The sequence below is a fragment of the Collinsella sp. wc0529 genome (assembly GCF_046116875.1).
Lineage (GTDB): Bacteria > Actinomycetota > Coriobacteriia > Coriobacteriales > Coriobacteriaceae > Collinsella.
Genome location: NZ_JBJXBO010000002.1, coordinates 1 through 57,671 on the forward strand (window position 1 = coordinate 1; position 57,671 = coordinate 57,671).

Below are 57,671 nucleotides of genomic sequence, written 5' to 3' on the forward strand. Positions count from 1 at the left end.
GTCAGCAATAACGCCTCACACGGAGGGGCGCTAACGAATCGGCCCTGACAAGGGCCCGAAAGAAAGGTAGGAGGCCATGACGAAAGGTCTGCACGTGCCTTCCGAGATCGGCAAGCTCAGGAAGGTCTGCCTGCACCGTCCCGGCGACGAGCTCCTCAACCTGCCGCCCGACGAGCTCGAGCGACTCCTGTTCGACGACGTCCCGTTCCTGGAGGTCGCGCAGCAGGAGCACGACACCTTCGCCCAGATCCTGAGGGACCAGGGCGTGGAGGTCCTCTATCTCGAGAACCTCGTCGCCGAGGTGTTCGACCAGGTCCCCGGCGCCCGCGCCGAGTTCACCGACCAGTACATCGCCGAGGCCGGCATCCGCGGCCAGCACATGCCGCAGATCGTCCGCGAGAAGCTGGACTCCATCGAGGACAACCTCGAGTTCGTCAAGAAGACCATGGCCGGCATGACCAAGTCCGAGATCGACATGCCCCTCACGGCGTCCACGACCCTCGACTCCCTGGTCAACTCCGAGTCCGAGTCCGACCTGATCATCGACCCGATGCCCAACCTCTACTTCACCCGCGACCCGTTCGCGGTCATCGGCGAGGGCGTCAACCTCAACCGCATGTACTCGGTCACCCGCAACCGCGAGACCCTGTACGGCAAGTACGTCTTCAAGTACCACCCCGACTACAAGGACGTCTCGCTGTACTTCCGCCGCGACTGCCAGTTCCACACCGAGGGCGGCGACGTGCTGAACATCAACGAGAAGACCCTCGCCGTCGGCATCTCCCAGCGCACCCAGGCCGCCGCGATCGACGTCATGGCCCAGAACATCTTCTGGAACTCCGACTCCAAGGTCGAGCGCATCCTGGCCTTCGACATCCCGGTCTCGCGCGCCTTCATGCACCTCGACACGGTCTTCACCCAGATCGACGTCGATAAGTTCACGATCCACCCCGCCATCATGGGCACCCTGCGCGTCTACGAGCTGACCGCCGGCAAGAACCCGGGCGACGTGAACATCCGCCTGATCGAGGACACCCTCGAGCACGTCCTGGAGGACGCCACCGGCGTCGACCAGGTCAAGCTGATCCCCTGCGGCGGCGGCGACCCGATCGCGGCCTCCCGCGAGCAGTGGAACGACGGCTCCAACACCCTGTGCGTCGAGCCCGGCAAGATCTGCGTCTACGCCCGCAACACCGTCACCAACGACGTGCTGTACAAGGAGGGCCTGGACCTTCTCGTCGTGCCCTCCGCCGAGCTCTCCCGCGGCCGCGGCGGCCCGCGCTGCATGAGCATGCCCTTCTGGCGCGAGGACCTCTAGGGTCTTCTAGGACCCGTACAGGTCTTAATACATACATCTAGCTGCCATTAGATGTCTCCCATTGGGGCGGTGCGGGTTTTCGCACCGCCCCAATCTTGTATGAGGAACGTCAACACGATTGGATGACTGCTTTTGTAAGGAGCTTGGCCATGGACATCAAGACGATTGGCGTTGAGGAATGGCTCAACGTTTGGGAGAAGAGTGCCACGTGGGACATCGCCCAGTCGACGATCTCGTCGCTCACCATGGGCGAGCTGCGCGCGCTCGATGAGCAGGACGGCGCCACGTTCTACGAGCGCCTGGACCGCGAGAAGATGAACTACGGCTGGATCGAGGGCTCGCCGGAGTTTAAGGCCGAGGTTGCCAAGCTGTATCGTCGGGAGGTCAATCCCGATCACATTCTGCAGACCAATGGCTGCACGGGCGCTAACCTCAACGCCATCATGGCTGTGGTCGAGCCCGGCGACCATGTTATCGCCGAGTGGCCCACCTATGCGCCGCTCTACGAGATTCCGCGCACGCTGGGCGCCGAGGTCGAGTATTGGGAGCTTCGCGAGGAACTCGGCTGGAAGCCCGATATCGAGGAACTCAAGCGCTTGGTGCGCCCCAACACCAAGCTTATCTGCATAAACAACGCATCGAACCCCATCGGTACGGTGCTCGATGCCGATATGCTCGGTCAGATTGCCGAGATCGCCCGCTCGGTGGGCGCCTACGTGCTGTGCGACGAGGTATATCTGCCGCTCGAAAACACTGAGTCCTTTATGTCGATGGTCGACGTGTACGAGAGGGCCATTGTCACCAACTCGTTGTCGAAGACCTATTCGACGCCTGCGGCCCGCGTGGGCTGGGTCGTCGCGGACGAAGAGTTGTCCAACCGCATCCGCACCTACCGCGACTACACCATGATCTGCGGTGGCGTGTTTAACAATGCTTTGGCGACCTACGTGCTCGAGCACAAGGGCAAGATTCTCGAGCGCAACCGCGATATCGTGTTTGGCAACCGCGATATCGCACAGGCTTGGATCGATACGCAGCAGCGTGTCTCCTGGACGGCCCCGCAGGGCGTGTCCACCTCGTTTATCCAGTTGGATATTCCCGAGGATGACGAGGAGTTCTGCAGGCGCCTGCTGTCCGAGAGGGGAGTGCTGCTGGTCCCCGGTAGCCGTTTTGAGCTTCCCTGCGGCGCACGCCTGGGCTACTGCGCGAGCGAGGACGTTCTGCGCGAGGGCCTGAGACTTTTGGGCGAGGCACTGGCGGAGTTCGATCGCTAGGATTCCGATGGTCTTCGGGGGCCTTATCCAAATTAGCCGAAGATAATCGAAAACGGACTCGTTTCCCTAGGGGAAGCGAGTCCGTTTTTCTATACCGAGAAGTCAAGTTGTTACAAATGGGGCCGTAAAGCGAGCCGGTATCCGCTGGGCCTTATACTGAGTTTCCGGTGAACGGTATCAAGCGTCTGGTAAACGGTAATTTATTTACCAGAAATGAATAGGACAAACTTTTTTCTGAATAAAAGTGAAAATGGTTGAGACGCGGTGTGAACCGCTAATTCTATTCATAGCTTTATTGGAAATATGCAATTTGAGGATGGTTTAACAAAGTTTAGTTCCATTTGATTTTAGGATTAAAACGCGTTTAAGCACGTAAATACGCTTTATTAAGATGAAGTGTGCCATGCGTGAAGTATATGTGTATGCCGTTCACTCCCTATAAAAAACCGTTCGGGGGCAAGGTGGAAGTATGAGCTGATTTTGGATATAAATATGTCGTCAGCAATAACGCCTCACACGGAGGGGCGCTAACGAATCGGCCCTGACAAGGGCCCGAAAGAAAGGTAGGAGGCCATGACGAAAGGTCTGCACGTGCCTTCCGAGATCGGCAAGCTCAGGAAGGTCTGCCTGCACCGTCCCGGCGACGAGCTCCTCAACCTGCCGCCCGACGAGCTCGAGCGACTCCTGTTCGACGACGTCCCGTTCCTGGAGGTCGCGCAGCAGGAGCACGACACCTTCGCCCAGATCCTGAGGGACCAGGGCGTGGAGGTCCTCTATCTCGAGAACCTCGTCGCCGAGGTGTTCGACCAGGTCCCCGGCGCCCGCGCCGAGTTCACCGACCAGTACATCGCCGAGGCCGGCATCCGCGGCCAGCACATGCCGCAGATCGTCCGCGAGAAGCTGGACTCCATCGAGGACAACCTCGAGTTCGTCAAGAAGACCATGGCCGGCATGACCAAGTCCGAGATCGACATGCCCCTCACGGCGTCCACGACCCTCGACTCCCTGGTCAACTCCGAGTCCGAGTCCGACCTGATCATCGACCCGATGCCCAACCTCTACTTCACCCGCGACCCGTTCGCGGTCATCGGCGAGGGCGTCAACCTCAACCGCATGTACTCGGTCACCCGCAACCGCGAGACCCTGTACGGCAAGTACGTCTTCAAGTACCACCCCGACTACAAGGACGTCTCGCTGTACTTCCGCCGCGACTGCCAGTTCCACACCGAGGGCGGCGACGTGCTGAACATCAACGAGAAGACCCTCGCCGTCGGCATCTCCCAGCGCACCCAGGCCGCCGCGATCGACGTCATGGCCCAGAACATCTTCTGGAACTCCGACTCCAAGGTCGAGCGCATCCTGGCCTTCGACATCCCGGTCTCGCGCGCCTTCATGCACCTCGACACGGTCTTCACCCAGATCGACGTCGATAAGTTCACGATCCACCCCGCCATCATGGGCACCCTGCGCGTCTACGAGCTGACCGCCGGCAAGAACCCGGGCGACGTGAACATCCGCCTGATCGAGGACACCCTCGAGCACGTCCTGGAGGACGCCACCGGCGTCGACCAGGTCAAGCTGATCCCCTGCGGCGGCGGCGACCCGATCGCGGCCTCCCGCGAGCAGTGGAACGACGGCTCCAACACCCTGTGCGTCGAGCCCGGCAAGATCTGCGTCTACGCCCGCAACACCGTCACCAACGACGTGCTGTACAAGGAGGGCCTGGACCTTCTCGTCGTGCCCTCCGCCGAGCTCTCCCGCGGCCGCGGCGGCCCGCGCTGCATGAGCATGCCCTTCTGGCGCGAGGACCTCTAAGTCTTTCCGTTTCCGGTGCGGTCCCCCTACAACCGCACCGGCTTCGCCCGTTAAACGGGCAACACTAATACTTACGTAATTCATTTCTTCGAAAGGAATCGAACCATGGGTGTTAACCTCTCCGGCCGTAGCTTCCTCAAGCTTCTCGACCTCACCACCGAGGAGATCGAGTACCTGCTCAAGCTCTCCAAGAACTTCAAGGATATGAAGCGCGCTGGCGTTCCGCACCGCTATCTCGAGGGCAAGAATATCGTTCTGCTCTTCCAGAAGACCTCCACTCGTACCCGCTGCGCCTTCGAGGTCGGCGGCATGGATCTGGGCATGGGCGTCACCTACCTCGATCCGGGTTCGTCGCAGATGGGCAAGAAGGAGTCCATCGAGGACACCGCCCGCGTTCTCGGCCGCATGTATGACGGCATCGAGTTCCGTGGCTTTGCCCAGGACGACGTCGAGGAGCTCGCTGCTAAGTCCGGCGTGCCCGTGTGGAACGGCCTGACCACCGAGTGGCACCCCACCCAGATGCTCGCCGACATCCTGACCGTCCAGGAGAACTTCAACTACGACATCAAGGGCAAGACCCTCGTCTTCATGGGCGACTGCAAGAACAATGTCGCTCGCTCCCTCATGGTCGTCTGCTCCAAGCTCGGCATGAACTTCGTGGCCTGCGGCCCCGAGGAGTGCATGCCCGCTGACGACGTCATCGAGGCCTGCAAGCCCATCGCCGAGGCTAACGGCTGCACCATCAAGCTGACCACCGACGTCAAGGACGGCGTCACCGGTGCCGACGTTATCTACACCGACGTGTGGGTCTCCATGGGCGAGCCCGACGAGGTCTGGGCCGAGCGCATCGCTCAGCTCACCCCGTATCGTGTCACCTCCGAGGTCATGGCTATGGCCAACCCGGGTGCTATCTTCCTGCACTGCCTGCCCAGCTTCCACGATACCAACACCACCATTGGCGCCGAGAAGTGCGAGCAGTTCGGCATCACCGAGCAGGAGGTCACCGACGAGGTCTTCGAGAGCCCCGCTTCCAAGGTCTTCGACGAGGCCGAGAACCGCATGCACACCATCAAGGCTGTCATGTACGCCACGCTCAAGTAAGAGCATCTAGCATCTCGCTCGGGGTGTATTGCTGCACACCCCGAGCGGTTTTATCTGGTAATAATCTCGCAACAAGCGGCAGGCACGGCACGGAAGAGCCGCTTCTGGCGAGATCAGTAAATGATTTATGAAGGGGGGATGAGAACTATGACTGAGACCGCTAAGAAAAAGCGCGGTATGCCTTCATCGTTCACCATTCTTCTTGCTCTGCTGGCAATTGTCGCAGTGATTACCGTTATCGTCTCCGGCACGTCCGGCGGCGCGGTTACTGCCGCCCGTCTGAGCGATTTCTGCACCGCCCCGATTAAGGGCTTCGCTGACGCTCTGCCCGTCTGCCTCTTCGTTATGATCCTGGGCGGCTTCCTCGGCATGATGACCGAGACCGGCGCCCTGGACAACGGCATCGCCGTTCTGGTGCAGAAGCTTAAGGGCAACGAGATTATGCTCATTCCCGTGCTGATGCTCATCTTCTCCCTCGGTGGTACCACCTATGGTATGTGCGAGGAGACCGTTCCCTTCTACGCCCTGCTCGCCGCTACCATGATGGCTGCTGGCTTCGACCCCATGGTCGGTGCCGCTACCGTCCTGCTCGGCGCTGGCTGCGGCTGCCTGGGCTCCACGGTTAACCCGTTCGCCGTCGGCGCTGCCGTCGACGCTCTGACCGGCGTTGGCATTGAGGTCAACCAGTCCATCATCATCGGCCTCGGTGCCGTCCTGTGGATTGTCACTACCGCTATGTCCATCTTCTTCGTGATGAGCTACGCCAAGAAGGTCAAGGCTGACAAGGGTTCCACCATCCTGTCGATGCAGGAGCTCAAGGACGCCGAAGAGGCTCACGGCAAGGCTGCTTCCGAGGTCCACAAGGAGGTCAAGCTCACCGGTCGTCAGAAGGGTGTTCTGATCGCCTTCGCCTTCACCTTCGTCGTCATGATCGTCGGCTTCATTCCGCTGGCCGACCTCAACGAGGGCGTCGCCAACTTCTTCGACGCTGGCGCTGTCTACGACGCCGACGGTAACGCCGTCGTCCAGGGCTGGTCTGCCCTGATCACCGGCCTGCCCATTGGCCAGTGGTACTTCGACGAGGCTTCCACCTGGTTCTTCCTCATGGCCGTCCTGATCGGTATCATCGGTGGCCTGTCCGAGAAGCAGATCGTTAACACCTTCATCACCGGCGCTGCCGACATGATGTCCGTTGTTCTCGTCATCGCCCTCGCCCGTGGTATCTCCGTCCTCATGGCTAACACCGGCCTCGATGTCTTCGTCCTCGACGCTGCTGCCAATGCCCTGGCTGGCCTGTCCGGCGTGATCTTCGCTCCCATGAGCTTCCTGGTCTACTTCGGCCTGTCCTTCCTGATCCCCTCGACCTCCGGTATGGCCACCGTCTCCATGCCCATCATGGGACCGCTGGCTGTTAAGCTCGGCTTCTCGCCTGAGGTCATGGTCATGATCTTCTCCGCCGCCATCGGTGTCGTGAACCTGTTCACCCCGACCTCCGGCGCCATCATGGGCGGTCTCGCCCTGGCCAAGATCGAGTGGACGACCTGGCTCAAGTTTGCCCTTAAGCTCATCGTCGCTCTCTCCGTCGTCTGCGCCGTCATCCTGACCGTCGCCTGCGTGCTGATCTAAGTACCCAACGGGTACCCCACGGAAACCTTGACGATCCTGTAAAGGATCACCTGGTCATCGTCTGTCCGGTGGGGTCAACCCACCGGTAGACTCCTACCTTTAGCCCCCTCCCGTTCCGTGCGCGGGAGGGGGCGCTCTTGTGTTCCGGCGTTTTACCAAACGCCGGAACCACTCGACGCTGCAAGCCCGCCAGAGCGAGCAAGGTGACGTTCAATCGTCGGGCATGGCCAAAAGGCCTATGCCCTCCTCTTTCACGTCACCTTGCTCGCTCTGGCGGGCTTTCGCTGACTTTTGCCCCACCTGCGGCGCTGCCATTGTTGCTGCAGGGGGACAGCTTGCTCGCTCTGGTGCCTGTTCGCTGTCCGTTCTCTGCCCGCAACGTTTCTGCTGTTGGTGCAAAGAGGTCAGATTACTTTGCGCCAAAAGGGGAAGTTGCGGTGGAATAGTTCCTGTTTGGCCGTCTTGAGGGGTTAAACGGGAACTATTTCACCGCAACTTATCGATGGCGTGTTTGGTTGGTGCCAGTTGATTGCTTGGGCGTTGGGGAGGGTCTGCTCCGTTATAATCGCCTAGAACATTAATTGGAAACGGGACGGGAGCCATACATGCGCCAGGGTTTCGACAACGCGAAGTATATCGAGCTGCAGGCTGCTCACATTAAGGAGCGCATCTCGCAGTTTGGTGGCAAGCTCTATTTGGAGTTTGGCGGTAAGCTGTTCGATGACTATCATGCGAGCCGAGTGCTGCCGGGTTTTGAACCGGACAGCAAGTTCCGCATGCTCAAGAGCATCGCCGACGATGTCGAGGTTATCATCGCGATCAACGCGAACCACATCGAGAAAAACAAGGCTCGTGGTGACCTCGGTATTACCTATGACGAGGATGTGCTGCGCCTGGTCGACCTGTTCCGCGGCAACGGCTTTGCCGTCGCGGCTGTGGTCATCACCCAGTATGCCGGCCAGCCCGCTGCCGATGTGTTCCGCAACCGCCTGAACGCGCTCGGTATTCCCGCCAAGCTGCACTATCCCATCGAGGGGTATCCGCACGATGTCGATCTGATCGTGTCCGACGATGGCTACGGCAAGAACGAGTTTGTCGAGACCACCCGACCGCTCGTCGTGGTCACTGCCCCCGGTCCGGGCTCGGGCAAGCTTGCCACCTGCCTGTCTCAGCTCTATCACGAGCACAAGCATGGCACGGCCGCCGGCTATGCCAAGTTCGAGACCTTCCCTGTCTGGAATCTTCCTCTGACGCATCCGGTCAATATTGCCTACGAGGCCGCCACGGCTGACCTCGACGACGCCAATATCATCGATTCGTTCCACCTTGAGGCCTACAACAAGACCACGGTCAACTACAACCGCGACGTCGAGGCCTTCCCGGTAGTCCGTGCCCTGATGGAAAAGATCCTGGGCAAGAGCCCCTACCAGAGCCCTACGGACATGGGCGTCAATATGGTCGGCTTTGCCATCACCGATGACGATGCCTGCCGCGACGCTTCCAAGATGGAGATCGTCCGCCGCTACTTTACCGCGGTCGAAAATGTGCGCCGTACCGGCGTGGGCGATGAGCAAGTCGACCGTCTCAAGATTATTATGAAGAAAGCCGGCATCGATAAGAACTACTCACCGGCGCGCTCGGCGGCCCTCACCAGGGAGCAGCTGACGGGTGGTCCCGTGGGTGCCATGGTCATGCCCGATGGCTCCGTGGTGACCGGCAAGACTTCCACGCGCCTGGGCGCCGCGAGCTCGCTCATCATGAATGCACTTAAGCATGTCTCGGGCGTCGACCTTGAGCTCGAGGTCATTAGCGATGAAGCGATCGAGCCCATCAGCAAGCTCAAGACGCATTTCCTGGGCAGCAAAAACCCGCGCCTCCACACCGACGAGACGCTTATGGCGCTGTCGATCACCTCGGCCACGAGTGAGACGGCCGCTCGCGTCCTTTCGGGCCTGGAGCAGCTGCGCGGTTGCGATGCCTTCTTTAGCGTGATTATCTCGCCGACGGACGAGACGGTACTGCGCAAACTGGGTATCAACGTGTGCTGCGAGCCCAAGTTTGAGCGCCGCGGTTTCTTCCATCGCTAAGTTTGAAGCACCGCGGTAATTGCATTGCATTTTGGCCGTATCGGGTTAGCGCCCGGTACGGCTTTTTGATCAATAAAGCGCCTATTTCGGCGAAAAATAGCTGTTTACCTGCCTAGAAACAATTTGAGCGGTATACAATAACCGTAACTGTTTCATCCTTAGCGGGATGCCGCATGATGGATATTACCTGCCATCGTGAGGTGTGTCGGTCGCGCACGGCGCGTTAGATGCTCGTGCTCGGTTTGAGGAGGCTGCTATGGCGGGCAAGGGTCGTGCGAGTGTCAACGATATGAAGCGTGTCGAGGTGCTGGTGTTGATGGAGATCGACCAGCAAACCGAAGACAATGGCGGGCCGTATGGTTTCTCGCGCAAAACGCTTGCCGAGCGCGTGGGGGTTTCGCCGTATCGTGCCCGCGCCGCAATCGATCGCTTGGATTCCGAAGGCATGATTGATGTCGTCTCGCGTTATAGCGACGACGGCGGTCAGCTTGCAAATGGCATTTGCCTCACCGAACGTGGCGAGTGGTATCTTGAGGGCGTCCGTACCGGCATGCTCGTTCAAGAAATGCTTGAGGACGAGGTTGCTGATCGATAGCAGCATGTAACCCTTGCCATAGCGACGCCGCCTGGGAAACCGGGCGGCGTTTTGTTTCAAGATTGAGAAATGCAATCTCACGCGAGAAAAATTGCGAACGGTCCGCGGCGCGAGTATTACAATGAAGACCCGTAAGATGTGGATAAACAACTTCTACGGGAAGCGCAGGTAACTCAATATGACCAAGCATGTGTTCGTAACCGGTGGCGTGGTTTCGTCTCTGGGCAAGGGTATCACCGCGGCCTCGCTGGGCCGTCTGCTCAAGTCGCGTGGCTACAAAGTAACGATGCAGAAGGCCGATCCGTATCTGAACGTCGACCCCGGTACCATGAGCCCCTTCCAGCATGGTGAGGTCTTCGTTACCGAGGATGGTTACGAGTCCGACCTGGACCTGGGTCATTACGAGCGCTTTATTGATGAGAACCTGACCCGCGATTCCAACTTTACGACCGGCGCCATCTATAAGAGCTTGATCGCCCGCGAGCGTCGCGGCGACTTTTTGGGCGGTACCGTGCAGGTGATTCCTCACGTCACCAATGCCATTAAGGACAAGTTCCGCCGCATCGAGGAGCAGACCGGCTCCGATGTAGTCATCACCGAGCTGGGCGGCACGATCGGCGACATCGAGTCCCAACCGTTTGTCGAGGCCATCCGTCAGTACCGCAAGGAGGCCGGCCCCGAGAACGTCTGCTATATCCACGTGTCGCTCGTTCCCTATATCGCCGCCGCCCACGAGGTCAAGACCAAGCCCACGCAGCATTCCGTCAAGGAGCTCCGCAGCTTTGGCATCCAGCCCGATATCATCGTGCTGCGCTCCGACCACCATATCGATGACGCTATCCGCGGAAAGATCGCAAGCTTCTGCGACGTCGACACCGATTGTGTCTTTACCAACGAGGACTGCGCGAGCATTTACGATGTTCCGCAGCTGCTTGCCGAGCAGGATTTTGACCTGCGCATTTGCGAGCGCCTGGGTCTGGACCCGCGTGAGCGCGACATGAGCGAGTGGAACGAGTTCCTGCGCAAACAGAACCACGCCAACCATCACGCCGACAAGGTGAAGATCGCCGTCGTGGGCAAGTACACGCAGCTGCCCGATGCGTACCTGTCGGTTATCGAGGCCCTGCACCATGCGGGCGTCTTCTACGATCGCCATGTGGACGTCCAGCTGGTCGACGGCGAGAGCCTCGACGAGCAGAATGTCTCCGAGGTTCTGGGCGACGCCTCGGGCATCCTGGTCCCCGGCGGCTTTGGCAAGCGCGCCCTGGAGGGCAAGATCCTCGCGGCCGAGTTTGCCCGTGAGCACAAGATTCCGTATCTGGGCATTTGCCTGGGTATGCAGGTGGCCGTGTGCGAATTTGCGCGCAACGTCGTCGGCCTTGCCGGCGCCAGCTCCTCCGAGTTCGATCCGGATGGCCCGTATAGCGTCATCGATCTGATGAGCTCGCAGGAGGACGTGACCGAGAAGGGCGGCACCATGCGCCTGGGCGCCTATCCGTGCAAGCTCGCCGCCGATACCCTCGCTCGCGAGGCATATGGCGAGGAACTCGTCTACGAGCGTCACCGTCATCGCTTTGAGTTCAACAACGCCTTCCGCGACCAGCTCGAGGACGCCGGTTTGGTTATCTCGGGCCTGTCGCCCGACGAGCGCCTGGTCGAGATGGTCGAGCTGCCGCGCGACGTGCATCCGTGGTATGTGGCAACCCAGGCTCATCCCGAGTTCAAGAGCCGCCCGACCAACCCGCAGCCGCTGTTCCGCGAGTTCGTGCGCGCTTCGATCGGCCAGCACGAGGGTGTCGACCGTCTGCAGGTGACGCCCATGAACCTCGCTACGGACTAAGGGTGCCGGCGAATAAGGAACATACCGAAGCTACTCCCTCGTCGCTCGCCGTGGCGGCGGGGGAGTATCTCGATTACCTCGCGGTCGAGCGGGGTTTGGCGCGCAACACGATTGCGGCCTATCGTCGTGACCTGACGACGTACTGCGCCTATCTGGAGCGGGCGGGTATTGTGTCTTTTGAAGAGGTGACTCGTCAGGTCGTGGAGGGCTTTGTTGCCGACCGTCGCGATGGGGGCTATTCCGATGCCTCAGTGGAGCGTGCGCTTGCGGCCGTGAAGGGCCTGCATGCCTTTTTGGTGCGCGATGGGGCTGTGGCCCAAAATCCAACGGCGGCGTTGCGCCTGCCTAAAAAGGCTGAGCGTTTGCCGGAGTATCTATCGGTGGAGGATGTCTCGGCGCTGCTCGATCAAGACTTTCCCGAGGGCGAGATGGGCTTGCGCGACCATGCCATCTTGGAAGTGCTCTACGGATGCGGTTTACGTGTGAGCGAGTTGGTGGGGCTCGATGTGGGCGATATCCATATCGACGATGGCTTTGTGCTCGTTCGCGGTAAGGGCTCAAAGGAACGCCTGTCACCGCTGGTGGGAAGCGCGGCGCGAGCTCTGACGCTCTATGTAACTGAGGGGCGTTCCCGCTTGGCGGCCCATGCCCGCGGAACCGAGACCTCGGCGGTCTTTTTAAATAAGAACGGCCGCCGTCTGTCACGCCAGGGCATCCATGCCATCTGTGAGCGCTATGGGCGCCAGGTGGGGCTGGTGGGACTCCATCCCCATACGCTGCGTCACTCCTTTGCCACCCATATGCTTGCGGGCGGCGCAGACCTCCGTGTGCTACAGGAGATCTTGGGACATGCCGATATATCGACCACGCAGGTCTACACGCATGTCGATCGTACGCAACTGACCGAGGTCTATCTGGCGGCGCACCCGCTGGCGCATCGTTAACTCATCGCTGACCTGCAAATTTATAGGTATTTGGGGACGGGCCCCAGATTGCCACGGCGTGCTTTTGCGCGCGCATGGGCAATCTGGGGCCCGTCCCATTTTTCGCCACTTGGCGTCGCGGTGGTGGGCCGCACGTGCCTTGGGTGGGGGAGTTTGGGGACGATGTGAACGGCATGTAAAGGGACGTAAAAATCGCCTCAAGGTCAACTTGAAGGTTGAGGTTCGCGGGTGTGGTTCTACAGGTGGCATCACGCCTTTGCTGAAAACACAACATATTGTGTTTTCGAACATATGCTTGGGGGTGTTTTGCAATATATGGTGAGTGGAGTGGTGGGGCGGGGTGGGGGAAGGGGTGGGGAAAGGTGTTGAAAAATGGGGCAGTTCCCCATATTATTGATGACGTCGACAGGCGGGGTGGTTCCCCGCGTACGTGCCATCTGAGTAACCGAGGGGAGGGCGCACATGGGAATGACTGGTGCATACGAGCGCAATCTCGATGCAAAAGGTCGTCTGTCCCTGCCTGCACCCCTTCGCGAGGAGCTTGGAGAGCACGTTCGCGTGTTCAAAGCCCTGGATGTCGATGCTCTGTACGTGTTCTCTGCCGAGGCCTTCGATAAGTGGGTCGAAGGACTCTTCGCGGGTCGTGAGGGCCACGAGGGTTTTAACCCGCGTGACATTAATGACCAGAAGCTCATGAGGGCGATCAACAAGCGCACCACGTCGATGGACGTGGACAGCGCCGGTCGTATCGGTCTTTCCGAGTCTCTCCGCAAGCAGGCGAACCTCGACCGCGAGGTCACGGTTGTGGGCAACTACGACCACCTTGAGGTTTGGGATCGCGCCGCGGCCGATGAGGACGATGACGATGAGGCCCTGCTGGACCTCTTCTTCTCGTAAGGGCAAGGCACGGGTAACGGATGGAGCGTGGGATCTTGACACAAGAATATCGGCATGAACCTGTCATGCTCGGCGAAGTGCTTGAGTCGCTGCGGCTAAAGAGCGGCTCCGTTGTCTGCGATTGCACCCTTGGCGGTGCCGGCCATTCGGTAAAGATGGCCGCGCAGGTGGGGGAGACGGGCCTTTTGCTCGGCGTCGATCAGGACGACATGGCCCTAGAGGCCGCTGGCGCCCGTCTGGACCGCGAGGTTCCCGGCGTTCCGCACCGGCTGCTGAAGGGCAACTTCGGCGACTTGGACGAGCTGCTTTGCTCGGCCGAGGTGCCCGGGGTCGATGGCTTCCTGTTCGATTTGGGCGTTTCGTCACCGCAACTCGATATCCCTGGCAGGGGCTTTTCGTATAACGAGGACGCCCCATTGGACATGCGGATGGATCCGGGCAATAACACCTTAAACGCAGCTGAGGTCATCAACACCTATAACGAACACGACCTCGCCCGGATTCTACGCGTCTACGGCGAAGAGAAGTTCGCCTCGCAGATCGCGCGCGAGATCGTGCGCCGCCGCGAGCAAGAACCGATCGAAACCACCGGCCAATTTGTCGAGATCATCAAGGCGGGTATCCCGGCTGCCGCTCGTCGGCATGGTGGACACCCGGCCAAGAAAAGTTTCCAGGCCATTCGCATCGAGGTCAATCACGAGCTCGATGTACTCGAACGAGGGCTTGATGCCGCCACCAGGTGGCTCAACCCGGGCGGACGTATCTGCGTCATCTCGTATCACTCGCTCGAGGACCGTATCGTTAAGAACCACTTTAAGGAGATGAGCCAGGAGTGCACGTGTCCGCCGGAGATTCCGGTGTGCGTGTGCGGCAACGTGCCGATACTCAAGGTCATCACGCGCAAACCCTTGGTTGCCCAGCCTGATGAGGTTGAGCGCAACCCTCGGGCGAGATCAGCCAAAATTCGCGTGGCACAGCGTCTGTAGGCGCGACCGCGCGATATTGGACCTCCCGCTCGCACCATAAACGAAGCTTAAACACACTACCAACGTACTCGGGATGGGAGGCGGCATATCATGGGCTACAACACTTCAAGCGCAGCACTCGCCTATGATATGAACGCCATGCCCGCCTATCGTGAGACGCCGCAGGCCCCCGTTGCTCCCCGTGAGCAGCGCACGCCGCGCTTTGATGTCTACACGGGCGCGGGCCGTCAGGCAAACCAGGCGGTAAGCCCGGTTTTCATGAGCGTTCTTAAAACGTTTTGCATCATTGCGGCTATCTTCATGACGATCGGCGTCGCCCGCGTGGCGCTCGCCGGCGTTACGGCCCAGGTGCTCAACAGCAACGCCGAGCTTACCAACACGCTCGAAAAAGCGACCGATGAGAGCTCCGACCTGGAGGTCATGCATTCGGTCTATGGCGCCGACACGCGCATTCGCGACCTTGCGGGCGCTTATGGCATGGTGGAGCCCAGCGAGAGCGTTACACTTGACTTTTCGCAGGATGCAGCCGCGGGCGCCAACGCGACCGCGACCGCTCAGTAGCAAGACGGTAGCTGAGTATGACAAATGACTATCGCCGCGGTTCCGATGGGGGCCGCGGTTCTGGACGTCCCTCGTCGCGGGGACGTTCTGGTTATCAAGGAACGGGTCGGCAATCTTACAACGCCGGGCAGTCCCGTGGCAACGACCCGGCGTCGCGACTTCGCGGCTCGGGCGGCCCTCAAGTGCATAACACCAGGTCGCGCAAGAGTTCGTCGACCGAATGGCTCACAGGCGCGCCTCTGCCTCGCCGCAAAGCCGTCATGGGCTTCATTGGGCTTGGCTTGGGCTTGGGCGTCTTTCGCCTTGCCGACTATCAAATTGTCGAAGCCGATAAACTGCGCGAGCGTGCCGATGCGCGCCGCCTGCTTGCGCAGACCCTCTATGCCAAACGTGGCACCGTCTACGACCGCAATGGTAACGTGCTGGCGTCGTCGGTCGAATGTCGCAACATCGCCGTGAACCCGCAGCTTGTCGAGGATGTTGACAAGACGGTGTCGGCGCTGGTCAAGGCAACTGGAATCGATAAAAAGACCTGCCGCAAGCTCGTTGAGTCCGATGGAACCTGGGTGTATATCAAGCGCCAGGTGGACGAAGACGATGTTGCGGCGCTGGAGAAGAAGAACCTGCCCGGCGTGCTTTTTGAGCAGGCCATGAAGCGCGTATATCCATACGGCAATCTGGCATCGCAGGTGCTGGGTGTAGTGAATGTAGACAACGACGGCTTGACGGGTCTCGAAAAGCAATACAACAAGCTTCTGACCGGCACGAACGGTTCTCTCGTACGCGAGCGCGCGAGGGACGGCAGCTATATCGCGGGCGGTGCCTATAAAAAGGTGGCTGCGGTCGACGGCGTTGATATCGTGACGACGCTCGACGTCAATATCCAGCGTGCGGCCGAGGATGCCCTGGCAGAGGCAGTTGAGAAGACTAAGGCCAAGAACGGCTCGGCGCTGGTCACCGATCCTACGACAGGCGAGATTTTGGCAGCCTGCTCGTACCCGACCTACGACCAGACCGATCTGGAGAATGCCAAGACCGAGGATATGAATCTGCGCCTGGTCACCGACGCCTACGAGCCCGGCTCGGTCTTTAAGACGCTCGTGGCGGGCGCCGGCTTCGACTTGGGCGTCGTGCGATCGAGTACGTCGTTTGAGGTGCCGGCGAGCATCAAGGTGGGCGACGATACCGTCACCGATGCCGACAAGCGCGACTATGCCATGACCATGGATGTGCGCGAGATGATGCGCCGTTCGTCCAACGTGGGCTTTGTCCTAGTGGGGCGCAAGATCGGTGCCGACGACTTTGCCGCCTATGTGGACAAGTGGGGCATCGGTCACAGCTCGGGTGTCGATTTTCCGGGAGAGAGCCTGGGTATCGTCAAGGAGCGTGACCAGTATGACGGCGCCACGCTGGGCTCGATGAGCTTTGGACAGGCACTGTCCGTCTCGCCAATTGAGATCGCACGTGCCGTGGGCGGCATCGCCAACGGCGGCGTGATGATGACCCCGCACTTCTATAAGTCCAGCAAAGGCGACGAGAAGGACTGGGGCGAAGGCGAGCGCGCGATTTCTGAGGATGCCGCATCCCAGGTGACATCGTGCATGCAGACGGTCGTGTCCGAGGGAACGGGCGTTGGCGGCGCGGTTGACGGCTATGACGTGGCGGGTAAGACCGGTACGGCCGAACGTGCCGACGAGAACGGCGGCTACCTCAAGGAGAACTACATGTCGTCCTTTATGGGCTTTGCACCGGCACAATCGCCCAAGGTGCTGTGCTATATCACGCTCGACGGAACGCCGAGCGGCTCGGATGCCGCTGCGGTGCCGTTCCAGTCCATTATGGCCAACGCGCTCGACGTGCTGGGTATCCCGCACACGAAGTAGGGGGTTACAATCTTTGGGGCGTGGTTTGTTGTCCCATATGAGGGGTGTTCACATGCCCTGCACCACGCATGCGCGGCGCTGGGATACAATACGCCGATAGCATTATTAGGTTTACAGGGGAGCTGCAATGATAGAGATCGCCGTCAACAACCTCGTGGCCGCAACAGGGGCCCGAACCGTGACGGGAGAAGCCGATCGGGTATGCCGCGGGTGCGTTATCGACTCGCGTCAGGTCGAGGAAGGGACGATTTTCGTCGCCTTTCCCGGTGAAAACGTCGACGGCAATGATTTTGCTTCCCGTGCCGTCCAGTCGGGTGCCGGCGCCGTCGTGATGACGCGTGAGCCCGAGGCCGAGCTGGTCTCGCTGGCGCAGGACAAGGGGTGCGCCATCCTGCTGACCGATGATCCCGAGGAGTTTCTGCTGCGTTTGGCGCACACGTATCGCCTGGAGCTTGGCTGCCTGGTCGTTGGCATTACCGGTTCCATCGGCAAGACGACGACCAAGGACGTGCTCGCCGCCGTGCTCGGCAAGCGCTATCGTGTCTGGGCCACCAAGGGCAATTTCAATAACCTGATCGGCATGCCGCTCACGGTGCTTTCCGCTCCGGCCGATACCGAGGTCCTGGTGCTCGAGATGGGCATGAACCATTTCCACGAGATTGAGCGCCTGTCCCAGTCCGCCAATCCCAACCTTGCCATCGTGAGCAAGATTGGTACCTCTCACATCGGCATTTTGGGCAGCCGCGAGAACATCGCCCGCGCTAAGGCCGAGATTGTCCAGGGTATGCGCGCCGCCGGCGACTATTTGCCGCTGCTGGTTTTGGGCGGCGAGGACGACTTTACGCCGTTCATTCGCGATACGTTCGCCCAGCCTGCTGGTATCGACGTGATGCTGGCCGGCGTCTCGGACGATGATGAGGTCCGTGCCCGCGACATTCGTGTTGATGACGAGGGCCGTCCGGTCTTTACGCTCGATTTTGGCCAGGGCGAGACGATCGATACCATGCTTGCCATCCCCGGCGTGCAGTCCGTCCCAAATGCCGTTAAGGCCGCCGCGGTTGCCTATCGCCTGAGCCTGACGCCCGAGCAGATCGATGCTGCCTTTAGGGGCCTCACGATCACCGGTCACCGCCAGGAGATCAAGCGCGCCAAGAGCGGTGCCCGCGTCATCGACGATTCCTATAACGCCAGTGCCGAATCCATGGCAGCCGGTCTCGACCTGCTGTGCTCGCTTTCGTGCACGGGGTCTCGTATGGCGATTCTGGGCGAGATGGGCGAGATGGGCGATGAGGCTCCTCGCATGCATGAGCTCGTGGGCGCCTATGCCGCCGCCAAGAAGCTCGACATGCTGGCGTGCGTGGGTGGTGAGCTGGCCCAGCTTATGGCCGATGCCGCGCGCATGATGGGTATGGATGAGGACCGCATCCAGGTGTTTTCCGATTATCAACAGGTGCTTGACCGTATGGGCGGCGCACTTGAAAAACATGATGTTGTACTGGTCAAGGGTTCCCGTTTTGTTGAGCTCGACCGCTTTGTGGAAGGTGTGTGCTAGCCCATGTTCGGCAATCCCTCGTATCCCACGTATCAGGCTTTTTTGGGGCTTGGCATCGCCGCTGCCATTGCGCTGCTGCTCATGCCGTGGTGGATCAAGCTACTCAAGGTCGAGGGTATCGGCCAGCAGGTTCGTGCCGACGGCCCCAAGCGTCATTTGGTTAAGCAGGGAACGCCCACCATGGGTGGCGTTGTCATCCTCGTCGCGATCTCGCTGACCTGTCTGCTGATGGGCAAGCTCACCACCGAGCTCGTGCTCGTGCTGCTCGCCACGCTGGCGACCGGCGTGCTGGGCCTGATCGACGACCTGACCTCCGTTACGCATGGGCGCTCGCTCGGTCTGACGCCCCATGCCAAGATGATCGGCCTAACCATTATCTGTGTCACCTTTACGGTGCTCGCCGTCAACTGGTGCGGCGTCGCCCCCGAGATTCGTTTTCCCGGCGGCCTGACGATTGACCTCGGTGTTCTTTCGACCACCATCTGCGGCCTTTCGTTCCCGTGGCTCTACATTGTCTTTTGCTGGCTGATGATTGCCGGTCTTTCCAATGCCGTGAACCTGACCGATGGCCTTGACGGTCTTGCTGGCGGCACCTCCATGATTGCCATGCTTGCCATGGCCGCCATGGCGTTTTTGCACGGAGACGTGAACCTGTCCATCTTCTGTACCGCGTGTGCCGGTGCCTGCTTGGGCTTTCTGTGGTTCAACTGCTATCCGGCGAGCATCTTTATGGGCGATACCGGCTCGCTTGCCCTGGGCGCCGCGTTTGCCTGCACGTCCATCATGACCAACACCGAGGTCGTCTCCCTCATCATCGGCGGCCTGTTTATCGTTGAGACCCTGTCGGTCATGATTCAGGTTGTCTACTTCCACTTTACGCACAAGCGCGTCTTCCTTATGGCGCCCATCCATCATCATTTCGAAAAGAAGGGCTGGGCCGAGACCAAGGTCGTCATCCGTTTTTGGATTATCGCTGCGGCCTTTGGTGCCGTTGGCCTTGCCCTGTTCTTCCAGTTGGGATAGTGGTCTTTCATGCCTCTTGCTGATGTCTTTAGCCTGCTCGTTTTGGGTCAGGGCAAATCCGGTCTCGATGTCGCCCGCTGGGCGCTGGCACATCCCGAGCGCGTAAGCGCCGTTACCGTGTATGGCGGCGGCACCTCTGAGCCCAATGACGCCACGCGTGCGCTCGAGGCTGCTGGTGCGTCGTTTGTCTATGGGACCGAACAGGTCGAGGGCGCCTATGACGTATGCGTGACGTGCCCGGGCATCTCGGAGTTCTCGGGCTTCTTTAAGGCCGGGCGCGAGCATGCCGCCCAGATTATGGGTGAGCCCGAGTTTGCCTATCGCCTGTCGCCCGATAACTGGATTGCCATCACGGGCACCAACGGCAAGACGACCACCACGTCGCTGGCTGATTATCTGCTTAAGGCTGCCGGCGAGGCCAGCGTTGCTGTCGGCAACATCGGCGAGCCGCCGGTCAACGAGATTGACGGCCGAGCCCACAACGAGTGGTTTGTGGCTGAGCTCTCGAGCTATCAGATTGCTACGACAACCGAGCTTCACCCCCGCGTGGCGGTGCTGCTCAACATCACTCCCGACCACTTGGGCTGGCATAAGAGACATAAGAACTATGCGCTTGCCAAGATCAAACTGTTTGACAATATGGTCGATGACGATCTGGCAGTTGTCGACGTCGAAGACGCCGGCATTCACGAGTTCGATGAGTACATCTACACGCCGGGTCGTCGCATCTGCAAGGTTGCCTTTGACGAGCCTGAGGGCGAGGATGCCGCCTTTGTGCGCGATGGCAAGATGATCGTGCGTCTGAAGGGCGTCGAGACCCCGCTCATCGCTACATCCGAGCTCAAGATCTCGGGCCATCACAATGTTATCAATGCCCTGTGCGCTGCTACGGCTGCCTTGGCAGTTGGTGCCGATGTCGACGGTGTCTGCCGCGGTCTTGCCTCGTTCCAGCCGCTCGAGCACCGCGTGGAGCCGTGTGGCGAGATTGACGGCGTGCGCTACGTCAACGATTCCAAGGCTACCAACACCGATGCGGTCGAGAAGGCACTGACGGCATTTCCCGATGACGACGTGATCTTGCTGCTCGGCGGCCACGATAAGGGCACGCCGCTCACGGACTTCGCGCGCGTCGTTATGGACAACGTGCGCTCGGTCGTCTGTTTTGGCGATGCGCGCGAGCGCTTCACCGCCGCTATGGACGAGGCTGATGTCGATGGCGATGTGGATATCGCCCAGGCGGATGACCTGCGCGACGCCGTGGACGTTGCCCGTTCGCTTTCGAGCCGTGGTGACGTGATCTTACTTTCTCCTGCCTGCTCTTCGTTCGATGAGTTCTCGGGCTATGAGGAGCGCGGCCGTGTGTTTAAGGACTACGTGGCTCAGCTTGCCGCTACAGCGAAATCACAAATGGAATAGGGGTTGCGGTGAGAGAGGAGAGCCCCCGACAAGGTATGAGGAGGCCCGACTCGGACCGTGCTTCCTCACGGCGCATCACACCGCGTTCCAGCCGCGGCGGGCAGTCGTTTAGCGAACGCTATATTGCCGGCGTTCCCGCCCGTATCATGCGCCCCCGTTTGATATTCATGGCCTGCTTGTTTACCTTGGTATGCTTTGGCCTGCTGATGGTGTACTCGGCGTCTTCGGTCGAGGCGCTGCACGAGAATGGCTCGGCGACGTTTTTTCTGGGCCGACAGGCCGCGTTTGCAGTGGTCGGTGTTCTGGCGCTGATTGCCATCGTGCGCGTTTTGCCGGACAGCTGGTTTGGGGAGGATGTGCTCAGGATCTTCCTCATAGGCATGATAGGGCTACTGCTTCTGGTGTTCTTGGTGGGCAGCGGCAGCCGCGGCGCCACGCGCTGGCTCAACATCGCCGGTATTCAGTTCCAGCCTTCCGAGTTTTTAAAGCCATTTGCCATTGCGTATTCGGCCATCATGCTCGATCGCTTCTTTTCGCCCGGTGGCAACATCAACGAATTCCTTCGCAAGATGGGCATCTACCTGGGCATTTCGCTCTTTCTGATCTTTATCCAGCCCGATTTCGGTACTGTCCTGATCATCCTGTTGACCCTCATGTGCATGGCGTTGTTTGCGGGTCTCGACCCCAGATTTATCATCGGCGTGCTAATCTTCGGCATTCTCGTGATCGTGATTGCGCTTGTCGCAGAGCCGTACCGTATGGTGCGTATTCAGGTTGCCTTGAACCCTTGGGCCGACGAGTATGGTGACGGCTATCAGGCCACGCTTGCCATCATGGCCTTTGCCTCGGGCGGTCTGTTCGGCCGTGGCATCGGCAACTCAACCATGAAGTACTCGTATCTGCCCGAGGCACACAACGACTACATCTTGGCCATCATTGGCGAGGAAGTCGGTTTTGTCGGAACCGTACTGTTCTTCTTGGTGTTTGCGATGCTGATCTACTCGGCGTTTCGCATTGCCGAGCAGGCGACCGATCGTCGGGGCGCGCTCATGGCGTCTGGCTCCGCAGTCATTCTCGCGGTGCAGTTTTTGATTAACGCGCTGGGCATCCTCAACGTATTTCCCATGACGGGCAAACCGTTGCCGTTTATTAGCTACGGCGGTTCGTCGATTATTGTGTCGCTTATGCTTGCCGGGTTGATCCTGCGCGTTTCGTACGAGAGCGCCCGCCGCGATGAGTATGACCGCCGCCGTGAGAGCTTTGCCGTTATGGATGAGAGCACCGCCGGCGTAGCCCATGTGCGCGGTGAACGACCTTCGCGTAGCGGCTTTACCGTTCTGGATGGTTCTGCATCCGAGCCGGCAGCTCGTCCACGCTCGCGAACGGCTCCGCAAGGCCGTCCGCAGCGCCCCAGCCCTCGCAACGCGGGCGGCGGATATAATCGAATCGATTTGAACTCGGACCCGTCGGCGCGTCTGCGCACCGACGACCAGGGACCGCGTGTACGAAGGGACTACCATGACCGATAAAATGACCGTTGCTATTGCAGCCGGCGGCACGGCAGGACACATCAACCCCGCGCTCGCCTTGGCCGAAGAGCTGCGTGACCGTGGTCACCACGTTGTGTTCGTGGGCCAGTCGCGCAAGCTCGAGGGTCGTCTGGTCCCCGAGGCTGGGTTTGATTTTGTGCCCATTACGGTCACGGGCTTCGACCGCTCCCGTCCTTGGACGGCGCTGACCTCGCTGTGGCGTGTCAACAAGGCCAAACGTGCGCTCGCCAGTCATTTCTCAAAGGTTGGCAAGCCCGATGCCGCCATTGGTTTTGGTGCCTATGTCGAGGTTCCGCTGCTGGGGTGGTGTAAGGGCGCGGGCGTTCCGTATCTGCTGCATGAGCAGAACTCTGTTCCGGGCCTGGCCAACAAGATGATGAACTCCCACGCCGCCCGCGTGTGCATCTCGGTGCCGGCAGCGCGCTCGGTCTTTGAGCACGAAGGTGACCCTGACCACGTGCTCATGACCGGCAATCCCGTACGTCGCTCGGTGATCGAGGGAGATCGCGCTCGCGGCCGCAAGGCACTTGGCGTTCCCGAGGACGCTACGCTGCTGCTCGTCTTTGGCGGTTCACTTGGCGCCCAGCACCTCAACGAGCGCGTGGCTTCGCTCAAAAACGAGCTGCTTTCGCGCAAAAATCTCTATGTGTTGCATTCGACGGGTGCCGACGGCTTTGAGGAGACCGAGCGCGCTTTGGCGCTGACGCCCGAGGAGGCGAAGCGTTACCGCGTCCAGCCTTACATCGACAACATGGGCGATATGCTGGCTGCTGCCGATTTGGTGCTCTCGCGTTCGGGCGCATCGAGCGTGGCCGAGATCGCTGCGCTCGCCGTGCCTTCGGTGCTCGTGCCGTATCCGCATGCGACAGCCGACCACCAAACCACCAATGCTCGTTATCTGGTCGACGCCGGGGCCGGCGTGCTCTGCGCCGATGCCGATATCGACGGTTCTGCCTTTGCCGATGAGCTGCTGCACCTGGTCGATGACGCGGCGGCGCGCGACGCCATGCGTCAGGCGGCGCGTGGTCTGGCTCAGGATAGGGCCGCCGCTCTTCTGGCGGATGCGGTAGAGGGTTTGCGTTAGTTAGACGGGATATCGTCGGTCGCCCTCGCGCTGATGCGGTAGGTGCGGTACAGTTAACGGGTTACAGGCAGTGTTTACGCAAGGAGTACACGAGCACATGGCTGATTCCCAGACTGCAACCTCCGCGCCCGAGTTTAAGAGCGCCCACTTTATCGGTATCGGCGGCGCCGGCATGAGCGGCATCGCCCTCGTTCTTCACGAGCGCGGTTATGCCGTTACCGGCTCCGACCTTAAGACGTCACGTTATATCCGCCAGCTTACCCGCGCTGGTGTGAAGGTGCATGTGGGCCATGAGGCCGCCACGATCGACGAGGTCAAGCCCGACGTGGTTGTTGTCTCCACCGCTATTCCGGAGTCCAACCCTGAACTCGTGCGCGCTCGCGAGCTTGGTATTCCCGTGTGGCCCCGTGCCAAGATGCTCTCTGCTTTGGGCCACGGCTACACCACCGTCGCTGTTGCCGGCACGCATGGCAAGACCACCACGTCTTCGATGTGCGCCACCATGCTCGACCGCATGGGTCTGGATCCGAGCTTCCTGATCGGTGGCATCGTCGAGGGCTATGACACGAACGGCAAGAACGGCTCGGGCGACTACTTTGTCGCCGAAGCCGACGAGTCCGATAGCTCCTTCCTGTTCCTGAACCCCAACGTAGTCATTGTGACCAACGTCGAAGCCGACCACCTCGATCACTACTCGGGTATCGAGGAGATCGAGGCAACTTTCGCCAAATTCATGAGCCTGGTGGGCGAGGACGGCACCGTCATCGTCTGCGGTGAGGACCCGCATCTGGTCGAGCTCGCCAAGTCGACGGGTCGTCACGTGCTTTCCTACGGCTTTGCCGAGAGCAACGACATCGTCTGCATGCACCCGGATGTCAAGGGCATCCAGAGCGACTTTATCGTTCGCTTTGAGGACGGCACTGAACACGCTGTGGAGATCAAGAGCAATCCCGGTCGCCACAACATGCTCAACGCCACGGCGGTGCTCACCGTCGCCCATGTCCTGGGCCTTGACATCGACGCCGCCGCCAAGGCGCTCTCGAGCTTTGAGGGCGTCCGCCGTCGCTTTACCCACGTGGGCGATATCGATGGCATCACCGTGGTCGATGATTACGGCCATCACCCCACCGAGATCAAGGCGACGCTTGCTGCTGCTTCGTCGCTGGGCTACAAGCACGTCGACGTCGTGTTCCAGCCGCACCGCTATTCGCGCCTGCAGGCCCTGTGCGACGACTTTGCCGATGCATTTGCCAATGCCGATAAACTGCTGCTGATTGATGTGTTCTCGGCTGGCGAGATGCCCATTCCGGGTGTCACCTCTAAGATGCTCGCCGATACCGTGCGCGCCAAGCATCCTGGCAAGGAGGTCGTGTACTGCTCCAGCCGTCTTGAGCTCAATCAGGAGCTCGAGCAGATGGTGGGCGCGGGCGACCTGCTGCTCACTATGGGTGCTGGTGACGTTACGACCGTCGGTCCCGAGTTTATCGAGTATCTGACTGCCAAGAAAGACGCTTAAGTCTAATGGGTCTGTTTAACGCCGTCATGGCGCTCTCGGGTATGATCGACACGGATGTGATCGAGGACGAGCGCCTTGCGCGTCATACGAGCTATCGTATCGGCGGCAAGGCTGACCTCTTTGTGACGTGCCATAGCTATCATGCCCTCCGCCGCGCCGTGGCGGTGCTCGATCGCGAGCAGGTGCCGTGGGTCATCATCGGCAAGGGCTCCAATCTGCTGGTTGCCGATGGCGGTTATCGCGGTGCCGTCATTTCGCTCGGACGTGAGTTTCAGCGCACGGTTGTTGCCGATGACGGTTGTACGCTGACGGTCGGTGCGGGCGTGATGTTTGCGCGCCTGGTCAACGATGCCCTGTCGCGTAGCCTCTCGGGCCTTGAGTTTGCCGTTGGCATCCCTGGTTCGGTCGGCGGTGCGATATCTATGAATGCCGGCACACGGACCGAGTGGATTGGCTCGCTGGTCGAGGATGTCGTAACGTTTGACCCGGCATCCGGTATCAAGCATTATGCGGGGTCCGAGATCACTTGGGGCTACCGCGAATGTAGCCTTCCCCGCAATGAGATCATCCTCGAGTGCGTGCTCAAGCTTAAACCGGCGGCCAAGGCCGACATCCGCGAGCGCATGGAACGGTACCTGACGAGGCGCAAGCGTACACAGCCCATGGGTCGCGCATCCTGCGGGTCGGTCTTTCGCAACCCGCCCGATGCGAGCGTGGGCAAGCTTATCGAGGATTGTGGATTAAAGGGTTTTTCGATTGGCGGCGCGGAAGTTTCGCCCGTTCACGCTAATTTTATCGTTAATAACGGAACTGCCTCGGCCGATGACGTTGCCGCGGTTATCAGACATGTACACGGAAAGGTGAGGGAGGCGTATGGCATCGAGCTCAGACCGGAAGTTAAATTCCTCGGCTTCTAGAGCATCGAAACCCACCTTCCGCCGTGCCGGAGGGCGTTCCGGCGCGCCTGCCAAACCTCAACGCAATACCGTCGCGCACTCTAAGTCTGTCGGGCATGCTCGACAGACCAGTCGTCCGGTTGTCGGCTCGCAGCTCGGTAATCGTCCGGCCGCAAAAAAGTCCTCGCGTCCCTCGGTGACGTCAAAGCCTGTTATGGGCGCCAAGCCTGCCCGTCCTATGGCAACTCCTAAGCCCTCGACAGGAACTAAGGCGGCGCGTCCGAGTCGCACGCTGGGCGCATCGAAACCGCGCTCGCTGACATCGGTGCCGGCTACCGCCAAGAAGCCTTCGGGTAAAAAAGGCGTCAACCCGTTGTCTTCACTTAGGGCGATGGCAAATAAAACATCAGACGCCGCTTCTGTCGTTACAGGCAAAGGCAAAATCGTGGGCGGCGTTTTGGCCGTCTTGGCCGTGCTCGTCGTCGTTGCTATCGTGGTGATTAACTCTGGATTGTTTACCGCCACTGATATTCAGATTCAAGGAAGCGAGCATGTGACGAAGCACGATGCTATCCAGCTGATCGATTTGCCCGAGGGAACGTCGCTTTTTAACGTCGATCCCGACCAGATTACCGAGGACCTCAAGCAGAATCCGTGGGTCTCGGGCGTGGATGTCCAGCGTCAGTTCCCGCATACGCTCATCATTACGCCGATGGAGCGCAAGGTCATCGCAATTGCCTATATCAGTTCCGATGACCTTGCCTGGGCCATCGGGGATGATGACACCTGGATCGCCCCACTGTCGACGTCGGTCGAAGTGGACGACCAAGGCAACGTCATCACGACAGGGCAGGGCTCAAATACCTTGACCGGAATCGATGCCGCGCTGGCGCTCGCTAAGCACTATGGCGCGGTGTTGTTGACTGATGTCTCGGCGGATGTCGCTCCGGTTTCCGGCCAGGCAGTGAGCTCCAAGGCCGTTAAGGCTGGCTTGGATTATGTGCGTGGTTTTTCGAGCGAGTTCTTGGGACAAGTCAAGGATATTTCCACGCCTTCGGTCGAAGCCATCTCGGCAAACCTCAATAACGGCATTGAGGTGTCGCTGGGCGATTCGAACGATATCGTCAAGAAGGAGCGCGTAGTCACCAAGCTGCTTTCGCAGGTAGAGGGCGTAACGTATATCAATGTGCGCTCTCCGGGTAACTATACATTTAGGAACGCTCCGACCTCGTAGCGCTGGTTGATGCTTTGTTGAGGGGCCATACCACGCCGTTTATCTGGTTTGTTTGGTTTTCACGGTCAATTATTTGACTGATACGTTCATAATGTGCAAACATAATACGGTTTACCTTTGCATTTACTTTCAACCTGAAGGTTAATGTGCGCAGGGGTCGACCCATGCTATGGCTATAACCTTTGTTCGGAGGACCGACATGCACGAGACAGAGATCAACAACTACCTTGCCGTCATTAAGGTGGTCGGCGTCGGCGGCGGCGGTACCAACGCGGTCAATCGAATGATCGAAGAGGGCATCCGCGGCGTCGAGTTTGTTGCCATCAACACCGATGCTCAGGCACTCGCGATCTCTGATGCCGATATCAAGGTGCACATCGGCACCGACCTTACCCGCGGCCTGGGCGCCGGCGCCAACCCCGAGGTTGGCCGCAAGGCTGCCGATGAGTCCCGCGACGACATTGCCGAGGCGCTCGCTGGCGCCGACATGGTGTTCATCACCTGCGGCGAGGGCGGTGGCACCGGTACCGGCGCTGCTCCCATCGTTGCCGATATCGCGATGAACGAGGTCGGTGCGCTGACCGTCGCCGTCGTGACCAAGCCCTTCACCTTCGAGGGCCGCAAGCGCAAGAAGAGCGCCGAGGAGGGCATTAAGACCCTCTCCGATTGCGTCGACACCATGATCGTCATCCCTAACGATAAGCTGCTCGACATCGCCGAGAAGAAGACCACCATGCTCGAGGCCTTCGCGATTGCCGATGGCGTCCTTTCCCAGGGCACCCAGGGCATCACCGACCTCATCACCGTCCCCGGTATCATCAACCTGGACTTCGCCGATGTTAAGACCATCATGAAGCAGGCCGGTACCGCCATGATGGGTATCGGTACCTCTTCTGGGGACACCCGTGCCGTCGACGCTGCCCAGCAGGCCATCTCCAGCCCGCTGCTCGAGAGCTCCATCGATGGTGCCACGCGCGTGCTGCTCTCCATCGCCGGTTCCAAGGACCTGGGCATCCAGGAGATCAGCGACGCCGCCGACGTTGTCGCCAACGCCGTCGACCCCGAGGCCAACATCATCTTCGGTACCGTTGTCGACGAGTCCCTGGGCGATCAGGTGCGTATCACCGTCATCGCTACGGGCTTCTCCGACTCCAACGTCAACCGTCAGGACGAGCTCTTTGCTGCTCAGCAGTCTCAGAGCAAGGCCGCTGCCTCCGCTGAGCCGCAGCGCACCGCTCCTGCCACGAGCCCGGCTCAGGCCGCTCCGACCCGCAACGTCGGTGGCACCGAGCTTCCTAACTTCGGCAACGATCAGTTCGAGCTTCCCGACTTCCTGAAGCGCGGTAGCTTTTAAGTCGTTCTTTGCATTGTTGTGCACAGGGGCGTGTCCGTATGGACGCGCCCTTTTTATTTCGACTTTGTAAACTAGAACCTCCAATCTCTTTACGTTCCCTTTACGATTGCCTCCAGCGCAGCAGGTATCCTTTTAGAGAAGTATGACAGCCGTATAAACGCGGGCTGTAGCGGCGATGCCGCGGTACTTGTGTTATTAGGAGGCTTTAGTATGGCAGCACGTGCGGACAAAGTTTCGCGTGTCGACCATGATGGAGTTACGTTGGTGGAGGGCGCGACATCCGATGTTCGCTTTGCCTTCACCGAGCGCGCCGGTGGCGTTTCCGAAGATGCGTACTCCTCACTCAACTTGGGCTCGCATGTTGGCGATGACCCCTTTGCTGTTCAAGAAAATCGTTGTCGTGCGCTCGAGGCTATGGGTGCCGCCGAGTGCGAGCACAACCTGCTCGTTCCCAATCAGGTCCATGGTGATCATATCGTTGCGGTGACCTCGAACGGCGCCGATGACCTTGAGGACGTTCGCGAGCAGATTGCCGAGGGCTGTGATGCCATCGTCTGCACGGCGCATAACGTGCCCGTGCTGCTCTGCTTTGCCGACTGCGTTCCCGTGGTGCTGGTGGCCCCCGGCGGATTTGCCGTGGTGCACTCCGGTTGGAAGGGCACGATTGCACGTATTTCCGCCAAGGCGTGCCAGGCGCTTTGCGATGCTGCCGGTTGCGATGCGAGCGACGTTTCCGCCTATATCGGCCCCCATATCTTGGGTGACGAATATGAGGTATCCCAGGAACTCATGGATCGCTTTGCCGCCGAGTTCTCTTGCATCGATGCGAATACCTCTCGCATGCTTGATCTTTCCGCTGCCATTCGCGAGGCGCTGGTAGATGTCGGTGTCGACGCGGATAATATCGTGGATACCCAGCTTTCGACCGTGCGTCAGAACGACCGCTTTTATTCCTACCGTAACGAGGACGGCACCTGTGGGCGCCATGCTGCGATCGGCGTGATGCTATGAGAAAGATCGTATCGGTCCTGAGCGCCGCTGTGCTTACGCTTACGCTGTGCGCCTGTTCTTCGGGATCTTCTACCTCTTCCATTACCGTGGCCGGCTCCACGACCTGCCTTCCTATCGCCGAGATTGCGGCCGAGGGCTTTAAGGAGGAGACCGGCATCGACGTGCTCGTTTCCGGTTTGGGTTCTTCCGCTGGGATCGAGGCCGTCAGCGCCGGCACGGCCGATATCGCCAGCTCCTCCCGTGGACTCAATGCCGACGAACAGGATCTGGGCCTGACTCCCATCGTCATTGCCCACGACGGTATTGCGGTCATCGTGAACGACGACAACCCCGTCGATAACCTCTCGACCGAGCAGCTCCGCGATATCTACGCCGGCAAGATTACCAATTGGAAAGAGGTCGGTGGCGAGGACCTGAGGATTCAGGTCATCAACCGAGACGAGGCGTCCGGTACGCGCGAGGCCTTCCGTACCATCGTGATGGATGGCACGCCGTTCGATCGCCGCTCGGCTGTTCTTTCGGGTACGGGCCAGGTGCGCGACGTGGTATCTCGTTCGCGTGGGGCCATCGGCTACATTTCGCTGGGCTTCGTCGATAGCCTCAACGCCAAGACCTCGGTCAAGGCTGTCTCGGTCAATCATGTTGAGGCGTCCGAGAAGACGGTCGCGAGTGGCGGCTATCCCATCTCGCGCGACCTTTACTTCTTTGTGAAGGGTGCGCCTTCGCAGCAGGCGCAGGATTACATCGACTACGTGACGTCCGAAAAGATGGACAAGCAGATTCGCGAGGCGGGCTTTATTCCCGTCACCAACGACGAGAAGGGGAGTGAGTAGCATGGAAGCACAGGAAAACTCCCAGACTGAGCAGAATGCTCAGGCACCCAAGAAGCGCGAGCTGGCGCTCGTATCGCGCAGTACCTATATCAAGGAGAAGGCGCTGCAGTGGATCTTCTTTGCCTGCGCGTTCTTGGCGGTCGTTACCGTCATCCTGATTTTTGTCTTTACCACGTACTCGGCGCTGCCCGTCTTTACCGACATCGGTCTGGCGGACTTCTTTAGCTTTACGTGGGCGCCCTCTGAGGGCCACTACGGCATCATGTCGCTGCTTGCCGGCTCAGGTCTGGTGACCGTCGGTGCGCTCGCCATGGGCGTGCCGCTGGGCGTGGGTACGGCCGTTTACCTGGTCGAGATTGCCAGCAAGCGCGTGCGCAAGCTCATCAGCCCCGCCGTTGACCTGCTGGCGGGCATTCCCTCCATCATCTACGGCTTTTTCGGCATGATCATCATCCGCCCGTTTATCGCACAACTGACCGGCGGCCTTGGTTTTGGTGCGCTGACGGCGTGGTTTGTGCTCGCCATCATGATCGTCCCTACCATCACCACGCTCACCATCGATGCCCTCAATTCCATTCCCATGGGCATTCGCGAGGCATCGTATGCCATGGGTGCTACTAAGTGGCAGACCATCTATAAGGTCGTGCTACCTGCCGCTAAGCTGGGTATCGTGGATGCCATCGTGCTGGGTATGGGCCGTGCCATCGGAGAGACCATGGCCGTGCTCATGGTCGTGGGTAACGCCCCGGTTATTCCCGACAGCATTGCGAGCCCTATCTCGACGCTCACGAGCCAGATCGCGCTCGACATGAGCTATTCCTCGGGTCTGCATCGCTCGGCGCTGTTCGGCATGGGCGTGGTCCTGTTTATCATCTCCGCCACGCTGGTGGGCATCGTCCGTCTGATTTCCAAGAAGAAGAGGGGGTAGGCTATGTCCGATTCCGTTGACACGACGGTCGATACGACCTCGTCGCGCGAGCGCATCAAGCGTGCCCTTTCCCACGGCAAGAAGGGCCGCATCAACAAGGACCTGTCCAACAAGATCATGCTTGGCGTGTTTCGTGCCGCTGCCTACATCACCACGCTGATGCTGGTCGCTATCATCGCCTACGTGGTCATCAACGGCCTGCCACACATCTCGCTCGACTTTATCTTCGGTTGGCCCCAGGGCGTCAACGCCGAGGGCGGAATTTGGCCCACGATCGTATCGACCGTCTACGTGACGGCGCTCGCCATGCTTATCTGCACGCCGATCGCTGTGCTGGCAGCCGTCTATCTGGCCGAGTACGCCAAGCAGGGCAAGGTCGTCGAGCTCATTCGCTACGCTGCTGACGCTTTGGCCTCGGTGCCCTCCATCGTTATGGGCCTGTTTGGCTACGCCTTGTTTGTCGAGGCCATGGGCCTGGGCCTTTCGATGGTCTCGGCCGCCCTGGCACTCGCGCTCTTGATGCTTCCCATCGTCATGCGTACCACCGAAGAGGCCATTCGCGCCGTTCCGCGCTATATCCGCTGGGGCGCATATGGCCTGGGCGCCACCAAGTGGCAGGTTGTCTCCAAGATCGTGCTTCCTTCTGCCTTTGGCCGTATTGCCACGGGCATCGTTCTCGCCATCGGCCGTGCCATTGGCGAGACCGCGGTGGTGCTCTATACCATGGGGCAGGCCATCAATCTACCTATTTCGCCGCTCGATTCCGGCCGCCCCATGACGGTTCACCTGTATCTGCTTGCCAACGACGGCATCAACATGAACGCAGCCTACGGCACCGCGCTCTTGCTGATGGTGATCATTCTGGCCTTCAACCTGTTTGCGCGCTTCCTGTCGCGCAAGCGTCGCTAGTTAAGGAGTCCCATGTCCGTTTATCAGTCCGCTCCCACGTTGGAGCAAGCGGCCATTACGGCCAAGGATTTCAACTTTTGGTACGGTGACTTTCATGCGCTGACGGGGCTTGACCTCAACATCGCCAAAAACGCCATCACCTCCTTCATTGGCCCTTCGGGCTGCGGCAAGTCGACGTTTTTGCGCTGCATCAACCGCATGAATGACCTGATCGAGGGCACGCGCGTCGAGGGCACCATGACGCTCGACGGCAACGATATCTATGCCGAGGGTGTCGACCCGGTCGATCTCCGTCGTCGCGTGGGCATGATCTTTCAGCAGCCCAACCCGTTTCCTAAATCCATCTACGAGAATGTCGCCTTTGGCCCTCGTCTGCAGGGCGTGACTAGCAAAAGTGACCTCGATGACATCGTGGAAGAATCGCTCAAGCGCGCCAACCTCTGGAAAGAGGTATCCAATCAGCTCAACAAGGATGGTTTGGCGCTCTCGGGCGGTCAGCAGCAGCGTCTGTGCATCGCGCGCGTGCTTGCGGTGCAACCCGATGTCCTTCTGATGGACGAGCCCTGCTCCGCCATCGACCCCACGTCCGTCTCTAAGGTCGAGGATCTGATGGCCGAGCTGACGCCCGAGATGACGATCATCATCGTCACGCATTCAATGCAGCAGGCAGCTCGCATTAGCGACTACACCGCATTCTTCTTGCAGGAAGTTGCCGGCGAGCCCGCTACGCTCATCGAGTATGGTCAAACCGACGCGATCTTCACCAGCCCGGTGGACTCGCGGACGGAAGACTATATCACCGGCCGCTTTGGCTGATCGGTGCGACTAGTCCCAAGCCGATCGGATCTGGTCCGGTGCGTATTCACTGTGCGGGCGGCATGACCGCACCCAACTGATTGGAGTGAACCATGCGCAAACTGTTTTCCCGTCAGCTCATCGAGGCCCGTCACGAGATGCTGAGCATCTACGAGGCCGTCGATCTGGCCCTCCACGATGCCGTGAAGGCCTATGTGACCGACGACCGCAAGCTCGCCACCAAGACCAAGAAGCGCACGCTTTCGATTGACGCACGCTGCGCCAACCTGGAGGCCGTCTGCTACAACCTGATTGCCACGCAGTCACCGGTCGCCTCCGACTTCCGCTTGCTGCAGACGATCATCTACGTCGACTTTAACCTGCAGCGCATGACCGATAAGGTTCGCCAGATTTGCCGCGCCACGCGTCATATGATCAAGGCCGACATCTCGCTGCCCAAGGAGCTTGTCGGCACGGTCGAGGCCGAGGCTGAGGCCGTCTACCAGGTACTGGGCTCTTCGCTTTCTGCGCTCGTCACCAACGACATGTCCATCATCTGCAACTTGGCCGTCGAGGACGAGCCAGTGCACGCCGCCTACGAGAAGTTCTTCCGCACCTTTAACCGCATGGACACGGGCGATTTTATGGACGACGACAGCAACTATGACGACCTGCGCCGCGCCATCATGGTATCGCGCTATCTCGATCGCATCGCCTCGATTTCCATCGATGCCGCCTGCCGTCTGACCTTCCTGTTGACCGGACAGCGTATGACTGCCGGTGATATCGCCTGCACTGATGAGGATGAGCTCGAGAGCATGCGCGTGCCTTCGGGCGAGGGTGTTATCATGAGGCCCGCCGTCGATGCACGCTACGTTGCCAAGGTGCCCGTTAACGAGGTCAGCGAGGGTCTTCGCTACCTGCTCGATCATCTTGAGGACGAGGACGATGGCGAGGACGACGAGGAGTAAGTAACCCCGTTCATCGAAAGATTGTAAATACCTAAGTGAGCGCGGCCTTGCACATGCGGGGCCGCGCTCTTGCGTTAGCATGGGACTACTTGTTTGGCTGTCAGCGGAGGCGATTAGCAATGGATAACTATTTGGACTTGATGCGCGCTCGCCGCGAGCGGATTCTGGAACGTTTTTATGCGGCGCTCGATCGCGCGGGCCGCCCCCACGACGCCGCGCGCCTCATTGCCGTGTCCAAGACCGTTGGTGTCGATGAGACCGTTGCCGCCATCCAGGCGGGGTATCGCCATTTTGCCGAGAACCGCCCGCAGGAGCTGGTTCGCAAGCTCGCGGGTCTGGCGGAGCATCCGGAGCTGCCCGAGGTGCGCTTCGATATGATCGGCAACCTGCAGACCAATAAGATAAATGCGGTGCTGGGCTCAGCCGAGCTGATTCACTCGGTGGGTTCGCTGCATCTGGCGCAGGCGATCTCGAGCCGTGCTGTCCGCAAGATTGGGGCAGGCGAGCTTGCCGGCCCTCAGCGTGTGCTCATTGAGGTCAATGTGAGTGGTGAAGAGTCGAAGGGAGGCTTTTCGCCCGATGAGATTCGCGCCGCCGCGGGTGAGCTTGCGGAGCTTGAGGGAATTTGCGTGCAGGGGCTTATGACTATGGCGCCCCGGGGGAATAAGGATGTGGCACGCCGCACCTTTGCGGGGCTTCGTGAGCTGAGGGATGAGCTGGAGGCGGCGCATCCCGATTTGAACCTGCCTGAGCTTTCCTGCGGCATGAGCGAGGACTTTGAGCCTGCCCTTGAGGAGGGCTCTACACTCGTTCGCCTGGGCAGGGTAGTATTTAGCCCGGAGTTTGCAGTAAAATAAGGCTCTGAAGTGCGCACTGATTATCGGGGCGCCTGCACTAAACCGCGAGAGGACACAACCATGGGCTTCCTTGACGAGATTAAAAATAAGATGCACCTGGGCGGCCAGCAGGGTTACGACCAGGGTTATGGCCAGGACGACGACTACGGCTACGATGACGGCTACGACGATGGCTATCAGAACAACGGCTACAGTGGTGCTTCGGGCGAGGGCTTCTACACCCAAGACGAGCCGAGCAACGGCCTGCTTGGCCAGACGCGCCGCGGTGAAGCTGAGTCGGTTGCCGTGTATACGCGCTCCGGTCAGCTGGTCGGCGATGACTCCCGCCATGCCACGACGTATAACCCGCCTTCGCGCTCGCAGGACAGTGTTGCGAGCGGTTATCGTCCTGGTGCCTATGACACGCCGTCGAGCTACGCCGAGAATACCCGCGCCCGTGCCGCCGCTGCACCCGCGCCTGCACCGAGCGATGCCTCGGCCTATGCGAGCAATATCATCAACGCCACGCCGCAGCTGCCGGCCTATGTCCTGCGCCCCGAGAGCTATGACGACGTGGAGACCGTGGTGCGCCGCGTTCGCACCAAGCAGCCTGTCGCACTGATTTTTGTGGGCGTACGCACCGAAGTTGCCAAGCGCGTCTTGGACTTCTCTTACGGCTTTGCCTGCGGTCTGGGTGCCACGGTCAAGGAGGTGGGCGACCGCGTGTTCATGGTGCTGCCCGCCGGTTGCGAGGTCAAAGATTCCGATCTCAAGAAGCTTCGTGCCGACGGCTACCTTAAGTAAAGACAAGACGAGGAGATTCCCATCAACATCTACACTATCGTCCAGCTGGTCAACACGCTGTTCAACTTCTATTCCACGCTCATTGTCGTCTACTGCTTTATGACGTGGATTCCCATGAAGCAGGGTGGTTTGCTTCAGGATATTGCCGCGGTGCTTGATAGCGTGTGCGGTCCGTGGCTCAACCTGTTCCGTCGTTTCATCCCGCCGATGGGCGGTATCGATTTTTCGCCGGTCGTTGCGATTATTGCGTTGCAGTTGGTGCAGAGGCTGGTTCTGCAGCTTCTTATAGGTATACTCGTGTAGAACTGACTTAGTAACTTACGTCGGGCGTGTAGCGCCGAGGCGATGAAAAAGGAGACTTGTTATGGCTATTACCCCTGCAGACATCCAGGCTCAGACTTTCTCTGAGGCCAAGCGTGGCTACGATCCTGCTGAGGTCGACGTCTTCTTGGAGACGCTGTCTTCCGAGGTTGACGCTATGCTCGCTAAGATCGTCGACCTTAAGGGTCGTCTGACTGCTACCGAGCAGCAGCTTGCCGATGCGCAGGCTCAGCTTGCCCAAGCTCAGGATGCCACCGCCCAGGCCGTTCCTGCCGCCCCCGTGGCTGCTCCCGCCCCTGACTTCTCCGCTCAGGAGCGCCAGATTTCCGCTGCCCTGATCGCTGCCCAGCAGACCGCTGAGACCATCGTCAACGATGCCAACGAGAACGCTGAGCGTATCCGCAACGAGGCTGACGCCAAGGCCCGCGAGGTTATCCGCCAGGCTCTGACCGAGAAGCAGGCCGAGCTCGAGGAGATCGATCGTCTCAAGGCTTCCCGTGAGGAGTTCAAGGCAGAGTATCTCAAGCTCATCCAGCACTTCATGGACGATGCCCAGAATTCCTTCCCGGCCGATCTGATGGCCTCCACGCCGGTCGGTTCTGCCGCTTCTCCTGCAGTGACTGTTCCCGCCGAGCCGCTGCCCGTCGCTGACCCGGTTGTCCCCGTGGCCGATCCCTTCGCCCCGATCGACAACTTTGCTGCCGACGACCTGGACTAACATTCGGCCTACAATTTAGTGCCTAGAAAGGACCCGCAGCTTGCGGGTCCTTTTTTATGACTGTGCAGGGGCGCGCAACATAAAAAACCGAGCCCTGCACATTGTGGCGCAGAACTCGGCGAATGGGTGAGCGGTAAAAGGTAGGTTTTAGGGCATGTGCCAAAAAACTACTTGAGGAGGAAGTTGGGGAGGGGAATGGTACGGGCCTCGCGATGCTCGGGGTCGGCGATGTGGTCCGCAGGATAGCCACAGACAAGCATGTGATAGGGATAAACGCCCTTGGGCAGATTGAACTGCTCCTGTGCCACCTCTGGCTTAAAATGGCATACCCAGCACGTTCCCAGGCCCTGCTCGGTGGCCTCCATCATCATCTGATCGCAAACGATGGATGTATCGATTTCGCTGGAATTCATCTGATCATACGGGCGCACCCAAGCATCATCGGTAACGCTGCAAATAAGGAAGATAAGCGGAGCGCCAAAGATAGACCCATCACGAGCAAACCGAGGCTGACAAGCAGCAGCCTTCTCCAGAAGCTCAGGCGTATCCAACACCATCACACGGGTTGGATGGTTATTACAAGCAGAAGGAGCAATACGCCCAGCCTCAACAATGGCATCCACAACAGCTTGCTCTACAGCCCGATCTTCAAACTCACGACAAGAATACCGACCCCGAGCCAGATCCAAATAAGACATACAAGCCCTCCAACAATTAAAAATCAAACAAACCCAAAGTAACCCAAACAGTACCCAAAGCAGCAATCAGCCAAACGCTCATCAAGGGCCAAAGTGTCCGAACGGATACCAAAGGTCCCTTCAGCCAAACCCCCATTGCGCTATAACTATCAGCCAAAGTTCCCAATGGTGGTACGTAAGGGAGCGGGCCCGGCCACTAATAACCTTTTGAACGACTCTGCTTGCAGCCGGAGTGAAAAAGGTTATTAGTGGCCGGGCCCGCGACCGCCGGGACACGTACCCCCAATTAACTGTTCTTCATGACAATCGAATCCACAACATCGGCCACATTCTCACAGCAGTCAGCGCAGTACTCCAGGAAGGCGTACACGTCACGCCAGGCGATGACCTCGAGCGGGTCCTTGCCGTTAACGTGCAGGTTGCGCATGGCGTTGATATAGAGCTCGTCGGCTTCGGACTCGATGGTGTTGATCTGGATGACGAGTTCGCGCAGGGTCTTGGACTTGCGGTAGTTGGGCAGCTCGACCATCAGGTCTTTCATGGCGCGGCAGGCGTCAGTCACCTTGTGGGCGATGACGATGGCGTCGGGATGGATGCTCTGGATGTTGGTGAAGTAGACGCGCTGCACGACGCCCTCGATGCGGTCGAGCACGGTGTCGAGTGAGCAGCTCATCAGATCCAGATCCTCGCGCTCGAGCGGGGTGATAAAGGCGGTGAGCAAGGCGTCCTCAAGCTCATGGTGCTTCTTGTCGGCCGCATGCTCGATCGCGTGCATCTTGTTGAGCATATCGTGAATCTTTGCGGGATCGAAGTTCTCGAAAATCTTGGTGAGCAGCTCGGCGGCCTGGACGGCAAGGTCGGCGCAGGCGACGTAGTTGTCGAAGTAGAACGAATCGGGTTTCTTTGCCATGGGTGGGTCCTTTCGAGGCGAAGACGGGTGGGCGAGGTAATGCAGTCCGGATGGACGTTCGGTTTGACTAGAGGAACATCATGAACAGCTTGGCCATGACAAAGCTGATGAGTCCGCAGGCGGGGAAGGTGAAGAACCAGGTGAACATCATGTCTTTGACGACGCCGAAGTTGATGGCTGAGAGGCGCTTGACGGCACCGACGCCCATGATGGCGCAGGTCTTGATGTGTGTGGAGGACACGGGGATGCCGGTAAGGGTGGCAAGCAGCAGGTTTGCGGCGCCCGCCAGGTCGGCGGAGAAGCCCTGATACTTTTCGAGCTTGACCATGCTCTGGCCGACGGACTTGATGATGCGCTCGCCGCCCACGCTGGTGCCGATACCCATAGTGGCCGAGCACAGCAGCATAATCCAGATGGGGATGCCTGCATCGCCGACGCTCGTCTGGCCGCTGGCAAAGGCCACGCCTAAAAAGAGCACGCCGATGAACTTCTGTCCATCCTGCGCGCCGTGCATAAAGCTCATGGCCGCAGCGCTCGCGATCTGAGCGTATTTAAAGAAGACATTGGCACGTCGCCTGTTGGCGGCGGCGAAAAGAATCGAGACGAGCTTGCACAGGACCCAGCCCATGACAAAGCCCAGGCCGATGGAGAGCGCCAGACCGTAGATGACCTTCATCCACTCGTGGACGTTGACGCTGCTCGCACCGCCGAGGGCGATGGCGGCACCGGTCAGGCCGGCGATAAGGCTGTGGCTTTGCGAGGTGGGGATGCCAAAACGCGACGCTGTGGCGCCGTAGACGACGATGGAGAACAGCGCCGCGCATAGGCAGGCGAGCGCCATGGTGCTGTTTCCGCCAAAGTCGACGATATGTGAGATGGTGTTGGCGACGCTCGCGTTAAAGTGCGTCATGATGAGCACGCCGAGGAAGTTGAATGCGGCGCTCATGAGAATGGCGGCGCGGGCGGGCATGCAACGCGTAGTGACGCAGGTCGCGATGGCGTTGGGCGCGTCGGTCCATCCATTGACGAAGATGGCGCCCAACGCGAGGATCACGGTGACGGCAAGGACTGGGTTCGACACAATTTGGCCGAGGAAGGTTGAGAACGTTACGTCCATATATGGGCTTTCTCGAAGTTTGCAGACACGTTACAAAAACATGATAAATCGTATCACCTCCTGCGGGTCTCTTTACCGAGTTCTGATGGGAGAAGTGAACTTTTTGGCACTAAAATTGAATATTAGCCCTGTTGACCGCGGGTGTTCTTTTTGCTAACACGCCATACGGACACGTGCGATTACTACGACACTCCAAAACCACAGTCTGTTCGCTTTACAACATGCAAACATGCGTTCGATAATAGGAGGCATGGAATATCGACAGACAGACGGCAAAACTCGGCGCGTGCACAAGCAGTATGTGGACGTCGTGGCCCGCATCCTCGCGGGCGGACAAGTCGTGCCGGTTACCGTCTGCTGGGTCGACGGTCGCTGCTTTACGATTGACGAGATCGTCTCGTCCACTGGTTTTGGCCTGACGGTCCACGGCGTTCGTACGGCAACCTATAAGGTGCGTTTTGGCGGGCACGCGACCGAGTTGTATCTGGAGGACCAGGCGTGCGGACGGCCGGACGGCTCGCAGGCCCACGTGATGCGTTGGTGGGTCTGGGCGTTTGATCGTACGCTTGAGGGCGAGCGCCGTAGGTAAGGACGCACGGCGTTCGGGTACAATGGCAGGAATCTTGTCATCTGCTGCGCCGTCTTTCACGGCGCTTTGTGAAAGGACGAAGTATGAACGATATCCAGGGCTATCAGAACGGCCCCATCGAGACCGGTGCAAGCCGTGCCAAGGAGATGTCGCCGCGCGCGTACAACCTTGTCATGTCTGCCCTGATTTTCTTGGGCTTTTGCGCCATGGGCGCCGGCGCCTACTTTACGAGCACCATGTCGTTTGCGCGCATGATGATGAGCGGCGCAGCCTTGCCGCTGGTCTTTGGCTCGTTTATTTTGACCATCGTCGGCATGGTCATGATGTCGGCCGCCGCCAGCAAGCAGTCCGTGGGCCTGTCCCTTGTGGGCTACGTAATCTTTGCGAGTACCTTTGGCCTGACCGCGTCGTTTGGCCTTGCCAACTACGACCTGCCCACCATCAACACCGCTTTTATCGCCACGGCCGCCATCACCTTTGTCTTTGGCGCGCTGGGCGTGACCTTCCCCAAGTTTTTCCAGCGCGTATATGGCATCGGTTTTGGCATTCTGCTCGCCACTGTTCTGGTTGAGATCGTGCTGATGTTCATGGGCGTCTCGCAGTCCATCACCGACCTGATCGTGATCGTGGTGTTCGCCGGCTTTATTGGCTACGACACCTATGTTGCCACGACGGTGCCGCCTACGCTGCCCAACGCCGTGCTCATGGCGTCCAATCTGTTCGTTGACATTATCAACGTGTTCCTGCGCATCCTGAACATCCTTGGCCGTCGCGACTAGTGGCGAATTGCGGCGGTGCTTGCCGTGCGGGCAAATCGATGCGAAAGGCGGTCCTTCGGGGCCGTCTTTTTTGTACGCGGCGGGGTATCATGGATGGGAAAAGCCGATAGCGGCAGCGACAGGAAAGGTGGCCACGTATGGCAGACGTCGACAACAGGAACCGTAACCGCAGGTCCAACCGAGCGGGTCAGCCCAATCCCAAGCGCGAGGCCCGTGCCAAGGCCGCCGAGCGTCACGTGTCAACTGTGTCCGAAGCGTGCGCCAAGGATATCGAGCGTTCGCTTGCCGGTGTTCGCGAGTTTGACGGTATGCCTGCCGGCTTTGTCGCGGCGATGAAGGCCAAGGTTCAGACTGCTGTGGCCGCTGAAGAACAGGTTGCCGAGGACGTCGAGGGCGCGGAGGCTGCCGAGACCGAGGCGGCACCCGAGAGCGAGGCAGCGCCCGAGACCGAGGCAGCTCCTGAGCCCGTCGAGGAGCCTGCCGAGGAAATCGCCGAAGCTGAGTCCGCGCCTGCTGAGGAGCCTGCTGCGTCCCTGCCTGAGGTCACCGTGCTCGATGCCTCCGCCACGCAGGCCATCTTGGACAACGGTCGTGGCTATGCGCAGTTCTGCGACATGGCCGTGCTCGCCTTTGCCTCGTTCACCAATCCGGGCGGTGGCTATATTCAGGGTTATCTGGGCCAGGAGGCCACGCTGTGCGCCGATTCGTATCTGTACAACGTTCTCGATAAGCAGCGCAAATGGTACGGCGAGAACCGTCGCCGCAACATCAACTGCGAGCTTTACCGAAACCGTGCGCTGGTGGTGCCTGCGGTGCGCTTCGATCGCAACCACGTGCATGCATACGCCGACGTGATCGTGGCCGCCGCGCCCAACGTTAAGCGCGCCCGCCAGGAGTATCGCGTGAGCGACGATGCTCTGCTGGATGCCCTGCGCGACCGCATTCGCTTTGTGCTTGCCATCTGCGACGAGCTGGGTCGCGAGAAGCTCGTACTGGGCGCTTGGGGCTGCGACAACAACGGCTTTGACGCCGAGGCCGTGGCCGAGCTCTTCCGCAAGGAGCTCGCGTCGGGCGACTTTAAGGTCAAGCAAGTCTTCTTTGCCGTGCCTTCTACGCGCTGGGATGAGGATTTTGCCAAGTTCGAGCACGTGCTGGCAAACTTCCCCGAGCGCAACGAGGAGTCCTATGCCCAGGTTGCCGCTCGCGCTGCGGCAGCTCGCGCCGCCGAGCAGGCCCAGGCTGCTACCGAGGATGATGAGAACGAGGACGATTGGCGCAAGTACCTGTAATCGGTACGTGCTGACAGATGGGTCGAGCCGGCGGGAGGGCTGCTCCCGTCGGCTTTTTACTGAGCGAGGGGCTTACGATGAAAAACGTTCTATGCTTTGGCGACAGCAACACCTATGGTTACGATCCGGCGGGCATGCGCGACGGCACCGCGGTGCGCTATGCGCGGGATGTGCGCTGGTGCGGCGTGGCCCAACGTGACTTAGGCGAGGGCTGGCATGTAATTGAAGAAGGCCTCAACGGCCGCACGACGGTACGCGACGACATGTGCCATCTGGACACCAATCTTAACGGCATCCGCGCGCTGCCGATGCTGCTCGAGGCCCATAAGCCACTGGACGCCATTGTGATCATGCTGGGCACCAACGACTGCAAGACGGTCTTTAACGTGACAGCTGCCGATATCGCCCGTGGCGCCATGGCGCTGATTCGCGCCGTCCGCGCGTTTCCGTGGACCGACGCTGCGCCTTGTCCGCGCATTCTGCTGATGGCTCCTATCAAGATCAAGCCGCAGATCGCCGATGTATATATGACCGATTTTGACGAGCGTTCCGTCGAGGCCTCGGAGCATTTTGCTGAATACTATGCGCACGTAGCCGAGCAGTTTGGCTGCGACTTTTTGAATGCAGCGGAGTTTGCCGAGCCGGGCGATATCGACTATCTGCATATGATGCCCGAAAGCCATGAGAGCCTGGGTCACGCCGTGGCGGCCAAGCTCCAAGAGATGCTCGGTGAGTAGCACGGCCCCAAACCACCACAATAGTTCTCCTTGCGGTGGCTTGTTTCGTTGATTTGTCTTGATCTGTAACAGTTGTAAGGCCGAAAACGGGCTAGATGTTACAGACTAAGATTATTTAGGTCGATATCGGTCGTTTGTCTCGATCTGTAACATCTAGGGTCGATTTTGCCGAGTTACTGTTACAGATCGAGATTATCTTCTGAGCGGAATTTGAATGTCTCAATCTGTAAGAGGTGGGCCGAAAAATGGACTCTAATTGCTATGGATCGAGATGTTTGTGGGAACCACCGCAAAGGTGCCTGTCCCCTTTGCGGTGGTTTTGAACTGCGAGTCTTAATATTGCCACATATGGTTAACGGGGCCGGAGCCTTTGCCCATGTCAAAGCCGGCGGCGAGAGCGCCCGTTAGGTAGGCCTTGCCGGCGTTGACGGCATCGGCAAGATCCATGCCCTGGGCCAGCGCGCAGGCGATGGCGGACGAAAGCGTGCAGCCGGTACCATGCGTGTTGCCGGTCTCGATGCGCTTGTGGCGGAACCACGTGGTGAGCGGATCGCCCAGGTGGTTGCCCTCGTCATCGAGCGGTGCGGGCTCTGCTAGCACATCGTTGGCCTCGTTGACAAAATGCCCGCCCTTAACGAGAGACGCGCACCCAAAGCGGTAGGTGAGGAGCATGGCGGCATTTTGCTGCGTGCGCTCGGAATCGACCTCGTAATCGAGCAGCGCCATGGCCTCGGGAATATTGGGCGTGATGACGGTCGCCAGGGGGAACAGGCGGCGTGTAAGCGCTTCGGCGGCGTCCTCTGCGATCAGACGAGCGCCCGAGGTGGCGACCATGACGGGGTCGACGACGATATTTTGTGCGTCCCAGGCACTCAGGCGGTCGGCGATAACCTCGATAATCTCGGCAGAGGAAACCATGCCGATCTTGACGGCACTGGGGCGGATATCGTCAAAAACGGCATCGATTTGCGCCGCGACAATATCCGGGGAGATGTTTTGCACGGCGGTGACACCGAGCGTGTTTTGTGCGGTTATGGCTGTGATGGCCGTCTCGGCATACAGACGGTGCGCCGTGATGGTCTTGATGTCGGCCTGAATGCCGGCACCACCGCTGGAATCTGATCCTGCGATGGATAGAACGGCGGGTACCTTACTGCGATCCATGTTCGCTCCCTTGTTCGGTCGGATTCAAATGGGTCTTCTGCCTGCATTATAAAGTGCCCGGGCCGGCTGTATGCCGAACCCGGGCGGGTAGTGCAATCTTTACGCAAACGCAAGCAAATGTTCACACGTCAACAATTGACGAACACCTTGTTACCGATTGCGGCTCCGGCGACGAGTTAGTCCTCCATGCCGAGGTCGATCGTCGTGCCTTCGAACACCTTGTTAACGGTGCGGACGGCGCACATCTTGCCGCACATGGTGCAAGTACCCTCGGTGGCGGCGGGGGATTCCTCGTAGCGCTTCTTACCGGTGACCGGGTCGAGAGCGCACTTCCACATGGCGTCCCAGTCGAGCTTGCGGCGTGCCTGGCCCATCTTGTCGTCCATGTCGCGGGCGTGCGGCACCTTCTTGGCGATGTCGGCGGCGTGTGCGGCAATCTTGGTGGCCATGAGGCCGTCGAGCACATCCTGGGCGTTAGGCAGGCATAGGTGCTCGGCCGGCGTCACGTAGCACAGGAAGTCGGCGCCGGAGCTGGCGGAGATAGCGCCGCCGATGGCTGCGGTGATGTGGTCGTAGCCCACGCCGATATCGGTCACCAGCGGCCCGAGCACATAGAACGGGGCGTTGTGGCACAGGCGCTTCTGCAGTTTCATGTTGGCGGCGATCTCGTCGAGCGCCATGTGACCCGGGCCCTCGACCATGACCTGGACGCCGGCGGCCCAGGCGCGCTTGCACAACTTGCCGAGCTCAATCATCTCGGCGGTCTCGGTGGCGTCGTTGGAGTCGTAGAGGCAGCCCGGGCGGCAGGAGTCGCCGAGCGAAATCGTCACGTCGTACTCATGGCAGATTTCGAGCAGCTCGTCGTAGAACTCATAGAAGGGGTTCTCGTTGCCGGTGACCTCCATCCAGCCAAACAGCAGCGAGCCGCCGCGGCTCACGATGTTCATGAGACGGCCGGTCTCCTTAAAGGTCTTGGTGACCGACTTGTTAATGCCGCAGTGGATGGTCATAAAGTCCACGCCGTCCTCGGCGTGCGCGCGCACGACTTCGAACAGGTCGTCCTTGGTGAGCTTGACCAGCGGCTTTTCCATGTAGCCGATGGCGTCGTACATGGGGACGGTGCCTACCATGAGCGGCGTCTCGTCGATGAGCTGCTGGCGGAACTGGCGCGTCTTGCCCGAGTTGGAGAGGTCCATGATGGCGTCGGCGCCAAAGTCCTCAGCGATCTTGACCTTCTTCCATTCCTCGGCGGCATCGGCCTTGTCGCCCGAGATGCCCAGGTTGACGTTGACCTTGGTGGACAGGCCCTCGCCGACGCCAAAGGCGCGCATGCCCTTTTTGATGTGCACGATGTTGGCGGGAATGGCGATGCGGCCGTCTGCCACGCGCTCACGGATGTACTCGGGGTCGCGATGCTCGCGCTCGGCGACCTCCTTCATCTGCGGTGTGATCTGTCCGGCGCGGGCAAAGTCGATTTGCGTGACGAGCTTGGGCTCTGTCTGTGTGCTCATTGGCACGGCTCCCTTCGTTGGCATTACCCATATCAGGTTTGCGGGTCAGGGCGGGCGCGCCCAGTCTCAGCCTGCCGTCTTGTCCTGCAAGCTCCCCGTTTATGTGGTGGGCTCAAGTATAGCTCGAATGGGTACGATTGGCCTAACGAGCGTGCCTGTGGGGAGGCGTACATGGAAGACAAGCATCTATATCGAGAGACACAATGGGATGTATCGGCCGCGGAAAGCCGTGCGCACCATGGCCTTGTCGCGATTGGTTTTGCGGTGCTTGCCGTGTTGGTGATTGCCTTTTGTATCTGGACGTTTGGCGGTCGCGGCGGCGCTGCATGGGAGTTCGAGGCTGATGATAGCCTACCGATTATGACGGTGAGGAGTACTGGCGGTAATGCCAATACGCTCGCCGCGCCGGGCGACTATTGGTATTCGCGCGACGAGTTTGTGCAATTGCAGCTGAGCGGTGGGTCTATTCCTGGTGAGGAAATCGAACGCGTGACGTATGATGCGACGCTCAAAACGCTCACGGTGAAGCTTAAAGATCAAGGAGATGTGCCCACGACCATGGATATCGCCCTGACGGAATGGCGTTTGGAGCCTCCGACGGGTGTTGCGGTGTCCGAGGTTGAGCACGTCAAGATTGTCTATCAGGACGGTTCGACAAACGGGATTGCAAAGGCCGACGGTCTAGCAGAATAGCGGAGTGTTTACCGAATGTCATGAAAGCATGCCGAGGTGGAGTTCGGCGCTAGTGACAGGCTTCTAGAATGCCTGCTCGTTGATGAAGACCAGGCTGTCTGGGGACGAGAGCTCGGGGACATAGCGGTAGCCAAGGTTGAACTCGGTAAGACCGGCGGCGTCCTTGACCTTGTTTTCCGCCATCCAGCGGACCATCGAACCGCGTGCCTTTTTGCTGGCGGTCGATTGCTGGACGGGCTTATCGTTGCGGACGCCTTCGCCAAAAACGCAGGTGATAACCGTTGTATCCTGTGCAGCATGGGGCAGGACGGCTTTGGCGTATTCCACGCTGGCAAGGTTGACGATAGTGGTGTTAGAACCGGCCGGCGCAATTGCCTGCGCAAGTCGATTCCCCCAGAAGGCATAGAGATCGCGAGCACCGTCGACGGAGAGCTTCGCCCCCATTTCGAGCCGATAGGGCGACACGCCGTGGAAGGGGCGCACGCATCCGTAGAGTCCCGAGAGAATCCAGAGATGGTTTTGCAGCCAGTCGAGCTGTGCGGCATCCATGACCTCGGGCGCCATGCTTTGGTATTGGATGCCGTGGTAGGACATTACGGCGGGGGAGATTCGACGCGCGATATCGGGATCGGCGAGGTCGGCATCGCTCAGGACGGGCATAAATTCGTGAAGCGTATCCAGGCACGTTGCAAGCAGCCTGTCGCTCACGTTCCAAAGGGCCTGAAGGCCTGCCGCGCCATCCTCGCGTTCGATGCCCAGCAGTGTCTGATGAAGCCGGGCCGTCTGGTGTGCAAAAGGCGGTATGCCCCAAACGTCAAAGGCATCTTGAGCTGTCCGCATCTGTTTGGCGGGCGAAATGACGACCTGTAGCACGGAATCCTCCTCCCGTTAAAAAGTTGCGGTGAAATGCGGAACGCTTTTCCTGTTGGAAGGCCTGATGAATCCGTATTTCACCGCAAGTTATAAAGGGCTGGTTTGGGGCGCTTTACGAGGGTTTGTTAGGCGCGCTCGAGGAAGGCCTTGTAGCCGCGGTAGGCCTCGTAGATATCGGCCTTGTTGGCGACCTCCCATAGGGCGTGCATGGACAGAACGGCAACGCCGGAGTCGATGACATTCATGCCGTACTTGGCCATGATGTAGGCGATGGTGCCGCCGCCACCTGCGTTGACGCGGCCGAGCTCACAGGTCTGGAAATCCACGCCTGCCTTGTCCATGATGTCGCGGACGAGGGCCACATACTCGGCATCGGCGTCGTTGGAGCCGCCCTTGCCGCGGCTGCCCGTGTACTTGTTAAAGCACAGGCCGCGACCCATAAAGGCGGCGTTCTTGGTCTCGAACTTGGCGGCATAGCCCGGGTCGAAGCCGGCGGACACGTCAGAGGAGAGCATGCGGCTGCGGGCGAGCGCGCGGCGCAGGGCCAGCGGGCTACCCTCGCCGGCGAGCGTCATGATCTCGGCGACGGTGTTCTCGAAGAAGCGGCTCGTCATGCCGGTGGCACCCACGGAACCGATCTCCTCTTTGTCGACGATGAGCGTGATGCTCGTGCGCTCGACATTGGCCACATTGATCTGGGCGAGCATGGAGGGGTAAGCGCAGACGCGGTCGTCGTGACCATAGCCCAGAATCATGGAACGGTCGAGGCCCATGTCGCGGGCGGGGCCGGCGGGCACGACCTCGATCTCGGCGGAGAGGAAGTCCTCCTCCTCGACGCCGTACTGCTCCTTGAGGATGTCCAGGAACATCTGCTTGACGGGCTCCTTGGGGGCGTCCTTGTCGTCCTCATCGAACTTGACGGGACGGCCGCCCACGATCACGTCGAGAATCTCGGCATCGACGGCGTCCTTGGCAGGTTTGGACATCTGCTCGCTCGAGAGGTGGATCAGCAGGTCGGAGATGGTAAAGACCGGGTCGTCCGCCTTGTCGCCGATATTGATGTCGACGGTGGTACCGTCCTTTTTGCAGATGACGCCCACGAGTGCGAGCGGGGAGGCCACCCAGTGGTAGCTCTTGACGCCACCGTAGTAGTGCGTGTCGAGGTAGGCCATGTCGCCGGCCTCGAAGGCGGGGTTCTGCTTAAGGTCTAGGCGCGGCGAGTCCACGTGGGCGCCCAGGATGTTAAAGCCCTGCTCGAGCGGGGCGTTGCCCAGGTTGACGAGCATAAGGTCCTTGCCGTGATTGGCGGCGTACACCTTGTCGCCTGCCTTGAGCTCGCGGCCTTCGGCGATCACGGTCTCCAGGTCGACGTATCCCGCCTCCTCGGCCATCTTGATGCCGGTCTTGACGCACAGGCGCTCGGTCTTGTTCTCGCTCAAAAACTGCTTATAGCCGCGGCAAAGCTCCTCGAGCTCCTCGACTTGCTGTGGCGTGTACTTTTTCCATGCGCAGGGACGCTCCATGACGCAGGCTCCTTTCGGATCGATCGTGCTGGTTGATGTACCGTGAGCCATCGTATCACGCGCGGGCTCACGGTGGCGGGGGAGCTTGATGTGAGGTGGCCGCGGGGCGGGGAGCGTGTAAACTGGAGTGAGCAAACCGTGCCCAGCCCAAAGCGAGGTATTTAATATGTCTGACAAGCGCCGCACTTTTGCCGTTATCGACGGCAACTCGCTCATGCACCGCGCCTTTCACGCCGTGCCGCCGACCATGAACGCGCCGGACGGTCGCCCCACCAACGCGATCTTCGGCTTTCTGAACATGTTTCTTAAGATGATCGATGCCTTTAACCCCGACGGTGTGGTCGTGGCGTTTGATAAGGGCAAGCCGCGCGTGCGCATGGAGATGCTGCCGCAGTATAAGGCGCAGCGCCCGCCCATGGACCCCGACCTGCACGCGCAGTTCCCTATGATCAAGGAGCTGCTCACCGCGCTCAACGTGCCGATTCTGCAGTCTGAGGGCTGGGAAGGCGACGATATTCTGGGAACCATGGCGCGCTTGGGCGAGCAGGCCGGCTGCGACATGCTGCTGGTGACCGGCGACCGCGACATGTATCAACTCGTGACCGAGCACGTCAACGTGGTATCGACTCGCAAAGGCCTGTCCGACGTGGCGATTATGACGCCCGAGAGCGTGGATGACCTGTATCATGGCATTACGCCGGCGCTCGTGCCCGATTTTTACGGTCTAAAGGGCGATACGTCGGACAACATTCCGGGTGTACCGGGCATCGGCCCCAAAAAGGCGAGCGCGCTCATTGCGCAGTACGGTAGCCTGGACGAGGTTATCGCACACGCCGACGAGGTCAAGGGCAAGATGGGCGAGAACCTGCGTGCACACATCGACGACGCACTGCTGAGCCGTAAGGTGGCGACCATCCGCACCGATGCGCCCGTTGAGCTCGATTTTGGGGCGACGTCCTTCCCGGCGTTTTCTGCCGATGAGGTTTCCGCGGCACTGGGTACGCTCGGCATTACCGCCATGCAGAACCGTTTCTTGGCGCTGATCGGTGACGAGGGCGGGGCTGCTGCCTCCAGTGTGTTTGAGATACCTGCGATGGTTCGCGCAGCCGCCGGCGATGTTGACGCGCTTGGTGCCGTTGCGGCTGAGGTCTCCCGCGCGATTGATGCCGGCGAGTGGGTCGCCGCCGTGGTGGACGACGATAAGGAAGAGGGCGCGCTCTTTGGACTGACGCGCACGCTGTGGTTGGCGACGTCCAAGGGGCTCTTTGCGCTTGAGGAGGGCGACGGCGGTACCACTGCCGTAGTCGATGGCTTCAACTTCGCCCACGGCGTGATCGCCGGTGTGCTTGCGCGCCTGTTTATGGAGGGCTGCGTGGCGAGCCCGGATATGAAGGCGTTGCTGCATGAGCTTTCGCCCATCGATTCTTCGGAGCCCGAGCTCATGGATCCGCTGGCAGTCGACTCCACGCGCATCTTCGATACCGTGGTCGCTGCCTACCTGCTGGATTCCGATCGCTCCGAGTTCGATGAGGCATATCTTGCCGATACGTATCTGCAGATGGCGCTGCCTGCGGCGCGCGGTACAGAGGATGCCGGTGAGGACGCTCCGGCGCCCGCCGCTCGCACGGCGGCCTTGACGCTGGCGCTGGTCGCACCGCTGCGCGACCGCATGGCCCGCGAGAATGCCGCCAACGTGTTCGATGGCATCGAGATGCCGCTCGTTCCGGTGCTTGCCAAGATGGAGCGCGCGGGCATGCTCGTGGACCCCGATCGCCTGCGCAGTCTGTCCGAGGGTCTGGCGACCCAGATCACCGAGGTCGAGCGCAGTATTCGCGACCTGGCGGGTGACGAGACCTTTAATATTGGCAGTCCTATGCAGCTGTCGCACGTGCTCTTTGATGTGATGGGGCTTCCGACCAAGGGTCTCAAGAAGACTAAGCGCGGCTATTATTCGACCAACGCCAAGGTGCTGAGCGACCTTGCCCGCGACCACGAAATCGTGCGTCTGATCTTGGATTGGCGTGAGAAGTCTAAGATCAAGTCCACCTATCTGGACACCCTGGGCCCGCTGCGCCGTGGTGACGGTCGCGTGCACACCACGTACAACCAGACCATCACGGCAACGGGGCGTCTGTCCTCGAGCGACCCGAACCTGCAGAACATCCCGACGCGCTCGGAGCTGGGTCGTACCGTCAAGACGGCGTTTTCGGCAGGCGAGGGAAGCGTCTTTTTGGCGGTGGACTACTCGCAGATCGAGCTGCGTCTGCTGGCGCATCTCTCGGGTGACGAGCACTTGGTGCGCGCCTTTAACGAGGGCGAGGACTTCCACGCCGAGACGGCGGCGCGCGTATTTGGTGTGCCGGTGTCCGAGGTAACGCCCGACTTGCGCAGTCGCGCCAAGGCCGTGAACTTTGGCATCGTGTACGGTCAGCAGGCCTATGGCCTGTCGCAGTCGCTGCATATCTCGATGGCCGAGGCGCGCGACATGATCGACCGCTACTACGAGGCCTACCCGGGCGTGCGTACGTTCCTCGACAACGTGGTGGCGCGCGCCAAGCAGACGGGCTACGCCGAGACCATGTATGGCCGCAGACGCCATATTCCGGAGCTCAAGGCCAAAAACCCGCAACTCCGCGGCTTTGGCGAGCGCACGGCCATGAACCATCCCATGCAGGGCACCGCAGCAGACATCATCAAGATCGCCATGGTCCGCGTAAGTCGTCGCCTGGAAGAAGAAGGCTTTGCCGCCCACATGATCTTGCAGGTACACGACGAACTGGACTTTGAGTGCCCCGTCGACGAAGTCGAGCGCCTGACTGCCATGGTCCAAGACGTCATGGAACACGTCGTAGACCTACGCGTACCCCTAATCGCCGAAGCTTCGACTGGAGTGACCTGGGCAGACGCCAAGTAAGGGCACGACCACAATTCCAAAGTAACCAAAACCAGAAGGACGCCCCTCATCAACAAGGAGCGTCCTTCGTTTAATAAAAATCAGCCAAAGTATCTAGGCGCCAAGACGCCATCCATGCGGCAAGCAAGTCAACGTAGCCATGCCCGGGGCCGGCCGTTTGATTTTTGTAGATTCCGCACGAGCCGAAGAGCACTTAATGTGCTCTTCGAGCGAGCCCAGGACCTGACCGAACAAAAATCAAACGGCCGGCCCCGGGCATGGCGGCGAGTTTAACGAGCCGCCAGGATGGCGTCGATGAGAGTCAGTACGCCCCCGTCGTTGTTGCTCGGAATGCGCCACTTGGCGTGCGCGTTCATATGCTCCTCGGCGTTGTCCACGATAAAGCTGTGGCCGACGCGCTCCAGCATGGGGATGTCGTTGTAGGTGTCGCCCACGGCGGCGGCATCGGCGATATCGATGCCCAGGTGCTCGCACAGGTGAGCGACGCCGGCGCCCTTGTCGACGCCCAGGTTCATAAAGTCGATCCACTCGCGCCCGGCGTTGGTGACGTAGAGCTTGTCCGAGAACTCGGGGCTATAGGTCTCGCGGAAAGCGGGCTCGGCGTCGTAGCCGGGGAAGAAGACCGAAATCTTGTTGGACTCGAAATCAATGCCCTCAAAGCTGTCGACGTAGTTGATTGTGTTGTAGTAGACGCTGATCTCGTCGTGGTATTGATGGTCGCGGGCAAGCACGTAAAACTCGTCGAAGCAGCACAGGACGGGAACGGCGCGAGGATCCTCCGAGGCACGGCTCAAGACCTGCTGGTACAGCTCCACGTCAATATTACTCTTATAGATATAGTTGCCGCGATAGATGACGCAGGCTCCGTTGTCGGGACAAAAGGCGAGGCGGTTCTTGATGCCCTCGAACATCTCCTCGAGCTTGGGGGCTGGACGTCCGCTAGCGGGGCAGAATACGATGCCGGCTTCGGCGAGCTTGTCCAGGCGCTCGTCGAGGCCTTGCGGCAGCACGCGCTCGTCGGTCAGCAGCGTTTTGTCCATGTCGACGGCGATGAGCTTAATGTTTCCGATATTGGCGTCCGATTCGTAAGTTTGCATAAAAGCGAGCCTTTCGTTTCGAAATTGTTTCAGATGTTATAACCATCAACTCGTAGTCAGGCGTATTTTCGCAGGAACGCAGCGTATTTGCACTGCATTTCACAAACTAATGAAAAAACTTTTCAGAAATTTGAATTTGCCGCTTGTGCAGCGGGCACTTTATCGTAATATAGCGAACATCGAAAACGGAGACGGCAAAATAGCCGCTTACCGAGAAAAAGGTACCGTTTACGATATTTGAATTGCGCCCGGCGATAGGTGAAAGGAGAGGCAGATGCAGTTCGTAAAGATCATCACTACTGCAGACAATGCCATCCGACGCCAGCGCGCAATTTCCCGACGACGATAACAATCGTCTCTGTCCGCATGGGGCGAATTGCCTCAACAGAGTCATTTTGAGGTCGTTGGGTTTTAGCACGACATTGCTGCATGTTTCTAGGGCATGTATGTGCTGATTTTTGCTATTTAACCTGATATTGCACGGTATATGACCTTGAAATGACTTGCAACTGACCGATGTTCTAACTAGCTACCAAGGGCGAAAGGAAACAGCCATGAGCAAGGAAAAAGTCGTTCTCGCATATTCCGGTGGTCTTGATACATCCGTATGTGTCAAGTGGCTCCAGGACGAGAAGAATCTCGATGTCGTTTGTGTCTGCGGCAACGTGGGCCAGGAGGAGACCGGCCTGGACGCCAAGAAGCAGAAGGCCCTCGACCTGGGCGTTCTCGATTGCCAGGTGCTCGACCTGCGCGACGAGTTCTCCGATGAGTTCTTGACTAAGGCCATCGCCGCAAACTCCATGTACGAGAACAAGTATCCGCTGCTTTCCGCCCTGTCTCGCCCGCTGCTCGCCAAGAAGCTTGTCGAGGTCGCTCACGAGTTTGGCGCGACCTACGTCGCCCACGGCTGCACCGGCAAGGGTAACGACCAGGTTCGTTTTGAGGCTGCCGTCAAGGCCCTCGACCCCGAGCTCAAGGTTATCGCCCCGGTTCGCGAGTGGGATCTGAAGTGCCGTCCCGACGAGGTCGCCTATGCCCACGCCCACAACGTGCCGGTTCCCGAGGGTGCCAACGACAACCCCTATTCCATCGACGACAACCTGTGGGGTCGTGCTATTGAGTGCGGCCACCTGGAGGATCCCTGGAACGAGCCTCTCGACGACGCCTGGGTTATGACCAAGAATCCCGAGGACACGCCCGACACCCCGACGTATACCGAGATTGAGTTTGAGGCCGGCAAGCCCGTCGCCGTCGACGGCAAGAAGATGAAGCTTTCCGAGATCGTCATCGCCCTCAACAAGATTTCGGGCGACAACGGCTTTGGCCGTCTCGACCTGGTTGAGGATCGTCTGGTGGGCCTCAAGAGCCGCGAATGCTATGAGGTTCCCGGAGCCCTGACGCTCATCACCGCCCACAAGGCACTCGAGGACATCTGCGTCGAGGGCGACTTGCTCAAGACCAAGATCAAGCTCGAGCAGGATTGGGCCACCGCCGTGTATAACGGTCAGTGGTACAGCCCGCTCAAGAACGCGCTCGACGCCTTTATGGCCGACACCCAGAAGTTCGTGACCGGCACCGTCCGTCTGAAGTTCTTTAAGGGCAACTGCCATGTCGTCGGCCGCAAGAGCCCCTTCAGCCTCTACGACTACGGTCTGGCTACCTACGACCGCGACACCACGTTTGACGAGAAGGCCAGCGCCGGCTTTATCGAGATCGATACGCTGTCGCTCAAGACGTGGGCCAAGGTCCAGGGTCCCAGCTCTGCTGCCGCTCAGGCTTAAGTCTTCCTTCCCTTGGTATCCGCGCGGCCCATCCGCGTGATACATAACGGGCGCATGGGGTCCCTACCTTTCGTTATGCTTGCTGACACTTCTTAACATCGGTGGCCCCTACGTTCCGCCCGCATATATGATGCCGCGACTGCGGCTGAGTCCGAGCCCCGCCGGGGTTGTCCGGCGGGGCTCCTTCTATCAATTTGGCGGCTCTGCGCCTATATATATGAGGAGTATCCATTATGTTCAATGCTATTGCGCATGCTTTGCTTGCCCTCGCGCCTGAGATCGATGCTGCAAAGGTCGAGGATGTCCCTATGAGCCTGAAGGCCTGGATCGATGGTTCGCAGGGCAACATCCGGAGGGAGACGTTGGGCGCCAAGTGCATGGTGCGTCACTTCTTTGCAAATTAGCTACATGGCCCCGCGCACGGTAGGGAGTGTGTAAAACTAGCGGTTGATAAATCGCTTTAGCGACAGGGCACATTGCTTTGGGCGCTTGTTTTGGTATTTGGAGAAAGGAGACGGTTCCATGGCTCTTTGGGGCGGTCGTTTTGAGGCGGGCGTGGCCGAGGTCACGCAGGAGTTTGGCGCGTCGCTGCCGGTCGACAAACATCTCTATAAGCAGGATATCGCCGGCTCTAAGGCGCATGCCAAGATGCTGGCCGCCCAAGGCATCATCAGTGCCGAGGACGAGCGGGCGATTGCCGAGGGCCTGACCGGAATCGAACAGGATATCGATGCCGGCAACTTCACCTTCGATATCAACGACGAGGACATCCATATGTCCATCGAGAGCGAGCTGACGTGTCGCATCGGCGAGGCCGGTAAGCGCTTGCATACCGGGCGTTCGCGCAACGACCAGGTGGCGACCGATACGCGCCTGGGCGTCAAGGCGCTTGCCAAGGAGCTCATGGAGGCCAATCTTGGGCTGCGTCATGTGCTGGTGGATGCGGCTAAGAAGTACGACAAGGTGATTCTGCCGGGTTACACGCATATGCAGCACGCTCAGCCCGTGCTGCTCTCGCATCATCTGCTGGCGTATTCCTGGATGTTCGCGCGCGACTTTACACGCTTGAAGGCCGCCTTTGATGCCGCCGACAACTGCCCGCTGGGTGCTGCCGCGCTTGCCGGTACGAGCTATCCGCTCGATCGCCAGATGACGGCTGCCGAACTTGGCTTTGCGGGCGTGATTCCTAACTCACTCGATGCTGTTTCCGACCGTGATTTCCTGCTCGATCTGCATTACGCCGGCTCCGTCATGGCCATGCACCTGTCGCGTCTTTCCGAGGAGATCGTGCTGTGGTCGAGCTCCGAATTTGGCTTTATCACGCTTTCCGACTCGTACTCCACCGGCTCGTCCATCATGCCGCAGAAGAAGAATCCCGACTTTGCCGAGCTTATCCGCGGCAAGAGCGGCCGTGTGTATGGCAACCTGGTGCAGCTGCTCGTGACCATGAAGGGCCTGCCGCTTGCTTATAACAAGGACTTGCAGGAGGACAAGGAGGGCGCGCTCGATACCGCCCATACGCTCATGCAGTGCCTGTCGGTTATGGCCGGTATGATTTCGACTTGGACCGTCAACGAGGATGCCATGGCGCGCGAGTGCGGCGTGGGGCACCTTGCCGCCACCGATGTTGCCGATTACCTGGCTAAGCGTGGTCTGCCGTTCCGCGAGGCACATGCCGTGGTGGGCCATCTGGTCCTGATGTGTGAGAAGCGTGGCTGCAATCTTGAGGACCTGCCGTTTGAGGTGTTCCAGGAGGCAAGCCCGCTCTTTGAGCGCGACATTACCGAGGCGCTCGACATCCCGTCGATTGTCGCCGCGCGCACGACCGAGGGCGGCACCGCCCCTGCCGCCGTTGCCGTGCAGCTGCAGCGTGCCAAGGCGCAGCTCGTGGCCGACGAGGGCGTGTTTGGATCGCTGACTAAGGTCGTCGAGATGGGCCACGGGGCAAAGTAGAGGTTTGGCTGAAGCCGTATTGTCCATTTATTGAGGAATCGTTTTTTGCTTTACGGGCGTCTGCTGATGTGGGCGCCCGTATTTTGTTGCTATGGGGGAGGGGCTTGTCGAGAAGTTCTGTAGGACCTTTGGGCAGGTTGTGAAGGGGGTACGTTCGCGGGCGGCAACCGACCGCCTGCTCTGCTCGATGCGGTTGATGGGCGGTCGGATGGTACTCTAATCGGGCTTCGAAACAGAAGTGACACATATGGAACGCTTCAATAAATTGCAACGTTTCAATAAACAGCTTTTTGTTTAACTGCAGCTAAAACTCTGTTACGATGCAGTCCAGGCGGGTGCCGGAATGGGACTTGGGCACGCGCGAACCTACTTGAAAGGCTACTTTTATGGCTATCGAGAAGACCTTCATCATGATTAAGCCCGACGCCGTGCGCGATCGCAAAATCGGCGAGATTGTTGCTCGCATTGAGCGCAGCGGTCTTGTTATCGAGCGCATGGAGATGACCACGCTCGAGCGCGCTACCGTCGAGGAGCACTACGCCCATCTGGCCGACAAGCCCTTCTTTGGCGGTCTCTGCGACTTTATGACGAGCGGTCCGGTCGTCAAGATGGTCGTTTCCGGTCTCTCCGCTGTTGCTAAGATGCGCACCCTCATGGGCGCTACCAACCCGCTTGAGGCTGCTCCTGGTACCATCCGCGGCGACTTTGCCGTCGATGTCAACGCCAACGTGATCCACGGCTCCGACTGCCTGGAGAACGCCGAGATTGAGATCAAGCGCTTCTTTGGCTAAACCAGCTTTGACTCCTTAAAGCTGTTAGCGTGTGGCTTGGGCGCCGCGGAACTCCATCCGCGGCGCCCTTTTATTCCAAAATCTATGCAGGGGCCCGCTCGGTCATGTGTTCCGAGCGGGCCCCTGCTGTTAGCTTGTGGCACTGAATAGTTTAGGCTTCGTCGACGATCTTAAGGCCGCGTGTGTGATCGATCTCGTTGAGGAGGTTAACGCGACGCTCGTGACGACCACCCTCAAACTCGGCGTCGAGCCACTCGTCGACGATCATCTTGGCGAGCTCGGAGCCCACGACACGGGCGCCAAAGGCGAGCACGTTGGTATTGTTGTGCATGCGAGAGAGCTTGGCGCTGAAGGGCTCGGAGCACACAACGGCGCGTACGCCCTCGACCTTGTTGGCAGCCAGGCTAATCCCGACACCGGTGCCACAGATGAGGATGCCCAGGTCGACGTCGCCGTTGGCAACGGCCTTACCCACCTTGTAGCCGGCGATGGGGTAGTCAAAGCTCTCGGAGGTGTCGGTGCCAAAGTTCACGACCTCGCAGCCGCGCTCCTTCAGGTGCTCGGAAATGATGTT

Annotated in this window: 51 protein-coding genes and 1 riboswitch (1 of these 52 running past the window's edge); of the genes, 42 read left to right on the forward strand and 9 right to left on the reverse strand. The window is 59.7% G+C overall.

The genetic code is table 11. The features are described from left to right. The first annotated feature begins 76 nt into the window (after positions 1–76). From arcA (ACKUTP_RS06595) to ACKUTP_RS06750, 32 genes are all read left to right on the forward strand, one after another. Positions 77–1,318, forward strand: a complete 1,242-nt coding sequence (gene arcA / locus ACKUTP_RS06595) for an arginine deiminase (RefSeq protein ID WP_349088903.1) — start codon at positions 77–79, stop codon at positions 1,316–1,318. Positions 1,319–1,467: 149 nt separating this feature from the next. Next, positions 1,468–2,592 (forward strand): aminotransferase, encoded by a 1,125-nt coding sequence (locus tag ACKUTP_RS06600; RefSeq protein ID WP_409063886.1) that lies wholly within the window; start codon positions 1,468–1,470, stop codon positions 2,590–2,592. Positions 2,593–3,165: 573 nt separating this feature from the next. Then, entirely contained in the window at positions 3,166–4,407 is a 1,242-nt protein-coding gene (arcA, locus tag ACKUTP_RS06605) for an arginine deiminase (protein ID WP_349088903.1), read from the forward strand. A 105-nt stretch (positions 4,408–4,512) separates the two neighbouring features. Next, positions 4,513–5,508: an ornithine carbamoyltransferase gene (gene argF, locus ACKUTP_RS06610; RefSeq protein WP_006234279.1), complete on the forward strand. Its 996-nt coding sequence runs from the start codon at positions 4,513–4,515 to the stop codon at positions 5,506–5,508. Positions 5,509–5,646: 138 nt separating this feature from the next. Beyond that, positions 5,647–7,134: a YfcC family protein gene (locus ACKUTP_RS06615; RefSeq protein ID WP_394815226.1), complete on the forward strand. Its 1,488-nt coding sequence runs from the start codon at positions 5,647–5,649 to the stop codon at positions 7,132–7,134. A gap of 605 nt (positions 7,135–7,739) precedes the next feature. Beyond that, positions 7,740–9,221: a DUF1846 domain-containing protein gene (locus tag ACKUTP_RS06620; RefSeq protein WP_006234276.1), complete on the forward strand. Its 1,482-nt coding sequence runs from the start codon at positions 7,740–7,742 to the stop codon at positions 9,219–9,221. Positions 9,222–9,477: 256 nt separating this feature from the next. Then, positions 9,478–9,816, forward strand: coding sequence for a hypothetical protein (locus ACKUTP_RS06625; protein ID WP_040358312.1), 339 nt, complete (start codon positions 9,478–9,480; stop codon positions 9,814–9,816). A gap of 178 nt (positions 9,817–9,994) precedes the next feature. Continuing rightward, positions 9,995–11,656 carry a CTP synthase gene (locus tag ACKUTP_RS06630; protein WP_006234274.1) on the forward strand — a complete coding sequence of 554 codons (1,662 nt, stop codon included), beginning with the start codon at positions 9,995–9,997 and terminating at the stop codon, positions 11,654–11,656. Between the two features lie 2 nt (positions 11,657–11,658). Next, a complete protein-coding gene (gene xerD / locus ACKUTP_RS06635) occupies positions 11,659–12,600 on the forward strand; it encodes a site-specific tyrosine recombinase XerD (RefSeq protein WP_171025140.1) in 942 nt (313 codons plus the stop codon). 462 nt (positions 12,601–13,062) lie between these two features. Continuing rightward, on the forward strand, positions 13,063–13,497 hold the full coding sequence (locus tag ACKUTP_RS06640; protein ID WP_006234269.1) for a division/cell wall cluster transcriptional repressor MraZ: 435 nt from the start codon (positions 13,063–13,065) through the stop codon (positions 13,495–13,497). Positions 13,498–13,517: 20 nt separating this feature from the next. Beyond that, on the forward strand, positions 13,518–14,483 hold the full coding sequence (rsmH, locus tag ACKUTP_RS06645) for a 16S rRNA (cytosine(1402)-N(4))-methyltransferase RsmH (RefSeq protein ID WP_409063887.1): 966 nt from the start codon (positions 13,518–13,520) through the stop codon (positions 14,481–14,483). 90 nt (positions 14,484–14,573) lie between these two features. Beyond that, positions 14,574–15,044, forward strand: coding sequence for a hypothetical protein (locus ACKUTP_RS06650; RefSeq protein WP_022094483.1), 471 nt, complete (start codon positions 14,574–14,576; stop codon positions 15,042–15,044). Positions 15,045–15,226: 182 nt separating this feature from the next. Then, positions 15,227–16,927 (forward strand): peptidoglycan D,D-transpeptidase FtsI family protein, encoded by a 1,701-nt coding sequence (locus ACKUTP_RS06655; protein WP_409063888.1) that lies wholly within the window; start codon positions 15,227–15,229, stop codon positions 16,925–16,927. A gap of 127 nt (positions 16,928–17,054) precedes the next feature. Continuing rightward, the gene (gene murF / locus ACKUTP_RS06660; protein WP_409063889.1) at positions 17,055–18,479 is read left to right on the forward strand and encodes a UDP-N-acetylmuramoyl-tripeptide--D-alanyl-D-alanine ligase; all 1,425 of its coding nucleotides are present in this window, start codon (positions 17,055–17,057) and stop codon (positions 18,477–18,479) included. Between the two features lie 3 nt (positions 18,480–18,482). Continuing rightward, positions 18,483–19,502 (forward strand): phospho-N-acetylmuramoyl-pentapeptide-transferase, encoded by a 1,020-nt coding sequence (mraY, locus tag ACKUTP_RS06665; protein ID WP_006234262.1) that lies wholly within the window; start codon positions 18,483–18,485, stop codon positions 19,500–19,502. A 9-nt stretch (positions 19,503–19,511) separates the two neighbouring features. Then, entirely contained in the window at positions 19,512–20,918 is a 1,407-nt protein-coding gene (murD, locus tag ACKUTP_RS06670) for a UDP-N-acetylmuramoyl-L-alanine--D-glutamate ligase (RefSeq protein WP_409063890.1), read from the forward strand. Between the two features lie 167 nt (positions 20,919–21,085). After that, complete coding sequence (ftsW, locus tag ACKUTP_RS06675) at positions 21,086–22,447, forward strand: putative lipid II flippase FtsW (RefSeq protein WP_260699167.1); 1,362 nt, start codon at positions 21,086–21,088, stop codon at positions 22,445–22,447. Beyond that, the gene (gene murG, locus ACKUTP_RS06680) at positions 22,437–23,552 is read left to right on the forward strand and encodes an undecaprenyldiphospho-muramoylpentapeptide beta-N-acetylglucosaminyltransferase (RefSeq protein WP_349090786.1); all 1,116 of its coding nucleotides are present in this window, start codon (positions 22,437–22,439) and stop codon (positions 23,550–23,552) included. The genes ftsW and murG overlap by 11 nt, the downstream gene beginning before the upstream one ends. Positions 23,553–23,649: 97 nt before the next feature. After that, positions 23,650–25,068 carry a UDP-N-acetylmuramate--L-alanine ligase gene (murC, locus tag ACKUTP_RS06685; RefSeq protein WP_148332204.1) on the forward strand — a complete coding sequence of 473 codons (1,419 nt, stop codon included), beginning with the start codon at positions 23,650–23,652 and terminating at the stop codon, positions 25,066–25,068. Positions 25,069–25,073: 5 nt separating this feature from the next. Then, positions 25,074–25,985, forward strand: coding sequence for a UDP-N-acetylmuramate dehydrogenase (murB, locus tag ACKUTP_RS06690; RefSeq protein ID WP_409063891.1), 912 nt, complete (start codon positions 25,074–25,076; stop codon positions 25,983–25,985). Between the two features lie 424 nt (positions 25,986–26,409). Beyond that, complete coding sequence (locus tag ACKUTP_RS06695) at positions 26,410–27,198, forward strand: cell division protein FtsQ/DivIB (RefSeq protein ID WP_022094490.1); 789 nt, start codon at positions 26,410–26,412, stop codon at positions 27,196–27,198. A 199-nt stretch (positions 27,199–27,397) separates the two neighbouring features. Beyond that, positions 27,398–28,552 (forward strand): cell division protein FtsZ, encoded by a 1,155-nt coding sequence (ftsZ, locus tag ACKUTP_RS06700; protein WP_022094491.1) that lies wholly within the window; start codon positions 27,398–27,400, stop codon positions 28,550–28,552. 210 nt (positions 28,553–28,762) lie between these two features. Continuing rightward, positions 28,763–29,563, forward strand: coding sequence for a polyphenol oxidase family protein (locus tag ACKUTP_RS06705; protein WP_196033197.1), 801 nt, complete (start codon positions 28,763–28,765; stop codon positions 29,561–29,563). Beyond that, positions 29,560–30,396, forward strand: coding sequence for a phosphate ABC transporter substrate-binding protein (locus ACKUTP_RS06710; RefSeq protein WP_055251678.1), 837 nt, complete (start codon positions 29,560–29,562; stop codon positions 30,394–30,396). The genes ACKUTP_RS06705 and ACKUTP_RS06710 overlap by 4 nt, the downstream gene beginning before the upstream one ends. A 1-nt stretch (position 30,397) precedes the next feature. Further along, complete coding sequence (pstC, locus tag ACKUTP_RS06715; protein WP_117769999.1) at positions 30,398–31,324, forward strand: phosphate ABC transporter permease subunit PstC; 927 nt, start codon at positions 30,398–30,400, stop codon at positions 31,322–31,324. 3 nt (positions 31,325–31,327) lie between these two features. Continuing rightward, the gene (gene pstA, locus ACKUTP_RS06720) at positions 31,328–32,233 is read left to right on the forward strand and encodes a phosphate ABC transporter permease PstA (protein ID WP_409063892.1); all 906 of its coding nucleotides are present in this window, start codon (positions 31,328–31,330) and stop codon (positions 32,231–32,233) included. Positions 32,234–32,245: 12 nt separating this feature from the next. Further along, positions 32,246–33,049, forward strand: a complete 804-nt coding sequence (pstB, locus tag ACKUTP_RS06725) for a phosphate ABC transporter ATP-binding protein PstB (RefSeq protein WP_409063893.1) — start codon at positions 32,246–32,248, stop codon at positions 33,047–33,049. Positions 33,050–33,141: 92 nt separating this feature from the next. Continuing rightward, positions 33,142–33,999, forward strand: coding sequence for a PhoU domain-containing protein (locus tag ACKUTP_RS06730; protein WP_006234247.1), 858 nt, complete (start codon positions 33,142–33,144; stop codon positions 33,997–33,999). Between the two features lie 119 nt (positions 34,000–34,118). Then, positions 34,119–34,856, forward strand: a complete 738-nt coding sequence (locus tag ACKUTP_RS06735) for a YggS family pyridoxal phosphate-dependent enzyme (protein WP_117758726.1) — start codon at positions 34,119–34,121, stop codon at positions 34,854–34,856. Between the two features lie 60 nt (positions 34,857–34,916). Next, complete coding sequence (locus ACKUTP_RS06740) at positions 34,917–35,639, forward strand: cell division protein SepF (protein ID WP_006234245.1); 723 nt, start codon at positions 34,917–34,919, stop codon at positions 35,637–35,639. A gap of 57 nt (positions 35,640–35,696) precedes the next feature. After that, positions 35,697–35,942, forward strand: coding sequence for a YggT family protein (locus ACKUTP_RS06745; RefSeq protein WP_227790178.1), 246 nt, complete (start codon positions 35,697–35,699; stop codon positions 35,940–35,942). 61 nt (positions 35,943–36,003) lie between these two features. After that, positions 36,004–36,678 (forward strand): DivIVA domain-containing protein, encoded by a 675-nt coding sequence (locus tag ACKUTP_RS06750; protein WP_006234242.1) that lies wholly within the window; start codon positions 36,004–36,006, stop codon positions 36,676–36,678. 167 nt (positions 36,679–36,845) lie between these two features. Here ACKUTP_RS06750 and ACKUTP_RS06755 read toward each other — a convergent pair whose 3' ends face one another. The 3 genes from ACKUTP_RS06755 to ACKUTP_RS06765 all read right to left on the reverse strand — a co-directional run bounded on the left by ACKUTP_RS06755 (position 36,846) and on the right by ACKUTP_RS06765 (position 39,403). Then, a complete protein-coding gene (locus ACKUTP_RS06755) occupies positions 36,846–37,376 on the reverse strand; it encodes a nitroreductase family protein (RefSeq protein WP_409063894.1) in 531 nt (176 codons plus the stop codon). Between the two features lie 286 nt (positions 37,377–37,662). After that, complete coding sequence (locus tag ACKUTP_RS06760) at positions 37,663–38,286, reverse strand: DUF47 domain-containing protein (RefSeq protein ID WP_006234238.1); 624 nt, start codon at positions 38,284–38,286, stop codon at positions 37,663–37,665. Between the two features lie 67 nt (positions 38,287–38,353). Next, the gene (locus tag ACKUTP_RS06765; RefSeq protein WP_006234237.1) at positions 38,354–39,403 is read right to left on the reverse strand and encodes an inorganic phosphate transporter; all 1,050 of its coding nucleotides are present in this window, start codon (positions 39,401–39,403) and stop codon (positions 38,354–38,356) included. Between the two features lie 250 nt (positions 39,404–39,653). Here ACKUTP_RS06765 and ACKUTP_RS06770 point away from each other — a divergent pair, with 250 nt between their 5' ends. From ACKUTP_RS06770 to ACKUTP_RS06785, 4 genes are all read left to right on the forward strand, one after another. Further along, entirely contained in the window at positions 39,654–39,992 is a 339-nt protein-coding gene (locus tag ACKUTP_RS06770) for a hypothetical protein (RefSeq protein ID WP_117758724.1), read from the forward strand. Positions 39,993–40,075: 83 nt separating this feature from the next. Further along, a complete protein-coding gene (locus ACKUTP_RS06775; RefSeq protein WP_117758723.1) occupies positions 40,076–40,771 on the forward strand; it encodes a Bax inhibitor-1 family protein in 696 nt (231 codons plus the stop codon). A gap of 137 nt (positions 40,772–40,908) precedes the next feature. Next, entirely contained in the window at positions 40,909–42,060 is a 1,152-nt protein-coding gene (locus ACKUTP_RS06780; protein ID WP_117758722.1) for a TIGR02452 family protein, read from the forward strand. Between the two features lie 77 nt (positions 42,061–42,137). Next, the gene (locus ACKUTP_RS06785; protein ID WP_158556905.1) at positions 42,138–42,797 is read left to right on the forward strand and encodes an SGNH/GDSL hydrolase family protein; all 660 of its coding nucleotides are present in this window, start codon (positions 42,138–42,140) and stop codon (positions 42,795–42,797) included. A 333-nt stretch (positions 42,798–43,130) separates the two neighbouring features. Here the strand turns inward: ACKUTP_RS06785 and thiD are convergent, their stop codons facing one another. Together thiD and thiC are read right to left on the reverse strand one after the other, a co-directional pair. Next, positions 43,131–43,961: a bifunctional hydroxymethylpyrimidine kinase/phosphomethylpyrimidine kinase gene (thiD, locus tag ACKUTP_RS06790; protein ID WP_409063895.1), complete on the reverse strand. Its 831-nt coding sequence runs from the start codon at positions 43,959–43,961 to the stop codon at positions 43,131–43,133. A gap of 176 nt (positions 43,962–44,137) precedes the next feature. Beyond that, on the reverse strand, positions 44,138–45,472 hold the full coding sequence (gene thiC / locus ACKUTP_RS06795; RefSeq protein ID WP_349116792.1) for a phosphomethylpyrimidine synthase ThiC: 1,335 nt from the start codon (positions 45,470–45,472) through the stop codon (positions 44,138–44,140). Continuing rightward, a riboswitch (TPP riboswitch) is annotated at positions 45,465–45,580 on the reverse strand. It overlaps the preceding gene by 8 nt. Before the next feature lie 63 nt (positions 45,581–45,643). Here thiC and ACKUTP_RS06800 point away from each other — a divergent pair. Next, the gene (locus ACKUTP_RS06800; RefSeq protein ID WP_409063896.1) at positions 45,644–46,165 is read left to right on the forward strand and encodes a hypothetical protein; all 522 of its coding nucleotides are present in this window, start codon (positions 45,644–45,646) and stop codon (positions 46,163–46,165) included. A 63-nt stretch (positions 46,166–46,228) separates the two neighbouring features. Here ACKUTP_RS06800 and ACKUTP_RS06805 read toward each other — a convergent pair whose 3' ends face one another. Further along, positions 46,229–47,038, reverse strand: a complete 810-nt coding sequence (locus ACKUTP_RS06805; protein ID WP_409063897.1) for a YaaA family protein — start codon at positions 47,036–47,038, stop codon at positions 46,229–46,231. A 125-nt stretch (positions 47,039–47,163) separates the two neighbouring features. Then, positions 47,164–48,561 (reverse strand): aminopeptidase, encoded by a 1,398-nt coding sequence (locus ACKUTP_RS06810; RefSeq protein ID WP_409063898.1) that lies wholly within the window; start codon positions 48,559–48,561, stop codon positions 47,164–47,166. 166 nt (positions 48,562–48,727) lie between these two features. On the opposite strand from ACKUTP_RS06810, the gene polA reads away from it, so the two are divergent. After that, positions 48,728–51,475 carry a DNA polymerase I gene (polA, locus tag ACKUTP_RS06815; protein WP_409063899.1) on the forward strand — a complete coding sequence of 916 codons (2,748 nt, stop codon included), beginning with the start codon at positions 48,728–48,730 and terminating at the stop codon, positions 51,473–51,475. Positions 51,476–51,744: 269 nt separating this feature from the next. Here the strand turns inward: polA and ACKUTP_RS06820 are convergent, their stop codons facing one another. Continuing rightward, entirely contained in the window at positions 51,745–52,572 is an 828-nt protein-coding gene (locus ACKUTP_RS06820; protein ID WP_409063900.1) for a Cof-type HAD-IIB family hydrolase, read from the reverse strand. Positions 52,573–53,126: 554 nt separating this feature from the next. On the opposite strand from ACKUTP_RS06820, the gene ACKUTP_RS06825 reads away from it, so the two are divergent. From ACKUTP_RS06825 to ndk, 4 genes are all read left to right on the forward strand, one after another. Then, entirely contained in the window at positions 53,127–54,353 is a 1,227-nt protein-coding gene (locus ACKUTP_RS06825) for an argininosuccinate synthase (RefSeq protein WP_035138001.1), read from the forward strand. 233 nt (positions 54,354–54,586) lie between these two features. Next, positions 54,587–54,757 (forward strand): hypothetical protein, encoded by a 171-nt coding sequence (locus ACKUTP_RS06830; protein WP_260699153.1) that lies wholly within the window; start codon positions 54,587–54,589, stop codon positions 54,755–54,757. 118 nt (positions 54,758–54,875) lie between these two features. Continuing rightward, positions 54,876–56,306 carry an argininosuccinate lyase gene (gene argH / locus ACKUTP_RS06835; protein WP_409063901.1) on the forward strand — a complete coding sequence of 477 codons (1,431 nt, stop codon included), beginning with the start codon at positions 54,876–54,878 and terminating at the stop codon, positions 56,304–56,306. A 386-nt stretch (positions 56,307–56,692) separates the two neighbouring features. Next, entirely contained in the window at positions 56,693–57,097 is a 405-nt protein-coding gene (ndk, locus tag ACKUTP_RS06840; protein ID WP_035138006.1) for a nucleoside-diphosphate kinase, read from the forward strand. 151 nt (positions 57,098–57,248) lie between these two features. Here the strand turns inward: ndk and rpiB are convergent, their stop codons facing one another. Continuing rightward, positions 57,249–57,671, reverse strand: partial view of a ribose 5-phosphate isomerase B gene (gene rpiB / locus ACKUTP_RS06845; RefSeq protein WP_035138007.1) — the 3' portion only. 45 nt of this gene lie beyond the right edge of the window; 423 of the gene's 468 nt are visible here — the last part of the coding sequence; the start codon falls outside the window, past its right edge; the stop codon is at positions 57,249–57,251.

What these genes read in the sequence shown, in the direction of transcription:
- ACKUTP_RS06800 (WP_409063896.1), top strand. Translation starts at nt 45,644, where the DNA reads ATGGAAGACAAGCATCTATATCGAGAGACACAATGGGATGTATCGGCC.
- ACKUTP_RS06740 (WP_006234245.1), top strand. Translation starts at nt 34,917, where the DNA reads ATGGGCTTCCTTGACGAGATTAAAAATAAGATGCACCTGGGCGGCCAG.
- ACKUTP_RS06730 (WP_006234247.1), top strand. Translation starts at nt 33,142, where the DNA reads ATGCGCAAACTGTTTTCCCGTCAGCTCATCGAGGCCCGTCACGAGATG.
- ACKUTP_RS06615 (WP_394815226.1), top strand. Translation starts at nt 5,647, where the DNA reads ATGAGAACTATGACTGAGACCGCTAAGAAAAAGCGCGGTATGCCTTCA.
- ACKUTP_RS06640 (WP_006234269.1), top strand. Translation starts at nt 13,063, where the DNA reads ATGGGAATGACTGGTGCATACGAGCGCAATCTCGATGCAAAAGGTCGT.
- arcA (WP_349088903.1), top strand. Translation starts at nt 77, where the DNA reads ATGACGAAAGGTCTGCACGTGCCTTCCGAGATCGGCAAGCTCAGGAAG.
- polA (WP_409063899.1), top strand. Translation starts at nt 48,728, where the DNA reads ATGTCTGACAAGCGCCGCACTTTTGCCGTTATCGACGGCAACTCGCTC.
- ACKUTP_RS06650 (WP_022094483.1), top strand. Translation starts at nt 14,574, where the DNA reads ATGGGCTACAACACTTCAAGCGCAGCACTCGCCTATGATATGAACGCC.
- murG (WP_349090786.1), top strand. Translation starts at nt 22,437, where the DNA reads ATGACCGATAAAATGACCGTTGCTATTGCAGCCGGCGGCACGGCAGGA.
- murF (WP_409063889.1), top strand. Translation starts at nt 17,055, where the DNA reads ATGATAGAGATCGCCGTCAACAACCTCGTGGCCGCAACAGGGGCCCGA.
- ACKUTP_RS06830 (WP_260699153.1), top strand. Translation starts at nt 54,587, where the DNA reads ATGTTCAATGCTATTGCGCATGCTTTGCTTGCCCTCGCGCCTGAGATC.
- mraY (WP_006234262.1), top strand. Translation starts at nt 18,483, where the DNA reads ATGTTCGGCAATCCCTCGTATCCCACGTATCAGGCTTTTTTGGGGCTT.
- thiD (WP_409063895.1), bottom strand. Translation starts at nt 43,961, where the DNA reads ATGGATCGCAGTAAGGTACCCGCCGTTCTATCCATCGCAGGATCAGAT.
- ACKUTP_RS06710 (WP_055251678.1), top strand. Translation starts at nt 29,560, where the DNA reads ATGAGAAAGATCGTATCGGTCCTGAGCGCCGCTGTGCTTACGCTTACG.
- ACKUTP_RS06770 (WP_117758724.1), top strand. Translation starts at nt 39,654, where the DNA reads ATGGAATATCGACAGACAGACGGCAAAACTCGGCGCGTGCACAAGCAG.
- ACKUTP_RS06810 (WP_409063898.1), bottom strand. Translation starts at nt 48,561, where the DNA reads ATGGAGCGTCCCTGCGCATGGAAAAAGTACACGCCACAGCAAGTCGAG.
- ACKUTP_RS06630 (WP_006234274.1), top strand. Translation starts at nt 9,995, where the DNA reads ATGACCAAGCATGTGTTCGTAACCGGTGGCGTGGTTTCGTCTCTGGGC.
- rsmH (WP_409063887.1), top strand. Translation starts at nt 13,518, where the DNA reads ATGGAGCGTGGGATCTTGACACAAGAATATCGGCATGAACCTGTCATG.
- murC (WP_148332204.1), top strand. Translation starts at nt 23,650, where the DNA reads ATGGCTGATTCCCAGACTGCAACCTCCGCGCCCGAGTTTAAGAGCGCC.
- ACKUTP_RS06620 (WP_006234276.1), top strand. Translation starts at nt 7,740, where the DNA reads ATGCGCCAGGGTTTCGACAACGCGAAGTATATCGAGCTGCAGGCTGCT.
- ACKUTP_RS06825 (WP_035138001.1), top strand. Translation starts at nt 53,127, where the DNA reads ATGAGCAAGGAAAAAGTCGTTCTCGCATATTCCGGTGGTCTTGATACA.
- pstA (WP_409063892.1), top strand. Translation starts at nt 31,328, where the DNA reads ATGTCCGATTCCGTTGACACGACGGTCGATACGACCTCGTCGCGCGAG.
- thiC (WP_349116792.1), bottom strand. Translation starts at nt 45,472, where the DNA reads ATGAGCACACAGACAGAGCCCAAGCTCGTCACGCAAATCGACTTTGCC.
- pstB (WP_409063893.1), top strand. Translation starts at nt 32,246, where the DNA reads ATGTCCGTTTATCAGTCCGCTCCCACGTTGGAGCAAGCGGCCATTACG.
- pstC (WP_117769999.1), top strand. Translation starts at nt 30,398, where the DNA reads ATGGAAGCACAGGAAAACTCCCAGACTGAGCAGAATGCTCAGGCACCC.
- ACKUTP_RS06820 (WP_409063900.1), bottom strand. Translation starts at nt 52,572, where the DNA reads ATGCAAACTTACGAATCGGACGCCAATATCGGAAACATTAAGCTCATC.
- ftsZ (WP_022094491.1), top strand. Translation starts at nt 27,398, where the DNA reads ATGCACGAGACAGAGATCAACAACTACCTTGCCGTCATTAAGGTGGTC.
- arcA (WP_349088903.1), top strand. Translation starts at nt 3,166, where the DNA reads ATGACGAAAGGTCTGCACGTGCCTTCCGAGATCGGCAAGCTCAGGAAG.
- argH (WP_409063901.1), top strand. Translation starts at nt 54,876, where the DNA reads ATGGCTCTTTGGGGCGGTCGTTTTGAGGCGGGCGTGGCCGAGGTCACG.
- ACKUTP_RS06755 (WP_409063894.1), bottom strand. Translation starts at nt 37,376, where the DNA reads ATGTCTTATTTGGATCTGGCTCGGGGTCGGTATTCTTGTCGTGAGTTT.
- ACKUTP_RS06765 (WP_006234237.1), bottom strand. Translation starts at nt 39,403, where the DNA reads ATGGACGTAACGTTCTCAACCTTCCTCGGCCAAATTGTGTCGAACCCA.
- ACKUTP_RS06775 (WP_117758723.1), top strand. Translation starts at nt 40,076, where the DNA reads ATGAACGATATCCAGGGCTATCAGAACGGCCCCATCGAGACCGGTGCA.
- ndk (WP_035138006.1), top strand. Translation starts at nt 56,693, where the DNA reads ATGGCTATCGAGAAGACCTTCATCATGATTAAGCCCGACGCCGTGCGC.
- murD (WP_409063890.1), top strand. Translation starts at nt 19,512, where the DNA reads ATGCCTCTTGCTGATGTCTTTAGCCTGCTCGTTTTGGGTCAGGGCAAA.
- argF (WP_006234279.1), top strand. Translation starts at nt 4,513, where the DNA reads ATGGGTGTTAACCTCTCCGGCCGTAGCTTCCTCAAGCTTCTCGACCTC.
- ACKUTP_RS06750 (WP_006234242.1), top strand. Translation starts at nt 36,004, where the DNA reads ATGGCTATTACCCCTGCAGACATCCAGGCTCAGACTTTCTCTGAGGCC.
- ACKUTP_RS06625 (WP_040358312.1), top strand. Translation starts at nt 9,478, where the DNA reads ATGGCGGGCAAGGGTCGTGCGAGTGTCAACGATATGAAGCGTGTCGAG.
- ACKUTP_RS06780 (WP_117758722.1), top strand. Translation starts at nt 40,909, where the DNA reads ATGGCAGACGTCGACAACAGGAACCGTAACCGCAGGTCCAACCGAGCG.
- ACKUTP_RS06600 (WP_409063886.1), top strand. Translation starts at nt 1,468, where the DNA reads ATGGACATCAAGACGATTGGCGTTGAGGAATGGCTCAACGTTTGGGAG.
- ACKUTP_RS06705 (WP_196033197.1), top strand. Translation starts at nt 28,763, where the DNA reads ATGGCAGCACGTGCGGACAAAGTTTCGCGTGTCGACCATGATGGAGTT.
- ftsW (WP_260699167.1), top strand. Translation starts at nt 21,086, where the DNA reads ATGGCCTGCTTGTTTACCTTGGTATGCTTTGGCCTGCTGATGGTGTAC.
- murB (WP_409063891.1), top strand. Translation starts at nt 25,074, where the DNA reads ATGGGTCTGTTTAACGCCGTCATGGCGCTCTCGGGTATGATCGACACG.
- ACKUTP_RS06785 (WP_158556905.1), top strand. Translation starts at nt 42,138, where the DNA reads ATGAAAAACGTTCTATGCTTTGGCGACAGCAACACCTATGGTTACGAT.
- ACKUTP_RS06735 (WP_117758726.1), top strand. Translation starts at nt 34,119, where the DNA reads ATGGATAACTATTTGGACTTGATGCGCGCTCGCCGCGAGCGGATTCTG.
- ACKUTP_RS06760 (WP_006234238.1), bottom strand. Translation starts at nt 38,286, where the DNA reads ATGGCAAAGAAACCCGATTCGTTCTACTTCGACAACTACGTCGCCTGC.